The organism is Ensifer sp. B1-9, assembly GCF_050474445.1.
Lineage (GTDB): Bacteria > Pseudomonadota > Alphaproteobacteria > Rhizobiales > Rhizobiaceae > Ensifer.
Map to the genome: position 1 here is coordinate 1 of NZ_JBCHVG010000016.1, position 56,514 is coordinate 56,514.

The 56,514-nt window shown below is 58.0% G+C and carries 53 protein-coding genes and 1 pseudogene; 17 read left to right on the forward strand and 37 right to left on the reverse strand.

Features of this window, described 5'->3' with window-relative positions; all coding sequences use genetic code 11:
• The 9 genes and pseudogenes from ACQ5BM_RS27025 to ACQ5BM_RS27065 form a co-directional block, all read right to left on the reverse strand.
• Positions 1–317: pseudogene (locus ACQ5BM_RS27025) on the reverse strand (glucose-6-phosphate isomerase); the annotation flags it as partial.
• A 44-nt stretch (positions 318–361) separates the two neighbouring features.
• Positions 362–1,624, reverse strand: a complete 1,263-nt coding sequence (oiaX, locus tag ACQ5BM_RS27030; RefSeq protein WP_429817986.1) for a 3-oxo-isoapionate-4-phosphate decarboxylase OiaX — start codon at positions 1,622–1,624, stop codon at positions 362–364.
• A gap of 30 nt (positions 1,625–1,654) precedes the next feature.
• Entirely contained in the window at positions 1,655–2,518 is an 864-nt protein-coding gene (locus ACQ5BM_RS27035) for an N-acyl homoserine lactonase family protein (protein WP_429817988.1), read from the reverse strand.
• Entirely contained in the window at positions 2,490–2,987 is a 498-nt protein-coding gene (locus ACQ5BM_RS27040; protein ID WP_429817990.1) for a hypothetical protein, read from the reverse strand. The genes ACQ5BM_RS27035 and ACQ5BM_RS27040 overlap by 29 nt, the downstream gene beginning before the upstream one ends.
• On the reverse strand, positions 2,987–4,027 hold the full coding sequence (locus tag ACQ5BM_RS27045) for an aldo/keto reductase (RefSeq protein WP_429817992.1): 1,041 nt from the start codon (positions 4,025–4,027) through the stop codon (positions 2,987–2,989). Before ACQ5BM_RS27045 ends, ACQ5BM_RS27040 begins: the two co-directional genes overlap by 1 nt.
• A gap of 30 nt (positions 4,028–4,057) precedes the next feature.
• The gene (locus tag ACQ5BM_RS27050) at positions 4,058–5,107 is read right to left on the reverse strand and encodes an aldo/keto reductase (protein WP_429817994.1); all 1,050 of its coding nucleotides are present in this window, start codon (positions 5,105–5,107) and stop codon (positions 4,058–4,060) included.
• A 57-nt stretch (positions 5,108–5,164) separates the two neighbouring features.
• Positions 5,165–6,145, reverse strand: coding sequence for a substrate-binding domain-containing protein (locus tag ACQ5BM_RS27055; protein WP_429817996.1), 981 nt, complete (start codon positions 6,143–6,145; stop codon positions 5,165–5,167).
• 36 nt (positions 6,146–6,181) lie between these two features.
• Positions 6,182–7,168, reverse strand: a complete 987-nt coding sequence (locus ACQ5BM_RS27060) for an ABC transporter permease (protein ID WP_429817998.1) — start codon at positions 7,166–7,168, stop codon at positions 6,182–6,184.
• A gap of 79 nt (positions 7,169–7,247) precedes the next feature.
• Positions 7,248–8,762 (reverse strand): sugar ABC transporter ATP-binding protein, encoded by a 1,515-nt coding sequence (locus ACQ5BM_RS27065; RefSeq protein ID WP_429818000.1) that lies wholly within the window; start codon positions 8,760–8,762, stop codon positions 7,248–7,250.
• A 119-nt stretch (positions 8,763–8,881) separates the two neighbouring features.
• Here ACQ5BM_RS27065 and ACQ5BM_RS27070 point away from each other — a divergent pair, with 119 nt between their 5' ends.
• A complete protein-coding gene (locus tag ACQ5BM_RS27070) occupies positions 8,882–9,880 on the forward strand; it encodes an L-threonylcarbamoyladenylate synthase (protein WP_429818002.1) in 999 nt (332 codons plus the stop codon).
• A 79-nt stretch (positions 9,881–9,959) separates the two neighbouring features.
• On the opposite strand, the gene ACQ5BM_RS27075 is transcribed toward ACQ5BM_RS27070, so the two are convergent.
• Positions 9,960–10,940 (reverse strand): aldo/keto reductase, encoded by a 981-nt coding sequence (locus ACQ5BM_RS27075; RefSeq protein ID WP_429818004.1) that lies wholly within the window; start codon positions 10,938–10,940, stop codon positions 9,960–9,962.
• Positions 10,941–11,123: 183 nt separating this feature from the next.
• On the opposite strand from ACQ5BM_RS27075, the gene tkt reads away from it, so the two are divergent.
• Genes tkt through ACQ5BM_RS27095 form a run of 4 tightly spaced genes read left to right on the forward strand, consistent with a single transcriptional unit; the run spans position 11,124 to position 16,000 of the window.
• The gene (tkt, locus tag ACQ5BM_RS27080; protein WP_429818006.1) at positions 11,124–13,115 is read left to right on the forward strand and encodes a transketolase; all 1,992 of its coding nucleotides are present in this window, start codon (positions 11,124–11,126) and stop codon (positions 13,113–13,115) included.
• Positions 13,112–14,131 carry a class 1 fructose-bisphosphatase gene (locus ACQ5BM_RS27085; protein WP_429818008.1) on the forward strand — a complete coding sequence of 340 codons (1,020 nt, stop codon included), beginning with the start codon at positions 13,112–13,114 and terminating at the stop codon, positions 14,129–14,131. The genes tkt and ACQ5BM_RS27085 overlap by 4 nt, the downstream gene beginning before the upstream one ends.
• Positions 14,132–14,141: 10 nt before the next feature.
• On the forward strand, positions 14,142–15,191 hold the full coding sequence (fba, locus tag ACQ5BM_RS27090) for a class II fructose-bisphosphate aldolase (protein ID WP_429818010.1): 1,050 nt from the start codon (positions 14,142–14,144) through the stop codon (positions 15,189–15,191).
• Positions 15,192–15,223: 32 nt separating this feature from the next.
• A complete protein-coding gene (locus tag ACQ5BM_RS27095; RefSeq protein WP_429818012.1) occupies positions 15,224–16,000 on the forward strand; it encodes a DeoR/GlpR family DNA-binding transcription regulator in 777 nt (258 codons plus the stop codon).
• A gap of 22 nt (positions 16,001–16,022) precedes the next feature.
• Here the strand turns inward: ACQ5BM_RS27095 and ACQ5BM_RS27100 are convergent, their stop codons facing one another.
• The 19 genes from ACQ5BM_RS27100 to ACQ5BM_RS27190 all read right to left on the reverse strand — a co-directional run bounded on the left by ACQ5BM_RS27100 (position 16,023) and on the right by ACQ5BM_RS27190 (position 35,154).
• A complete protein-coding gene (locus tag ACQ5BM_RS27100) occupies positions 16,023–16,769 on the reverse strand; it encodes a transcriptional regulator NanR (RefSeq protein WP_429818014.1) in 747 nt (248 codons plus the stop codon).
• 96 nt (positions 16,770–16,865) lie between these two features.
• Positions 16,866–18,143 (reverse strand): TRAP transporter large permease subunit, encoded by a 1,278-nt coding sequence (locus tag ACQ5BM_RS27105; RefSeq protein ID WP_429818016.1) that lies wholly within the window; start codon positions 18,141–18,143, stop codon positions 16,866–16,868.
• Positions 18,144–18,148: 5 nt separating this feature from the next.
• On the reverse strand, positions 18,149–18,655 hold the full coding sequence (locus ACQ5BM_RS27110) for a TRAP transporter small permease (RefSeq protein ID WP_429818018.1): 507 nt from the start codon (positions 18,653–18,655) through the stop codon (positions 18,149–18,151).
• A gap of 59 nt (positions 18,656–18,714) precedes the next feature.
• Complete coding sequence (locus ACQ5BM_RS27115) at positions 18,715–19,734, reverse strand: DctP family TRAP transporter solute-binding subunit (protein ID WP_429818020.1); 1,020 nt, start codon at positions 19,732–19,734, stop codon at positions 18,715–18,717.
• Positions 19,735–19,772: 38 nt separating this feature from the next.
• Positions 19,773–20,642, reverse strand: coding sequence for a 3-keto-5-aminohexanoate cleavage protein (locus ACQ5BM_RS27120; RefSeq protein ID WP_429818022.1), 870 nt, complete (start codon positions 20,640–20,642; stop codon positions 19,773–19,775).
• A 36-nt stretch (positions 20,643–20,678) separates the two neighbouring features.
• Positions 20,679–21,506, reverse strand: coding sequence for a phosphogluconate dehydrogenase C-terminal domain-containing protein (locus ACQ5BM_RS27125; protein WP_429818024.1), 828 nt, complete (start codon positions 21,504–21,506; stop codon positions 20,679–20,681).
• 570 nt (positions 21,507–22,076) lie between these two features.
• Positions 22,077–22,799 (reverse strand): haloacid dehalogenase type II, encoded by a 723-nt coding sequence (locus tag ACQ5BM_RS27130; RefSeq protein WP_429818026.1) that lies wholly within the window; start codon positions 22,797–22,799, stop codon positions 22,077–22,079.
• Positions 22,800–22,855: 56 nt separating this feature from the next.
• Complete coding sequence (locus ACQ5BM_RS27135) at positions 22,856–24,172, reverse strand: MFS transporter (RefSeq protein WP_429818028.1); 1,317 nt, start codon at positions 24,170–24,172, stop codon at positions 22,856–22,858.
• 55 nt (positions 24,173–24,227) lie between these two features.
• The gene (otnC, locus tag ACQ5BM_RS27140) at positions 24,228–24,872 is read right to left on the reverse strand and encodes a 3-oxo-tetronate 4-phosphate decarboxylase (protein ID WP_429818030.1); all 645 of its coding nucleotides are present in this window, start codon (positions 24,870–24,872) and stop codon (positions 24,228–24,230) included.
• Positions 24,869–26,143: a 3-oxo-tetronate kinase gene (gene otnK / locus ACQ5BM_RS27145; protein WP_429818032.1), complete on the reverse strand. Its 1,275-nt coding sequence runs from the start codon at positions 26,141–26,143 to the stop codon at positions 24,869–24,871. Before otnK ends, otnC begins: the two co-directional genes overlap by 4 nt.
• A 4-nt stretch (positions 26,144–26,147) precedes the next feature.
• Positions 26,148–27,626: an aldehyde dehydrogenase gene (locus ACQ5BM_RS27150; RefSeq protein WP_429818034.1), complete on the reverse strand. Its 1,479-nt coding sequence runs from the start codon at positions 27,624–27,626 to the stop codon at positions 26,148–26,150.
• Between the two features lie 12 nt (positions 27,627–27,638).
• On the reverse strand, positions 27,639–28,349 hold the full coding sequence (locus tag ACQ5BM_RS27155; protein ID WP_429818036.1) for a haloacid dehalogenase type II: 711 nt from the start codon (positions 28,347–28,349) through the stop codon (positions 27,639–27,641).
• Positions 28,346–28,663, reverse strand: a complete 318-nt coding sequence (locus ACQ5BM_RS27160; protein ID WP_429818038.1) for a putative quinol monooxygenase — start codon at positions 28,661–28,663, stop codon at positions 28,346–28,348. The genes ACQ5BM_RS27155 and ACQ5BM_RS27160 overlap by 4 nt, the downstream gene beginning before the upstream one ends.
• Positions 28,660–29,775 (reverse strand): isocitrate/isopropylmalate dehydrogenase family protein, encoded by a 1,116-nt coding sequence (locus ACQ5BM_RS27165; RefSeq protein ID WP_429818040.1) that lies wholly within the window; start codon positions 29,773–29,775, stop codon positions 28,660–28,662. The genes ACQ5BM_RS27160 and ACQ5BM_RS27165 overlap by 4 nt, the downstream gene beginning before the upstream one ends.
• A gap of 12 nt (positions 29,776–29,787) precedes the next feature.
• A complete protein-coding gene (locus ACQ5BM_RS27170) occupies positions 29,788–30,498 on the reverse strand; it encodes a GntR family transcriptional regulator (RefSeq protein WP_429818042.1) in 711 nt (236 codons plus the stop codon).
• Between the two features lie 27 nt (positions 30,499–30,525).
• Entirely contained in the window at positions 30,526–31,386 is an 861-nt protein-coding gene (locus ACQ5BM_RS27175; protein WP_429818044.1) for an NAD-dependent epimerase/dehydratase family protein, read from the reverse strand.
• A 28-nt stretch (positions 31,387–31,414) separates the two neighbouring features.
• Positions 31,415–32,392 carry an ABC transporter permease gene (locus ACQ5BM_RS27180; protein ID WP_429818046.1) on the reverse strand — a complete coding sequence of 326 codons (978 nt, stop codon included), beginning with the start codon at positions 32,390–32,392 and terminating at the stop codon, positions 31,415–31,417.
• A complete protein-coding gene (locus ACQ5BM_RS27185) occupies positions 32,382–33,965 on the reverse strand; it encodes a sugar ABC transporter ATP-binding protein (RefSeq protein ID WP_429818048.1) in 1,584 nt (527 codons plus the stop codon). The genes ACQ5BM_RS27180 and ACQ5BM_RS27185 overlap by 11 nt, the downstream gene beginning before the upstream one ends.
• 58 nt (positions 33,966–34,023) lie before the next feature.
• Positions 34,024–35,154, reverse strand: a complete 1,131-nt coding sequence (locus tag ACQ5BM_RS27190; RefSeq protein ID WP_429818350.1) for a substrate-binding domain-containing protein — start codon at positions 35,152–35,154, stop codon at positions 34,024–34,026.
• Positions 35,155–35,593: 439 nt separating this feature from the next.
• On the opposite strand from ACQ5BM_RS27190, the gene ACQ5BM_RS27195 reads away from it, so the two are divergent.
• From ACQ5BM_RS27195 to ACQ5BM_RS27235, 9 genes are all read left to right on the forward strand, one after another.
• Complete coding sequence (locus ACQ5BM_RS27195; RefSeq protein ID WP_429818050.1) at positions 35,594–37,096, forward strand: aminoacyl-histidine dipeptidase; 1,503 nt, start codon at positions 35,594–35,596, stop codon at positions 37,094–37,096.
• A 10-nt stretch (positions 37,097–37,106) separates the two neighbouring features.
• Positions 37,107–37,577 carry a cupin domain-containing protein gene (locus ACQ5BM_RS27200; protein ID WP_429818052.1) on the forward strand — a complete coding sequence of 157 codons (471 nt, stop codon included), beginning with the start codon at positions 37,107–37,109 and terminating at the stop codon, positions 37,575–37,577.
• Positions 37,574–37,978, forward strand: a complete 405-nt coding sequence (locus ACQ5BM_RS27205) for a cupin domain-containing protein (protein ID WP_429818054.1) — start codon at positions 37,574–37,576, stop codon at positions 37,976–37,978. The genes ACQ5BM_RS27200 and ACQ5BM_RS27205 overlap by 4 nt, the downstream gene beginning before the upstream one ends.
• 89 nt (positions 37,979–38,067) lie before the next feature.
• Positions 38,068–39,141 (forward strand): sugar ABC transporter substrate-binding protein, encoded by a 1,074-nt coding sequence (locus ACQ5BM_RS27210; RefSeq protein WP_429818056.1) that lies wholly within the window; start codon positions 38,068–38,070, stop codon positions 39,139–39,141.
• Between the two features lie 75 nt (positions 39,142–39,216).
• On the forward strand, positions 39,217–40,728 hold the full coding sequence (locus ACQ5BM_RS27215) for a sugar ABC transporter ATP-binding protein (RefSeq protein WP_429818058.1): 1,512 nt from the start codon (positions 39,217–39,219) through the stop codon (positions 40,726–40,728).
• Positions 40,721–41,695, forward strand: coding sequence for an ABC transporter permease (locus ACQ5BM_RS27220; protein WP_429818060.1), 975 nt, complete (start codon positions 40,721–40,723; stop codon positions 41,693–41,695). Before ACQ5BM_RS27215 ends, ACQ5BM_RS27220 begins: the two co-directional genes overlap by 8 nt.
• A gap of 10 nt (positions 41,696–41,705) precedes the next feature.
• On the forward strand, positions 41,706–42,410 hold the full coding sequence (araD, locus tag ACQ5BM_RS27225) for an L-ribulose-5-phosphate 4-epimerase AraD (RefSeq protein WP_429818062.1): 705 nt from the start codon (positions 41,706–41,708) through the stop codon (positions 42,408–42,410).
• An 8-nt stretch (positions 42,411–42,418) separates the two neighbouring features.
• Positions 42,419–44,035: a ribulokinase gene (locus ACQ5BM_RS27230; RefSeq protein ID WP_429818064.1), complete on the forward strand. Its 1,617-nt coding sequence runs from the start codon at positions 42,419–42,421 to the stop codon at positions 44,033–44,035.
• Positions 44,036–44,081: 46 nt separating this feature from the next.
• Positions 44,082–44,993 carry a LysR substrate-binding domain-containing protein gene (locus ACQ5BM_RS27235; RefSeq protein ID WP_429818066.1) on the forward strand — a complete coding sequence of 304 codons (912 nt, stop codon included), beginning with the start codon at positions 44,082–44,084 and terminating at the stop codon, positions 44,991–44,993.
• Positions 44,994–45,048: 55 nt separating this feature from the next.
• On the opposite strand, the gene ACQ5BM_RS27240 is transcribed toward ACQ5BM_RS27235, so the two are convergent.
• The 5 genes from ACQ5BM_RS27240 to ACQ5BM_RS27260 all read right to left on the reverse strand — a co-directional run bounded on the left by ACQ5BM_RS27240 (position 45,049) and on the right by ACQ5BM_RS27260 (position 49,587).
• Positions 45,049–45,942 (reverse strand): nucleotidyltransferase domain-containing protein, encoded by an 894-nt coding sequence (locus ACQ5BM_RS27240; RefSeq protein WP_429818068.1) that lies wholly within the window; start codon positions 45,940–45,942, stop codon positions 45,049–45,051.
• Positions 45,943–45,951: 9 nt separating this feature from the next.
• Positions 45,952–46,884, reverse strand: a complete 933-nt coding sequence (locus tag ACQ5BM_RS27245) for a patatin-like phospholipase family protein (RefSeq protein ID WP_429818070.1) — start codon at positions 46,882–46,884, stop codon at positions 45,952–45,954.
• A gap of 178 nt (positions 46,885–47,062) precedes the next feature.
• Positions 47,063–47,704 (reverse strand): dihydroxyacetone kinase subunit DhaL, encoded by a 642-nt coding sequence (gene dhaL / locus ACQ5BM_RS27250; RefSeq protein WP_429818072.1) that lies wholly within the window; start codon positions 47,702–47,704, stop codon positions 47,063–47,065.
• A gap of 15 nt (positions 47,705–47,719) precedes the next feature.
• Complete coding sequence (locus ACQ5BM_RS27255) at positions 47,720–48,712, reverse strand: dihydroxyacetone kinase subunit DhaK (RefSeq protein ID WP_113540300.1); 993 nt, start codon at positions 48,710–48,712, stop codon at positions 47,720–47,722.
• A 23-nt stretch (positions 48,713–48,735) separates the two neighbouring features.
• Positions 48,736–49,587: a sugar phosphate isomerase/epimerase family protein gene (locus ACQ5BM_RS27260; RefSeq protein ID WP_429818073.1), complete on the reverse strand. Its 852-nt coding sequence runs from the start codon at positions 49,585–49,587 to the stop codon at positions 48,736–48,738.
• Between the two features lie 245 nt (positions 49,588–49,832).
• Between ACQ5BM_RS27260 and ACQ5BM_RS27265 the strand changes: the two genes are divergently transcribed.
• Complete coding sequence (locus ACQ5BM_RS27265) at positions 49,833–50,753, forward strand: LysR substrate-binding domain-containing protein (protein ID WP_429818075.1); 921 nt, start codon at positions 49,833–49,835, stop codon at positions 50,751–50,753.
• A 68-nt stretch (positions 50,754–50,821) separates the two neighbouring features.
• Here the strand turns inward: ACQ5BM_RS27265 and ACQ5BM_RS27270 are convergent, their stop codons facing one another.
• Positions 50,822–51,670, reverse strand: a complete 849-nt coding sequence (locus ACQ5BM_RS27270) for an alpha/beta fold hydrolase (RefSeq protein ID WP_429818077.1) — start codon at positions 51,668–51,670, stop codon at positions 50,822–50,824.
• A complete protein-coding gene (locus ACQ5BM_RS27275) occupies positions 51,667–52,515 on the reverse strand; it encodes an NAD(P)-dependent oxidoreductase (protein ID WP_429818078.1) in 849 nt (282 codons plus the stop codon). Before ACQ5BM_RS27275 ends, ACQ5BM_RS27270 begins: the two co-directional genes overlap by 4 nt.
• Positions 52,516–53,038: 523 nt before the next feature.
• On the opposite strand from ACQ5BM_RS27275, the gene ACQ5BM_RS27280 reads away from it, so the two are divergent.
• Positions 53,039–54,055 (forward strand): TRAP transporter substrate-binding protein, encoded by a 1,017-nt coding sequence (locus ACQ5BM_RS27280; protein WP_429818080.1) that lies wholly within the window; start codon positions 53,039–53,041, stop codon positions 54,053–54,055.
• A gap of 9 nt (positions 54,056–54,064) precedes the next feature.
• Positions 54,065–55,930, forward strand: coding sequence for a TRAP transporter large permease subunit (locus tag ACQ5BM_RS27285; RefSeq protein ID WP_429818082.1), 1,866 nt, complete (start codon positions 54,065–54,067; stop codon positions 55,928–55,930).
• Between the two features lie 231 nt (positions 55,931–56,161).
• On the opposite strand, the gene ACQ5BM_RS27290 is transcribed toward ACQ5BM_RS27285, so the two are convergent.
• The gene (locus ACQ5BM_RS27290; protein ID WP_429818084.1) at positions 56,162–56,452 is read right to left on the reverse strand and encodes a hypothetical protein; all 291 of its coding nucleotides are present in this window, start codon (positions 56,450–56,452) and stop codon (positions 56,162–56,164) included.
• Between the last annotated feature and the right edge of the window lie 62 nt (positions 56,453–56,514).

Here is a 56,514-nt window from a genome sequence, read left to right on the forward strand (position 1 = left end):
TTGCCGTCGACGAGGATCGGGCGGTTGCCGCGGTTGCGCAGCGCCGTGTGCAGCACGGCGCGCTCTTCGGTGATGTTGATGATGTCGCCGCGGAACATGGCGTCCCGCTTCTCCTCGACCTTGGCGGCCTTGGCGAGCGCCTCGAGGCCGTCGAGCACCCTGTCGTTGACGGCGCATTTCGAATAATCGAACAGCATGTCGCCGAATCGCACGCTGTACTTCGTGAAACGGTTGGGGTCAGCAGAGAAAGCGGCCTTTATGTCCGTTGCCTGGATTGCGGTAGCAACCGAAACAAGGCGCATTACTTCTTTCTTCATTCACGTATCCTGCAATGCTCGCGCCTGCCGTCTTTGGCGGATGCCTACGACGGGCGGCCGAACTTCTCCAGTGCCTGCTTCAATTCCGGATGGCTTCGCGCATAGACATCGAGCTCAATGCCCTCTTGCGCTGCCTCCCAGGCTTGCCTGACTGCCTTGACGCCAGCGCCAGGGCCTCCCGGGTGACTGACTACGCCGCCACCGCAGAGGTATAGAAGATCGAGTGTCCGCCCCGTACGCCGATATGTTTCCGGTGCCTGACCGCCCCACTGACCGGAGCACACCACCGGCATCGGGCTTTGCTTTTCTGCTTGAAGCGGGAGAGCGAGATCGTGGAAAGACTGGATGAACGAGTCGTCGGGTTCCCAATACTTGGACCCAATGCCGTTGATCTGAAACTGGTCGACTCCGAGCAGGCGCCAGTATTGTTGATAGACGGAAAAGTTCATACCCAGTCCAGGGTGGCGTGTGAGGATATCCCATCCATTCCGATGAGCATGCAGCGCCAACCGGGAACGTTTTCTGAGGAAAAGAAACGAGCCTTGGCCGATCGAATTGATATTGATCACCGCTGCGTTCCCGCCGGCCGTGGCCACCACGTCATGGTTCCGCATCATAACATCAGGATCGACATGAGAGATGTTGAAGGCGTACATCACCTTCTTGCCGGTCCGCTGCTCATGGTCTTTGATTAAGGGCATGATCGCAGCCACCCGGTCTTCGAGCGAAGAATAGGGCGGACCGCATAGTTTTTCGTCGTCCTTAATGAAGTCCACGCCGGAAGCGATGAGTTCCTTCACCATTTCGGCAGTCTCTTGCGGGCGTAGCCCAAGCGCGGGCTTGATTATTGTTCCGATTATGGGACGGTTCTCGACCCCCGTAAGCTGGCGCGTTCCGTTTATGCCGAATTGGGGACCTGGGTAGGCTGCCCCAAATCCATAGGGCAACTGCATGCGCAGAACCCGGATTCCGGTGAATCCGCGGATCGAAAAGACTCCGCCCACGGTTATGGTCATCAAGGCGGCTAGGTCGTCGCCGATCGCTTCCATCGGAAACGCGATGTCGGCCTCCGCTCTGCGATATGGTCCGCCACCGGCCGTCTGCGGGATCGAGGCGCGCGCGATTGGCGAAATTTCGCGTACTTCGAGTACGCGAGCCGCAACCCGCGCCTTCAGTTCCGGCGTTTCGCCCGGAAGATCCACAAAGGTACCGGTTGATTGGTCGCTGGCGATCTTGGTGGCATAGGCAAGTGGATCGCCTTCGCATTCGATCAGGTACGTCATGATGACGTGGTCTTGTGCATTCATCTCAGAAACACCGCTTACGCAAGATCAACATCACACCCTGGAAACTTCGTTTTCGGCGAGACACACTTCGATAATCTGCAGGCCACGATCGGACACCCGTGACGGATATAGCTCGGCCAGCTTTTCTTCGTGGACGGGTATAATCCGTCGCTCGTCATTCCCCACGATGGCCAGCATTTCGTCCGCTGCCTCAATCAGCTTCGTTTGGCTGCCATTGGCGAGACCCGGTGGCACGAAGCACGGATTCGATGGGTCATCACCTGTCAGATTTTGGTAGGTATAGATGACGTCCCCCGATAGGACCAACTTATCAGCGCCGCCTCGATCAACGACCACATACTGCGATCCCGCCGTATGCGTATCGTGCGCAGGATACAGGTGGATGCCGGGGAGAGCGTTTTCCCGGTCACCATCAACGAGTTCGAGACGACCTTCGATGTTCGCCTGGGTGAGGTACAGGATGTCCGCGGGGTTTAGACCTGCTTGCAGCGATCGGAACCGAGGACCCTTTGCGAGAATCCACATCCAGGACTCCAACTCCTTCTTTTGAAGATAGATCGTCGCGTTAGGAAAGAATTTGAGGCCCCCTATGTGATCGAAGTGCGCATGCGTGAGGAAAATTTGGGTGACGTCCTCAGGGCGAACACCGCACTCCGACAGCACCACCTCTGGCGGTGTCCAACCGGTGACCCCGATTGAATTTGCGATTTCTCCTCCAAAATCGTTTGCATCATGGCCTACGTCCACCAGTGCGACCGCACCGGCTGTCTTTATCAAGATATAAGCGAACGGAAGGTTCATCGTACCTTTGTTGTGTGCGCCATACAGGACGCCGCTGACCGGATGGACCGGGCTACGCGCGTACTCAAGTACCCAAACGGAATGTGTTCCCATCCCACTTCTCCATGTTGGCAAAAGCTCCTCTAGCGCAGCAGCCAGTTGTGTCGAACATCGTAGTACCCAAAACGGCTGAAGCGGCTTTCAATTCCGTCAAGGCTATGGACAGTACGTGCATCGCTCGCCCATGAACGACATTACCAACCCGGGCGAGCTTGAGCCGCTCAAGTTCTGTGCGGACCCGTCTTAAATGTCGCCGGGTATGCTCGGTTGCCATTAGCGGCTTCAAAGCAGCTTCCCTTTCCCGCACGGTGCCCAGAAGCTGCGTCGCACGCTCGTTGAGTAAAGCGGAGTGCACCTCAAGGCCCCGCGCGGCGCCAAGATGGATGAACGACAACAAGGCTACGATCTCGCCATAGGCGCGAACCAATACCGAAAGATCGTCCCACTGCTCTTGACGTTCGATCGCACTCGGTTCCTCGCTGCAAGCGAATAGCGATCGATTTTGCACCGCTCCGCCGTACATCAGGCGGCTGCCGGAAGCGGCGCGGTGGCAGGCAGGAGGCCGGCAGTCGTCAGTGCGCTCCAAAATCCGGGCGGGATTGCTTCGTTGATCGACGCAACGTTCTGCATGACTTCCTTACTGCCCTTTGCCCCCATGACCAGCGTGGCCACGGCCGGGTGAGCGTAAACGAACTGCATCGCTGCGGCAGGAAGACTGACCTTGAATTCTCTGCAAACTGCCTCGATTTCCCTGACGCGATCGAGGACGGCGCTTGGGACCTTGCCGTAGTCGTAGGTCGCGATCGAACCACCAGTTCCAGTAGCCAGGATTCCCGAGTTGAAAATCCCGCCGGCGATAATCGAAACATTGCGCGCCAGCAGTTCGTCGAAGGCTGAGTTCAGGGGCTCGTGATTGAGTAGCGTGTAACGTCCTGCAACTAATGCGCAGTCAATTGAAAACTCCCTCGAGACGCCGATCACCGACTCTGTCTCGTTGACCCCGAGACCGATGGCCGAAACACATTTGTTCGAACGCAGCTCATCGAGCGCCCTATATCCAGAGGCACGCAACTGGTTCCAATAGAATTCGCTTTGATCGCCGTGCCACGCCCGACCCACGTCGTGAACAAGCAGCACGTCTATATGGTCGAGACCGAGACGATGCTGACTATCCTCAAAGGATCTCATGATCCCGTCGTAGCTATAGTCGTAGGTGTCCAGGAAGGGTAGGGGATCTATCCATTCGATCCCGTAGACGGTCTCAAGCTTTGCAGTGCGGCTTGCGGGTTTTAGGACGCGGCCGACTTTCGTGCTGATGACGACATCTTTTCGCAGATCATTCACTCGGAGTGCGTGTCCGAGAAAGTGCTCGGACTTCCCAAAGCCATACATTGGGGCACAATCGAAGTAACGTATCCCGGACTCGTACCCCGCCAGGATCGTAGCCTCGAATTCGGCGTACGAGACGGCCGCGTTGAAACCGGACAGCGGTACCGTTCCTAATCCCAATGACGTCACGTGCACGTTGGAACTGCCAAGTGGACGAAGTTCAAGCTCCGGCATTTCTTACTCCCCTAATAATTGGCGCTACAGTCATGCGGCCAGATCGATGATCGGCGCGGCGTTCGGAATGAGGCCTCTCGCCTTTAGTTCGGACCAGAATTCAGATGGAACCTTCGCAGAGATTGCTGCGACGTTTGCCTCGACGTGGCGAGTGCTGAGGGCACCCTGAACAACCGCCGTTACAGCTGGATGCGAGTACACAAACTGCGTAGCAGCGGTGGCTAGCGAAATATCGAACTCCGAGCAGACGATCTCAAGAGCCTCTACTCGCCTTAGGATCTCGGGGCTCGCCAATTGATAATCATAGGTTCTCACCGCCGCCGCGCCTTTGCTTCCTTCAGCGAGGATACCGGAGTTGTAAACTCCGCCGGCAATGATCGCGATCCCACGGCGCTGGGCTTCGGGGAAAAAATCCTCAAGCGGCTGATGGTTGAGCAGTGTGTAGCGGCCAGCGACCAAGGAGCAGTCGAGATTGAATTCCGCTGCGACCTGAAGCACGGAGGCGGTTTCGTTCACGCCGAGACCGATCGCCTTGACCGCTCCGCTGCTGCGCAATTCGTCGCATGCGCGATAGCCGCTTTCGCGAAGCTGCGAGAGGTAGCGATCGTAGCTGTCGCGGTGCCAAACGCCACTCACATCATGCAGGTAGAGGATGTCGATGCCATCCACGCCCATGCGCTGCTGACTGTCCTCGAAAGATCGCATGATACCCTCGTATGAATAGTCATATTCGTCGACATACGGAAGCGGCTCGATCCAATCGATGCCATAAAGACTTTCGGCTCGTTTAGAGCGACTCGCAGGTTTAAGGATGCGGCCAGCTTTGGTGCTGATCACAACGTCCTTGAGAAGCCCATTCACGCGAAGCACATGCCCCAGACTGTGCTCGGACTTTCCAAGTCCATAGAGGGGCGCAGTGTCGAAATACCGCACCCCGAGCTCGTAAGCTTTGAGGATTACAGCTTCGAAATCAGCAAACGGGACGCTCACCCCGCACCCACCCAACGGCGACGTCCCGAGGCCCAGTGAAGTCAGCTCGACACCGGTATTTCCGATTTTTCTCTTCTCTAGCACAGTCATTTTGTCACCTTGATCAAAATAGTGGCGAGCCCGGCAGGTCGGGCTCGCCGATAATAATCACTTGTATGTTTTCACGTTGTCCTTATCCAAGACGAGCCACGGAACCGTGTAGTCCTTTTGAGTTCCGTCCTTCCACTCCATCAGTTCCATCCAGACGTCCGACTGAGGCTTGTATTCCGGTCCGATTATTTGGCGTAATGCCAAATCTACTGCGCCTTGACCCTCCGCCCGGGCATACTTGTAAAGCGTGACTGCCATCTCGCCGCTCTCCACGGCGCGCATCGCGTCCGGGATACCGTCGATAGCGATAACCGGCACCTTGCTGAGGTCTACGTTGGCAGCCTTCATCGCCTCGATTGCGCCAAGCGCCATCTCGTCATTCTCGGCAAGAATGCCGTTGATCTGGTTCGGATAGGCGGAAAGCCAGTTTTCCATGAGGGCCTGGCCTTCGGCGCGGCTCCAGTTGCCACTCTTGTCTACCAGCAGTTTGAGGTTCGAATGCGTTGCAAGTCCGGCGTCAACGCCGGCGCGGCGTTCGATCTGAGCTGACTGGCCGATCGGACCTTCCATGAGCACCAGGTTGCCCCCGTTCGGCAGGCGCTTGGCCATCTCTTCGGCGATGATCCTGCCACCCTCGCGGTCGTCGACGATGATCGAAGCGGTGTAGTTCTGCGATGCGGTCTTCAGCGCCGAAACAATCACCGGAATCTTGGCTTCAGCCGCTTTGTCGATTGCGGGCGCAGATGCTTCAAGATCGAACGGCGCCATGATGATGGCGTTGAACTGTTGCGTCACTGCGGTATCGATCTGGTTGGATTGCACCAATGGATCGTACTTGCCGTCGAACACAGTGATCTCGACCTTGCCTTCTTTGACCGCCGGGTGATTCTGGATCTCCGTTGACCAGGCTTTCATGTATTCGCCGGACTCGCCGAACGAGAGCGCAGCGATTCGGATTTTGTCCTGAGCGGCTGCAAGGCTGGCGCTGAGCAAAACCGTAGAAGCTGCAATCGTTGCAATAAATGTACGTCGTTTCATAGTATTCTCCTCCACTTTGTTATCCCTATTTCGTTGTTATTTCCGAATCTGATCGGCAATTACGGCTAGTACGATGATGGCTCCTTTCAATAGTTGCTGGTAATAGGAAGAGACGCCCATCAGATCCATGCCGTTGTTGATGGTGCCGATGATCAGCGCGCCGAAAAGTGTTCCAACGAGCGAGCCGCGTCCGCCAGATAAACTCGTTCCACCGATGACGACCGCGGCAATAGCGTCGAGTTCATAGCCGATACCGGCTTGCGGCAATGCCGCTGTGGTGCGTGCCGTAAGAACCAGACCCCCAAGTCCCGCAAGTAGGCCGGAAATGACATAGGTGGAGGCAATGACAGTGCGTGTCGAAATACCGCTCGTACGCGCAGCCTTCTCGTTGCCGCCCACCGCGTAGATGTAACGCCCGAATGTCGTACGGGAGAGGGTGACCCACCCGATGATGAAGACGGCGAAAAACACCAGGACGGGGACAGGAAGCCCTAGCACGTTGCCGCTTCCAATCCAGCGCAACGAAGCAGAAAGATTGGCGATCGGGCGCCCGTCTGAATAGATGAGCGTAACTCCTCGGGCCATGCTCAGCATCCCGAGAGTCGCGACGAAGGGCGGCACGTTGATGCGTGCAATGAGCCCGCCGTTGATAAGGCCCAGGATTGCACCAGTTCCGAGTGCAGCGAGGATGGCAAAGATTAATGGGTTCTCGTTGCCGGTTGTGACGAGATTGGCCGCCACCATGCCCGCCAAGGCCATGACTGAACCGACGGACAGATCGATGCCCTTGGTAAGGATTACGAATGTGACGCCGATGGCGAGGATGCCGTTGATGCTCGACTGCCGCAGTAGGTTTAGCCAGTTATTCCATGTCAGGAAGTATTGGTTTAGCGATGTGAAGAGTATGCAGATCCCGAGAAACACCAGGATGATGCTGAACGACTTTATGAAGTCCTTGGTGATCTCGGCTTTCCGCCGTTCCGAAGGCGTGCCGGTGGCGAGCTTGGTGATGTTAGCATTCATTTTAGTTCGTCCCGAATTCCCGGTTGAGGCCGGTGACACTGCTGTTTGCGAAACCTGAAGGTCGGGGAGCGCAGGCTCCTCAGCTGGCAAGCTCCATGATTGTTTGTTGTGTAGCTCCGTGTCCGTCGATTACGTCCATTAAGGTGCCGGCTTTGAAAATCGCGATGCGATCACTGACCTGCAGGATTTCCGGAGCTTCGGATGACACAACAAGGACGCCGTGGCCTTTCGCGGCAAAATCACGAAGGAACGCGTAGATTTCCTGCTTAGACCCTTCGTCGATGCCACGTGTCGGCTCGTCACAGATTAACAGGCGAGGGTTCGTCGTCAGGCAGCGGGCGAAGACAACCTTTTGCTGGTTTCCACCACTGAGACTTTCGACAGAGAGATCGGATGAGCTGGCCTTAATCCGTTGGGATCGGATCATCTCATCTACGATCTCGCGTTCTTTCTGCTGCTTGACAAAGCCGCTCACTGCCATCAGCGAAAGGGCCGATAGTGTGATGTTGTGTGCGATCGAAGACGACAGCACGAGGCCACTGTCTTTGCGGTCCTCCGAGACCATCGCCATGCCCATCCGTATGGACTCGCGCGGCTTACCCTTGGGGACCCGCTTGCCGGCCAATACCACCTCACCGGAAGTCGGCTCTTCCATCCCGTAAACCGCCTCCAGGAACTCGGTACGCCCGGAGCCGAGGAGGCCGTAGATGCCGAAGACCTCTCCGGCTGCTACAGAAATCGAGATATCCTTGAATTCATTGTCGCGAGATAGGTTCTTTACCTCGAGCAATATCGGCGCGCCCGCATTCGGGCGCTCCTTCTCGACGACTTTAACCTCGCGTCCGACGATGTGGGTGACGAGTTCCTTTCGCGTGATGTCCGTCATGGGGCCGCTGACTATGTAGTTGCCGTCACGGAACACCGTGTATTCGTCCGCGATCTCGAAGATCTCCGATAGCTTGTGAGACACATAGATGATCCCAGAGCCGCGGCGCTTCAGCCTATCTATGGCACCAAATAAGATGTGGGCCTCGTGTTCGCCGATCGCCGACGTCGGCTCATCCATAATGACGATGTCGGCGTCAAAGCTCAGCGCCTTCGCAATCTCAACCAGTTGAGTTTCGGCGAGGCTGAGGCTGGACATCCGAGCGCCGGCGCGAATCGGAAAGCCGATGTCGTCCAGCAACGTCTGCGCTTGAGCTTCCAGTGCGGAAAAATCTATGAATGCTCCGAAGCGCTTGGGCTCTCGCCCGAGATAGATGTTCTCGGCCACAGTCATCTCAAGGACAGGCGAGAGTTCCTGCGTGATGATTGCGATCCCGTGATCGAGGGCTTCGCTCGCCGATCGGAAATCGACTTCTTCGCCCTTGATCCTGATTGAACCCTCGTCTCTGCGCAGAAGACCCATGACGATGTTCAGGAACGTCGACTTGCCAGCGCCATTGCCGCCACACAGAGCGTGGACGGTACCCGGTCGCAATTTCAAGTGACCCTGGCGCAAGGCGGGCACACCGTGGAACGCCTTGGCGACCCCGTCGGCCTCGAGCAGCAAAGGGCTGGCAGGCGCGTCAATGTTGACACTCGCGGTTTTCATAAGACCTCCCATCGACCAACTCCTCAATTGGTCTTTAATGAAAGGTATAAGGTCATACCTATTTTGACAAGCGGTTTTTTCAGCGGTATTTGATGCGTGGAAAATTGAGGGCTCTTTTGATGATTATGGACGTCGCTGCGAACGAAATCCAAGCGATCCGGTTAGCCGCGCAGGCGCTTGAAAGGGGAGAGGTAATCGCGATCCCGACAGAGACTGTCTACGGCCTCGCGGCGGATGCGACGAACGAAAGGGCCGTTGTACGGATCTTCGAAGTCAAGCGACGGCCGAGCTTTAACCCTCTGATTTGCCACTGCTCTGATTTGGATATGGTGTCTGAGTATGCCATCTTGGATCCCGTCAGCCTGCGCCTTGCCAAGGCCTTCTGGCCGGGTCCGATGACGTTGGTGCTCAAGTCGAACCCCGAGCACAGACTGCCCTCCAGGACGACGGCGGGATTAGAGACGGTCGCTATCCGGATACCCGCCGGGTTCAGCAACGAACTTATCCGCTCTTTTGGTCGCCCTCTTGCTGCGCCCAGCGCGAACATCTCCGGTAAAGTCAGCGCGACGGCAGCAGCCCATGTGAGAGATGATTTTGGTGACGAAGTTCCCCTTATTCTGGATGGGGGGCCGACAGAGATCGGCGTGGAATCGACGATCCTCATGGTCAAAGATGGCGGTGTTGAGCTGCTTCGGCCGGGCGGCCTTCCAATCGAAACTTTGCAGCCCGTCGCAAATGTCCCGATCTCGGCTCGGACATTCGAGGGGCGCTTGTTAGCGCCGGGAATGTTGAAATCGCACTATGCTCCGCGGGCGACGGTACGTCTCGAAGCGACGGAAGTGAGGCGCGGCGAAGCTTTGATAAAATTCGGCAGCGATACTGTACCAGGTGAGGCCGATTGCCCTCATGTCTTCAATCTGAGCCCCAGGGGTGACCTGGCAGAGGTTGCTGCGGCTCTCTACGCGGCATTGAAGCTAGCAGACGAGGTGGGCGTTTCCGAAATCGCCATTGTCCCGATCCCCATAAGCGGGCTTGGGCTGGCCATTAACGATCGCCTTAGCAGGGCGGCAGCTCCGCGAGGTCTTAGCCCCGACGAGGCCGTGCTTGGGAGGCTTTAGTTCGACAGGCTAGGACTGTCCGAAACGCCCCAAGCGAGGGGGCGTTCCAGATGTAGCGGTTGGTACTCGGCTGCGGCACTCACATAAGACCCACGACTTCGTGTGGGACATAAGGCGCTTCGAGACGATTAATCTCTGCATCTGTAAGTTTGACGGCGAGCGCGCCCACGGCGTCTTCCAGATGACTTGATTTGGTCGCTCCGATAATGGGGCAGGTGACTCCCGGCTTTTGCAGGACCCAAGCCAGCGCCACTTGCGCGCGGGGCAGATTGCGTTCGCGCGCAATCTTGGCCACCTCGTCTACGACCGTTTGGTCTGCAACTGCCGCCTTCTTGTAAAAACGTCCGGTCACGTTATCTGTCTCGGCTCGCTTGGATTGGGTGCCGCTGTCTTTCGTCAGGATGCCGCGCGCCAACGGGCTGAATGTCATGACGCCGATACCTTCGGCGCGGCAAAGTGGCAGCATCTCACGCTCTTCCTCGCGATAGATGAGGTTGAGATGTAGCTGCATTGAGGCGAATGCGGCCCAGCCCTTGCGCTTCGACATCTGGATAGCTGTCGCGAATTGCCAAGCGTACATATTGCTCGCCCCGATGTAGCGAACTTTCCCAGCCCGCACGACGTCGTTCAGCGCTTCGAGCGTTTCCTCCACCGGTGTGTCGTTATCCCAGAAGTGGGTCTGGTAGAGGTCGATATAGTCCGTTCCCAGGCGCCGTAGACTGTTGTCCACTTCGGAAAGGATGGCCTTGCGAGACAAGCCTGCTCCGTTCGGGCTCGTGTTCATCCTTCCAAAGACTTTGGTAGCCAGCACAACTTCATCGCGGCGGCCATGTTCCTTGATGAGCTTTCCGACAATTTCCTCGCTGGTTCCGTCTGAGTAAACGTTGGCTGTGTCAAGGAAATTGATGCCTGCGTCCAGAGCCTTTCGAAACAGCGGACGCGCTTCTGCTTCAGTTAGCGTCCATTGATGATTACCGCGATCCGGTTCGCCGAAACTCATGCAGCCGAGTGCCAGCCGTGAGACTTTCAGTCCAGTCGCTCCCAAGCGCACATATTCCATTCGCTCTCTCCAATGGTATGATGTATGATCTTAATAACAGATAGCGCGCCTGTAAGTCACGTAAAATCTAGCGGTGTGTGATCAAAGCTATCAAAATCACATAAGCTATGTGATTTTGTGATTACATATTGTGATTTTGCGTCTGATAGATCATATTCGCCTCCACTCATGAAGGAGGGTCACATGACAGAAGTCTCCGATCGCGATCTCGCGACCGCCATTCGAGTCCTATCAATTGACGCGGTAGAAACGGCCAATTCCGGCCACCCAGGTATGCCGATGGGGATGGCTGACGCCGCGGCTGTTCTGTTCTCCAAGCACCTGAAATTCGACGCGAGCAAACCTACATGGCCCGATCGCGATCGGTTCGTGCTGTCGAACGGACATGGATCGATGCTCCTCTACAGCCTGCTTTATCTGACGGGCTACGAAGACATGCCCATCGAGGAGATACGCAACTTTCGCCAATGGGGATCGAAGACCCCGGGTCACCCTGAATACGGCCATACAGCAGGCGTCGAGACCACTACGGGCCCGCTTGGGCAGGGTATTGCTTCAGCTGTGGGCATGGCGATTGCGGAGCGCCGCCTCGCCGAAGAATTCGGCTCCGCACTTGTCGACCACCATACGTACGTATTTTGCGGTGACGGGTGCCTAATGGAAGGAGTAGGTCAGGAAGCAGGCTCGCTTGCGGGCCACCTCCAACTAGGCAAGCTGATTGTCCTGTATGACGACAACGCTATAACGATTGACGGTTCCACAGATATCGCCTTCTCTGAAGACGTCCTGGGTCGGTTCGAAGCCTACGGGTGGCACACGCAGCGTATTGACGGCCACTCCGCCGCGGCGATCGATCACGCCATTTTAGGGGCCAAGGCTGAGACAGGCCGACCGTCACTCATCGCCTTGAAGACTGTGATTGGCTACGGCTCTCCCGGGAAGGCCGGAAAAAGTTCTTCACACGGTGCGCCGCTTGGAGCCAACGAGGCAGCTGCGACAAAGGCCGTTTACGGATGGACGTCTGCTCCTTTTGAAATTCCCGAACCGATCCTCAGGCGTTGGCGAGAGATTGGAGCCCGGGGCGCCGGCGCACGCGAAATGTGGCAAGCTCGTTTGCGTGGCACCGAAAGTGAAACAAGAATCGAATTCGAGCGTCGAGCAGCTGGCACCCTTCCTTCCGAGTACTCCTCTGCAATACAAGACGCGAAGGCGCGACTTCTTGACACGCCCCAGGCGGTGGCAACCCGCAAGGCGAGCCAGATAGCGCTGGAGGCACTGACAAAGCTGCTCCCCGAAATGATCGGCGGCTCCGCGGACCTGACCCACTCCAACCTCACACGTGTCCCGGCGGTAGACACCGATTTTACGCCTACCGAGAGTGGACGGTACGTGAGCTACGGCGTCCGCGAATTCGCGATGGCTGCGGCGATAAACGGTATCGCGGTGCATGGTGGGTTCATCCCCTATGGCGGCACGTTCCTTGTTTTTTCGGACTACTGTCGAAACGCAATTCGTGTTGCGGCTCTCATGGGTGCGCGATCTATTTTCGTCCTGACGCACGATTCCATCGGCCTTGGCGAAGATGGGCCGACACATCAGCCGGTCGAGCATCTCGCGAGCCTCCGGGCGATGCCCAACCTGCATGTGTTTCGCCCCGCAGACACTATCGAAACGCTCGAATGTTGGGACTTGGCACTCCGCAGCGACAGAACACCCTCCGTCTTGGCACTTTCGCGCCAGAACGTGCCGCAACTGCGCACTGACCGCGACGCAACAAATCTCAGCGCTCAGGGAGCCTATGTGCTCAGGGAAGCCAGTGGCGAGCGCGCGATCACGCTGATAGCAACAGGAACTGAAGTTTCTCTCGCGGTTAAGGCAGCCCAGGCGTTGGAAGCCCAGAACGTGCCGACTGCGGTGGTATCGATGCCGAGCTGGGATCTTTTCGACAAGCAACCGAAGACCTACCGCGACGGGGTCCTGGGTAAGGCGCCGCGTATCGCTGTAGAAGCTCTGTCGAAATTCGGATGGACGAAGTACGTCGACAGCGAGGACGACGTCATCGGTATGTCGGGCTTCGGGGCGTCTGCACCTGCCGAAACCCTCTACGCGATGTTCGGGATCACAGAGGACGCCATTGTCGCTCGGGCAATTGCCAAGGTGGGAGGCGCGGAGTGAATTCGGCGGCCCCCACCTTGAGCGAAGAGTCCGTCCGCCAATCGCGTACGGTAGATCAGTACCTTTCTGATTGGGCCTGCGGTGACGCTTCACGCGAAGCCGTTTCATCGCTGATCCACGGGATTCTCGATGCGGCATGCGTCTTGGCGGGCCGCATCGCGACTGGTTCCTTGGAGGGAGATCCGACGCGGCTGGTAGGCTCGAATACGGACGGAGATGCGCAGAAGGCCATCGATGTCGCTTCGCATGAACTCTTCGTCGAGTTGCTCGAACGGGCGGGGGCCGCGCGAATTCTCTCAGAAGAAGCCGACGAGGTGATAGTCTTCAGGAATTCCGGCCTGGGCGTTGCAATCGATCCGATCGACGGTTCGGGAAACGTTGGGCTCGGCGCGCCCGTCGGCACGATCTTCTCGATCATCCCGTTTGGCGAGGATCAAGATCCGTTCCTCATGCCGGGCAGGACGCAAATTGCGGCAGGTTACGTGTTGTTCGGCAATACGGTCGATCTCGGCCTTACTGTCGGCAACGGTGTTCTGCTCGCTACGATGCACCCTCAGACGGGGGAATTCCTCATCGTGCGTCGTGAAGTGCAGGTAGCGCAAAATACGTCCGAACTCGCCTTCAACGCTTCCGTACAGCGCCACCTTCAGCCGGAAATGGGCCGCTACGTTTCGGATTGCCTGGCTGGCCAGGACGGACCGCGCGCCCGAGACTTCAACATGCGCTGGCTCGGTTCGGCAGTCGGCGATGTACACCGCATTCTATTGAAGGGCGGCGTCTTCTTCTATGCGGCCGACAAACGACCCGGTTATCAGAACGGCAGGCTTCGCCTTCAGTACGAGGCAAATCCCATCGCCTTCCTCATGGAGCAGGCGGGAGGGAAGGCGACGGACGGCGGCGTACCGATCCTCGATAAGGTTCCGGCAGAAAACCACTGCCGTACGCCTCTCGTCTTCGGCTCGGCGAGCGAAGTCGACACGATTGCCAACTACCTCAATTTCAACTCAAATCACTGAGCGAGACATCATGGCCAAGATTACGCTTCGCCAGCTGCTGGATGATGCAGCGGAGTACGGATATGGCGTTCCGGCGTTCAACATAAACAACATGGAACAGGCTCTTGCCATCATGGAGGCGGCCGAGGCCACAGACTCACCGGTTATCCTCCAGGCAAGCCGCGGTGCGCGAGCCTATGTCAACGACATCATGTTGCGGCACATGATGGACGCGGTGACCGAGATGTACCCGAGCATCCCTGTTTGCGTTCATCTCGATCACGGAAACGAACCTAGCACGTGTGCAACCGCGATCCAGAACGGCTTCACCTCGGTCATGATGGACGGATCTATCCTGGCCGACGGCAAGACGCCGGCGGATTGGGACTACAATGTCAACGTCACCAAAGCCGTTAGTGAGATGGCTCACTGGTCCGGCGTCTCTGTTGAAGGTGAACTTGGCGTCCTTGGTTCACTTGAAACTGGAATGGGCGAAGCAGAAGACGGACATGGAGCGGAAGGCAAGCTGGAACGCCATCAGCTTCTGACCGATCCTGACGAGGCTGCGAAGTTCGTGAGGGAGACAAAGGTGGATGCCCTTGCCGTTGCGATGGGGACGAGCCACGGTGCGTACAAGTTCTCCCGCCGTCCGGATGGCGAGGTTCTGGCAATGGATGTCATCGAGGCGATCCATCGGAAACTGCCGAACACGCATCTCGTCATGCACGGCTCATCCAGCGTTCCGGAGGAGCTGCAGGACATCATCAATCGTTTCGGGGGGCAGATGAAGCCGACGTGGGGAGTGCCGCTCGAGGAAATTCAACGAGGCATCCGTCATGGAGTACGAAAGATCAACATTGATACTGACTGCCGCATGGCCATGACGGCTCAGGTCAGGAAGGTCCTATTCGAGGACCCAGCTGAATTTGATCCGCGGAAGTATTTGAAGCCAGCAATGACGGCTCTCTCCAAGCTATGTCGTGAGCGATTTGAGGCATTCGGGTCAGCTGGACGCGCTGGCAAGATTGCGGAAATTCCCCTTGCGGAAATGGCAAAACGCTATAGGGCAGGTTCCGTCTAGGTCAGTGACGGCGGTTTGGAGCGCGGAGTAAATTGAAGCGGGACGAGCGAAGGCAGCAGATCGTCGACATGCTGGTCGAAAACAAGACGGTCGACCTTGACGATCTGGCCAGTCATTTCGCGGTGTCGAAAATGACCATCCACCGCGATCTGGACGACCTGGAACAGGCTGGCGTCCTTAGGAAGGTCCGCGGCGGGGCCACGATCGACGCCGGAACGCAATTCGAAAGTGACTTCCGCATCCGCGAGCGGCAGGGGAGCGACGCCAAGACCGCGATGGCGCAATGCGCACTGCGCCTCGTCGAGCCGGGAATGACGGTTATGGTCAATGACGGCTCGATGGCCGCTGTACTCGGCGAGATGCTGCTACAGAAGCGGCCATTGACCTTAATTACCAACAATGCCGCCGTCATGGAGCGGCTGAAGAGTGAAAGTGGGATCACACTTATCGCACTCGGCGGCACCTACTCCGCGAAGTTCAATGCTTACCTTGGGGTGGTCACAGAAGAGGCGTTGTCGCGTCTGACCGCCGATATCGCCTTCATCTCGACACCTGCGGTGAGTGGAATGCTCGCGTATCATATGGATGACAACGTCGTTCGTGCGAAGCGCGCGATGATGGCGTCGTCGGTCGTAAAATGTCTGCTGGTCAATCACCAGCGCATCGGCCATAGGGCGTTGCATGTGCTGGCGCCCCTTTCCGACTTCGATGAGGTGATCACCGACAGCGCACCAGAAGTCTCACTCATCCGCGAGATCGAACAAGCCGGCGTCGAGCTCACCATCGCATCGATGCAGGACGAGAAATGACCAAGGCCCAGTCGTTGGTCGATCAAATCGGCGCATCCGGCCTCGCGACGTAGAGATCGCGCGAGCGCTCGAGATGCCGGACGAGCGCAGCCTCGGCTAGATCGGCATTACCCGACCTAATGGCTTCCAGGATGTCCTCGTGTTCGGACAGGGTGACGCCTTCCTTGCCCGATCGACGCAGCAGTTCGATGTGGAACGCCTGCAACCAATTGAGCATTGCCTCACTCACTGCGCAAAAGACAGAGTTGCGCGTGATCCTTGCGATCTGCGTGTGAAATGCCATATCCGCGGCAATGAACGCGTCGGGTTGCCCCAAAGACTTCTTTTGGTTCTGAATCGCTACCTTGAGCTGTTCGATGTCGAAGGAATTTGCTTTCAGCGCCGCCTCTCGCACCACACCCCGCTCGAAAAGGAGACGGGCCGCTTTAAGGTCCTCCAAACTACTCGGCGAACCTGCCAGAAGCATCTTGGCTGCCATATCGACCTGTTGGATGAGAGATTTTGCGGTCAATGGAACGACCTTGGAACGCTCTCCCTGCGAAATTTCGATAAGCCCTCGCGAAGCCAAAGCTTGCATCGCCTCTCGGATGGCCGGACGGCCAACATGAAGCGACTCCATGAGCATTCGCTCTGATGGAACTTCGTCCCCTGGCTTGAGTTCTCCGACTTCGATCAGGTGCTTCAGCTTGTCAAATACCTCGTCGGAGAGCTTTCTCCGTGCAATGGGAGAAAGCCCCTCAATTAGCTTTCCTGGCTGCCGGCTGACCATGGCGTTGGCCTCTGTGTTTCCTGTGCGTGCATAGAGCCCCGATGCCTTGCGAGAACGCGCCACGGGGCTCCGCATGATGGCTAATGCCGCGCGAACCTATCGCATCCAGCTTAGCGGCAACGTCACAATTTGCGGGACGAGCAACAGTAGGACAAGTACGGCGGTGTGGGCGACAAGGAACGGGTTAGCCCCTCGTATAACATCTTCCATTTTTATTCGTGTAACGCCAGTGACCGCGTTTAGAACCGTGCCAACAGGGGGCGTAATAAGTCCGATCGAGTTGGCAATGATGAAAATGATACCGAAGTAGATCGGATCGATGCCCGCCTCTCTCACCACGGGCATCAGAACAGGTGTCAGGATCAGGATCGTCGGTGTCATGTCCATCGCCGTCCCGACGAGGAGGACGATCGCCACGATAACGAACATAAGAAATTGCGGAGAGCCGACCAAGGGAGCGAGCAACTCGCTGAGCATTACAGGAAGGTCGGCGATTACGATCAGCCACGACGTCACGACCGCCGCTCCTACGAGGAACATCACCATGGCAGTACTCTTTGCGGCCGCCACGAATACCTCGTACAGGGCAGCAAGGCTCAGTTCCTTATAGACGACGACGGAAACGAATATGGCGTACACGGCGGCCACCACCGCAGCCTCGGTCGGCGTGAATACGCCTAGCTTCAAGCCGAACACGATGATGACGGGCATCAAAAGCGCCCATCCCGCCCGGCGGACGTTCGTCAGAACAACTCCGGCCGCCGCGCGTGACGGAAGATCCACCTTTTCCTTGCTTGCCAGGTAGAACCAGGTGGCTGTCAGACCCATGGCCATCACAATCCCAGGAATGATACCACCAAGGAACAGGCCGGTAATCGATACGTTTGCTGTGACGCCGAAAAGCACCAACCCAATGCTTGGTGGGATCACCGGCGCGATGATGCTCGAAGATGCTACGAGGCCAGCAGAACGCGCCGGTTGGTGCCCGGCGGCCACCATTGCCGGAACCAGCAACGCTGCGAGAGCGGCTGCATCGGCGATCGCCGATCCTGAGATGGCGGAAAGCAGCGTTGCCGAGATGATGACGACGTAGCCGAGGCCCCCGCGCAAGTGACCGACGATAGAAAGAGCAAGATCGATGACGCGTCGCGAAAGACCGCCTCGGTTCATGACTTCGCCGGCGAGCATGAAGAACGGTACCGCCATCAGGGGGAAACTGTCGACGCCGCCGATTAGGTTCTGGGCGATGATTTGAGAATCGAACAACCCCAGTTGCAGCATCATTGCGCCCGCTGAGACGAGAAGGGCAAAGGCAATAGGCATTCCCAGCGCCATGGCGGCTAGGAGCGAGGCAAGAAATACGACGATGATCATTGGCGTCACTCCACGATGTAGCCAGGCTGCGTCGAGTCCGGGTCCGGACTGCCATGTCGAATGATCTCGATGATCTGAATGATCAAGATTGCAATCGAGGCGATGCCGAAGATCACGCCCGGCAGATAGTAGAAGAGCATCGGCAGGCCCGTGGCTGGCGCATGTGCACCAAGATTGAGCCAGCTTTGTGCGTAGCTTCCTTTTAGTATCAGCCAGGAAACGCCAATCATTATAAGTGCGCTAGCGATATTGCAGAAAGACTGCACTCGGCGGGGAAGGGAATGAAGGATGCCCTCCATTGCGATGTGGCCCCTCTCGTAGACCGCGAGGATCGAGCCAATGAAAACCAGCCAGACATAGAACCATCGCGAAAGTTCCTCCGAAAAGGAAAGACCGCTGTTGGCGGCGTATCGCAGGACCACGTTGGTGAATGTGAGAACGACCATGCCCATGAGCAAAAGGGCAATGGCCATGCGGATGGTCCGCATAATCAGCAGCGTCGGTTTTTGCATGTTTGAACCTCGTGGGGGTTACGGGCGCAGCTCAAGGCATCGCGCCCGCTGGGAAGGGGTTAGTTGGCCTTCCTCAATTCCTCGAGCGCCTTGAGAGCGCCGTCGACGGTTTCGCGGCCGATACGGTCGGCATGCTTGTCGTAGACTGGTTTCAGAGCTTCCTGGATGCGGCTCAGCTCTTCCGCGGAAACCTCGTTGGCTTCCATCCCCTCGGCGACGAGGTTCTCCTTCAGTTTCGGGTCGTCTTCGCGGTTCTTGCCCCGTTCAAATGCGCGAGCTTCTTCGCAGCCCTTTCTCAGAAGGGTGCGCTCGTCATCATTCAACTGGTCCCAGAGGTCCTTGCTTGCAAGCACGACTGCGGCGCCGTAGATGTGGCCCGTCTCACTCACATACTTCTGGACCTCGTAGAACCTGCTAGTCGAGATACTGTTGTGCGGTGTTTCCTGTCCATCAATCGCGCCCGTCTCAAGCGCTGAATAGACTTCTGTGAAGGCCATTGGAACTGCGTTCGCGCCGAGCGTATTGAAGGTGTCGATAAACACTGGGTTCTCTATGGTTCGGATCTTCAATCCTGCGAAGTCCTCCAACTTCGTGATCGGATGCTTGTTGTTCGTCACGTGACGGAAGCCGTTTTCCCAGTAGCAAAGTCCCACCAAGGAGTTCTCCTCAAGCTTTCCGAGAACCTCCGTGCCGATCTCGCCGTCAAGGATCGCATCCGCTTCGGCGTGCGTGCGGAAAAGGTAGGGCATATCGAAAAGGCCGAATGCCGGCACGGTCGTGGCGGCGGCTGCAGTCGAGACCACCGCGAGCTGGATGACGTTGCCCTTCGCGCCGGAGATGGATTGAACCTCGGCACCCAGCAGGCCGTCTGGATAACCCTTCAGTTTGATCTTGCCGCCGGATTTCTCCTGGAGCCAGTTTTCCAGGAACTCGACGCCGGCCCCATAGGAATGTGACTTGGGTACAACGTAGCTCAGCTTCAAGCTATGTTCGTTGTACTCCTGTGCTGCTGCGGGCGCCGCGATGGTAGACGCCGCGAACACTAGCTTGATCAACGTGGATGTATGCGATGCCTTCATTTTCTCCTCCCGAGTAGATGGATGGCATTTACGGTTTCTTAGGCTAGGATCTCCCGCGCCTCCGTGGTTGAAGCCACCGTGCCGCCGGCAGCCTCGATTGCCTTCGCCGTGGCCTCCACCAGGGCGAGGTTTCCGATCTCCGAACCAAGATCGAAATCTTCTAGTCCTGCTCGAACATGGCCTCCGCGGTCCACGACCTCGGGAACGAGCGGCAGGACGTTGGTTCCCAAGCCCGCTACCATCCAAGGCGCCGAAATCCCAAGTTCACGGTAGAGCTCCAAGTAGGCCTGGAGCGCGTAGGTACGGGGCGGGAACCCGAAGGTCAGTTGTTCCGAGAACATGAACCGATACATCGGCTTTTTCAGCTTGGCGTTTTGCGAAACGAGGTGGTGAGCAAGACGAAGATAGCCGGGGTCGTAGATGGCCATCGTCGGATTCAGCCCGAACTCAGCCGCCACGTTCAGTCCATGCCGGATTGCAATTGGTGTGTTGATATCGACAACCGCATCTTCCAGATTGAGGTCGCTGTACCGCACGAGGTTTGTGGAACCTGGATCAACGATGAGCCAGTCGAGCTTTCTCGTTTCGCCCAGAGTGGCAAAATGGCTGTAACGTCTCTCCCCAGCAGAGGGCTCGATGGCTTGCGCGTTACTCATGTAGCGGATCGCCGGGTAGACAAGGACATCGACCTCCGCGCGGATTGCAGAGATGATTTCCTCGATCACGGATAGATCGGTCGTCTGGTTGCCGGTCGTGATATCGTATGCATGGAAATGGATCACCGATGCCCCGGCGCTGGCGCATGCAACTGCTTCAGTGACGATCTCATCGATTGCGATTGGTATTTTGGGTTGTCGTTCGCGGGTCCACGGCCCGTTCACAGCGGCCTCGATAATCGTGGCGCTCATTTTCTGATGCTCCGATTGTGATGCAAATCGACGGCGTCAGGTGATACGGCGGATGCTTTCCGCGATCTCCTGAGGTTCGAAGACCTTCTTCCAGTCGTCCTTCATCAGAACCGGGATTCCGAATTCGATCGCTTTGTTGCACGCATCGGAGAAAACGCCTGGCGTCTCTTCAAAAATGACTGCGCCGAGCACGTTCATGTGGCCTAGCAAGAAATCGCGCGCCGCTTCTTTGGGCACGCCGCGCGAAACGCATTCGTCCATGGCTTGCCGCATGACGTAGAGAAGCGATGCACAGACAGTCTCAGAAAGGCCCGGCTCCAGCAGCGCGATTTGTTCCACAGTGACCCGGTGTGAACGCATGACCGGGGCCCAGATTACCTTCGCTATTTCTTCCCCAAGCGCCCAGTGCTCCTCAGGCCCCTGCATGAGAGCGGAAACGATGTGCTGCTTGGCTGCGACGCCACCAAAAAAGTCGCGCTTCGCAACGAGGTCCGTCTCGTCGTTGAAAATCGGAGGGTGGCAGGGGTGGGTAACGAAATACGTGAGATCAGGGCGGATCGGAAGGTGCCCGGCGGCGGGAGCGGCTGCATCCAGTGCGATGACGATCGTTCCCGACTGGAGCTTCTGCGCAATACTCGCAGCTACTTTGCCGATCACGGTATCCGGTACCGCCAGGATCACCACATCGACGCCGTTCAGCGCCTCATCAACTCCGACCGTTTCAAGACCTAGTTCGTTCCTCAGGCGTTCCGTGCCTTCCGCGCTCACTTCGACGTGGCGGACGTCGAACCTAGAACCCTTCAAGTTTTTGGAAAGGCGGCAGCCCATTTTCCCACCTGCACCAAACAGCGCGATCGCAGTCATCTATTCCTCCATGCATCCTATGATGTATGAGGTAATACCTATACTGGTATAACGAGTCAATAATCATGTCAGTGAATTCAGTGACTTTGACTCAACCGCGTGGGCGCGTTGACTCAAATGAGGGACTGATTGCGAACGCCATCGAGGCTGCAGCAGACGCGTTCGCGTCCCTTGGTCGCCGTTGCAACCGAAAGCGCAGCCGCACTGTTGTTCGGCAAGCGGTCGATTTGCTGGAGAAATCCGCTAGGCGACGGACATAGGCGATATACTCAGCTATCGTGGCTCGTTCAGGATTACCTGGGGAAGTGACACGAAACGGCGACCGCCAGCGTCTGCATCGAGCCTTCAATACCCTTCGGAGGCATGTCGCTACGGAGTTGGCGGCCGACCGGTGTTGATCCAGTTAGCCATCAGCTTTCAAAGCGCAGTCGCGATCGCGATAGTGGGAAATCGGAGTCCACGGGGTCGTTGCGGACACGGTCGGTAGTGGAGCCAAGCGCTACTCTGCACAGGGCGTCTTGGTGTCGCAATGCGCCCTGGCATCAAAAGAAAATTGGTCGTCTGGCGTGATCAACACTCAAGAATGTCCGCTAGCTCCTTCAGGTCTGCCGCCACGATTGTCCATTGTCCGTGCGCCGAGAGATCGGATGTTTGCTCCGGTCCGTGCTCCGTTGGCCGGAGGACGAAAAACGTGCTCATGCCGCACTCGGCCGCAGCTTCCAGGTCATCATTGTGCGCAGCAACCATCGCGGTCTGGCCGATGTCGAGACCGGCACGCTCCGCTGATAGGCGGTAGACCTCGGGGCGTGGTTTGTAGTTCCTCGCAACCTCAGCGCCGAGAATTACGTCCCAGCGTAGGTCGGCGTACTTTGCGAGCCACAACATCCCCGCGGTATGCCCGTTCGAGATCGTGCCGACAGCAAACTTGCGTTTAAGACGGCAGATCGCCTCAACGGAATCCGGCCACGGATCGAGACGCTCCCAGGCGGCGTTGAGTTCTTTGAGCTGAGACAGGCTGAAACGCTCCGCGTCGATGCCGTGATCCGCCATAGTTGCCTTGAGGTTCTCCAAGTTTAAGACGTCAAGCGTTACCCATGGGCGAGCACCTTGGCGGATTGGCTCCATGGCGGGCTGGTAAAGGGACCGCCAGTCCGTAGCAAATTTGAAGGGGTCGACCTCGCAGTTCGCGTTTAAGAAGAACGCCTCGACGTGCCGAGCGACGCTCCCACGCCAATCTACGACCGTGCCGTATACGTCGAAGCCGAGAAGTCTCACGCTTTGAAAATCTGGCATTTCTGAAATTGCTCCTCCGGTTGGAAGCCGGACTCCGAGGAGCCCGGCATCTGCGTTCAGGCGGTTTTGGGCTTCACGAAGTACAAGGCGCAAAGAGCGGTTACAGTCCAGACGACGGCTACCAGATAGATGCCGGCGTCGGTCGCACCCGTTGCGGCGGTGAGATAGCCGATGATGGACGGTGCGACGAAGCCAGCGGTTAGCGCAATACTGTTCACGAAGGCTATGCCGGTGGCCGCAGCTTTTCCTTTAAGTATCGCTGTGGGAAGGGTCCAAAAGACGGGCAGTGCAGCCATGACGCCACTGATGGCCATGCTGAGGCCTGTGACGACCATAACGATGTTTGTCTTGAAAAGCGTCGCGACAACGAACCCGGCGATGCCAAGCGCGCAGCTTCCGAAAAGGTGCCAACGGCGCTCACCCATACGGTCGGAATTCCGGTTGACGAGCAGCATCACCACAACGGCGGCTCCATAGGGGACTGCCGAGAGGATGCCGATCTCAATGGTGTCTGTGATCCCGGCGTTGCGGATAAGCGAAGGCAGATAGAAGAAGACACCAGACTGCGAGAGGACGATACCGAAAAGGATGCCGCTCAAGGCCAGTACATTCTTGTCAAAGAAGACGCGAGTGAACCGCATTTCATGCTTCAACAGATCTTCGCTATCGAGGTTCGCGCGTAACGTCTTTTTCTCCGACGGCGAAAGCCACGAGGCGTCCTCGATACTGTTGGTTAGCCATTTCATGACCACAAATGCGAGAAGAACCGCGGGAAGGCCTTCAATAATGAACATCCACTGCCAACCGGAAATACCAAGGGCACCATGCGTTCCGGCGATGATTACGGCGGAAAGCGGAGCACCGAGTACACCTGCAAGGGGTGCTGCCAAATACAGCAGCGATGTGATCCGCGCGCGCCGGTGTGACGGATACCACGTCAAAAGGAAGAATATAACGCCGGGAAAGAGACCTGCCTCACCCACGCCGAGCAGGATTCGTAGGATATAGAACGACGTTTCCGAATACACGAAAGCCATCGCCATCGAGATGCAACCCCACGTGAACAGTATTCTCGCCAACCACCGCCTAGCGCCGAAACGGTGAAGCATCAGGTTGCTAGGCACCTCCGCGAGCGCATAGCCAATGAAGAACAGTCCGGCCCCCAAGCCATAGACAGCTTCGCTAAACCGCAGCTCCTCATTCATTGCGATCTTCGCGAAGCTGATATTGATACGATCCAGATAGGATACCATGTAGCAAACCAGCAGGAGCGGCAGGAGCCGCCACGTCACTTTTCTGTAGAGTCCATCCTCCGCTTCGTTTCGGGCGCCCTCCATGGCGGACAGGCGCACAGCTTCAGTGTGTCCAGACATATGACCTCCTCTTCATATACTTGGCCGATTGACTTGATTGAGAGATTGAAGCCGCTCATTTTGACCGGTTCAGCAGCGCCTCCTTTTGGGCTGCGGTCAGCGGTCGAATGTCGCGGTGTTGGAGAAGAAGAAAGAGCTTGGCTGTCTCCTCCAACTCTTCTGTGGCGTACTGCGCGTCCTCAAGCGTCTTGCCCGCCACGACAGGCCCGTGGTTCGCCATAAGAACGGCGTGATGTTTCTCCGCTGCCGCACCGACCGCGGCCGCGAGGGCTTCATCGCCTGGCGGAAAATAGGGGACCAACGGAAGGCTTCCCACGCGCATCACATAGTAGGCGGTGAGCGGAGGAAGGACGTCATGCTCGTTAACGTCTCTTAGAATGCTTGCCGCGACGGAGTAGGTGGAGTGCAGATGGACGACCGCGCTTCGTGACCTGTCGCAATACATGCATTTGTGGAGAAACGCTTCTTTGGTCGGCTTGTCGCCGCCTACGTGGACGCCTTCCGCGGAGAAGAGAGAGAGCCGTTCCGGCTCAAGCATTCCGAGAGAAGCGTTGGTAGGGGTCATCAACATTCGGTCGTCAGAGAGCCGCACACTGATGTTGCCGGTCGAGCCAGAAGTTAGGCCTCGGTCGAATATAGACTTCCCGACCCTGGCGATGTTGTCGCGGGTTCTGGTTTCCTCAGATACGATGGCCGTCATCGAATTTTATCCCAAGCGTCCACGAAGAACTCGCGCCCGCCAAAATTTCCGGACTTCAGGGCTAGCCACAGCTGCCCGGAACGGAGCGGGGCACTGACCCATGGCACACCAGGCGCGATCTCGTTGCCGATATCAAGTTGGTTTATGCCAAGATGTTTGACGACAGCGCCCGACGTCTCGCCACCGGCAACAATCAATTCGGACACACCGAGATCGACGAGAGAGCCGGCAATCCGTGCAAGCGCGCTTTCGACCATCTCGCCGGCTTTGCCGATACCGAAACTCGACTGGTTTGCTTTCACTTCCTCGGGATTTGCTGTCGCATAAAAGAGGATGGGCTTCCGGCCCAGCCTATCTGCCGCCCAACCCAGTGCTGCGGAAACGACATCTTCTCCTGCTGCGAGCGATGCGACGTCGACCTTGAAGCCCTCGTGACCTCTCAGCATTGCCGCGACTTGGCCATTAGTTGCCACTGAGCAACTGCCCGACACCACGGCCCTTGATCCGTGAGTACTCGCGAACTCAGGTTTGCTTTGCGATGTCGGTCGATCTTTAAAGAGGACTGTCGCCAACCCAAGCGCTAAACCCGACGCACCCGTTAGGAGCGGGGTGTCGGCGAAGGCTTGCGCCACGACTTCGAGGTCTTCGTCGGCAATGGCGTCCACAATCGCCACTCCAAACCCGTCTGCCCTCGTTTTGTCTGCCCAGGCCCGCACTTCGCCTACGCCTGCGCTGACTGTATCTCGATAGCAGGCGGTAACCTTGTGCCTTGTCTGCGGTGAGAGGACTCTTACAAGGTTCGAATCCGTCATCGGCGTGAGCGGATGCTGCTTCATGCCGGACTCGTTCAGCGGGACATCGCCGACGAAAAGGTTGCCCTTGTAAATCGTCCGGCCGTTCGCCGGAAAAGCTGGACACGCGATAGTGAAGCCGCTGTCCAGTTCCTCAAGCATGGCATCGATAACCGGTCCGATGTTGCCGTTTGCCGTTGAGTCGAACGTCGAGCAGTACTTGAAGTAGATCCGCTCGGAACCTCGATCGCGTAGCCACCGGAGGGCCGCGAGAGATTGGCGCACCGCCTCACTAGGAGGGGCAGTGCGCGTCTTCAGCGCGATAACGACAACATCGGCGTCGATCGATAACCCACCCTCGGGGACGTCGATCAGAACCGTGGTCTTCATTCCGGACTTCGCGAAGATCCCGGCGACGTCAGTTGCGCCTGTGAAGTCGTCCGCCACGCAACCGATGAGGAGTCTCCTGTGATTCGTCATCGTGTCACCGCATGATGAAAGGGTTCGCGACGCTGTCCGCTGTCGAGATCATTACGCTCTTCGTTTGCAGGTAGTTCTGGATCGAAGCCATGCCGTTCTCGCGGCCGATGCCCGAGTGTTTGTAGCCACCGAGCGGCGACATGTAGCTGATGGTGCGATAGGTGTTGACCCAGACAGTCCCGGCTTGGATCGCCGACGAAACACGAAGAATCCGCCTCATATCCTGCGTCCAGAACCCCGCGGCGAGTCCATAAACGGTGTCGTTTGCAATTTGGATCGCTTCCTCTTCGGTGTCGAAAGGAATAACTGATAGAACAGGACCGAACACTTCCTCCTGGGCGATGCGCATGTCGTTCCGCACACCAGCGAAGATTGTCGGTTCGACAAACCAGCCATCTGCGAACTCGGGCGCGGAAGGTCTGCCGCCGCCAAGAAGGCATTCGGCGCCTTCGGCCCTTGCGATGTCGATATAGCCGAGGATCTTCTCGAGCTGCGGCGGAGTGGTGACCGGGCCAACCTGCGTGGCAGTGGACAGGGGGTCTCCCATCCGCGCGGTTCGAGCCAGCGCGATTACCTTCTCGAGAAACTGGTCGTGGATCTTGCGCTCCACAAGCAGGCGCGAGCCCGCGATGCAGGTCTGGCCGGTTGCAGCGAAGATGCCGGAAATGACACCGTTCACCGCATTGTTGATCTCGGCGTCTGCAAAGACGATATGTGGGCTTTTCCCGCCAAGCTCCAACGTGACCTTCTTGAAACTGCGGACAGCCAGCTCTCCGATCTTGCGCCCTGTCGCCTCGCTGCCCGTGAAGGCGATCTTCGCGACGTGCCTGTGGGTTGTCAGTGTCTCTCCAACATCCGCGCCGAAACCCGTCACCACATTGAAGACCCCGGCAGGGAAGCCGGCCCTCTCCACCAGTTTGGCGAACTCGAGCGTGGATGCCGATGTGAATTCAGAGGGCTTCGCGACAAAGGTATTTCCCGCCGCAAGTGCCGGAGCAAGCTTGTAGGCAAGAAGAAGGAGCGGAGAATTCCACGGTGTGATCCCGACGCAGACACCGAGCGGCTCGTTGCGGGTGAAGTTGAATGTTTCCGGCTTGTCTATCGGGATGACCGTGCCTTCGATCTTGTCGGCGAGGCCCCCGAAGTAATAGTACCACTGCGGAATGTATTTCAGCTGGAACAGCATTTCATTGATGAGTTTGCCGTTGTCTGTGGTCTCTATCGTCGCGAGGCGCTCGGCGTTTTCGGCGATCAGGTCGCCAAGCTTCCTGAGGAGATGCCCTCGGTCGCTCGCGGTCAGTCTCGGCCACGGGCCGGACGTGAACGCCCTGTGTGCAGCCTCAACGGCGCGTTCAGCATCGTCCCTGTTGCCTTTGGGTATCAACGCCCAGGGCTTTCCGATGAACGGATTGTGGGACGCGAAGGTCTCTCCTGTGGTGGAGTCTTCCCATTTCCCGTCAATGAGCATCTTGTAGGTTTGCATGTGCGTATTCCTTTAGCAGCCTAGCTGAGCCGCCAGATGGTTCAGGTCTTCTGCGACGTAGTCCCAGTTTTGTTCCGCTTTCAGATCGGTGGTCTGTCCGGGGCCATATTCGGTGGGGCGAGGAATGAAGGCGGTTTTGAGCCCCAGGCTGCGCGCCGCTGCGAGATCGTAATTGTGTGCCGCGCACATCATGACCGCCTCGGGCTTCAGATAGAGCATTTTGCACACGCCGAGATATGTCTCTGGATCCGGCTTGTAATGACGGAAGAGTTCACACGAGAACACATTGTCCCAAGGCAGATCGGCATGCTTGGCCATGTTCACGAGAATGGCGACATTGGCGTTTGAAAGCGGGCCGATGATGAACTTCCGCTTGAGGCGATGCAGGCCTGCCGATGCATCCGGCCAACCGGAGAGCCGATGCCAAACCCTGTTGACATGAAGCAATCTTGTTTCGTCGAGAAGAGGAATTCCCATTTCGTCGAAGACGGCATACAATGCCTCAAGGTGAAGCTCGTCGAGGTTGGTCCAGGGTAATTCACCGCTCCGGACGCGAGCCTTCTGCGGATTGTAGCGATCGCGCCAGCGATCGACCAACTCTGCCCAGTCCACCTCGATGCCTTGAAGCGTGCCCCAAGCGCTGAGATCACTGATGATCGAGCCGCGCCAGTCTACGACGGTTCCGAAAGTATCGAACACGATCGCCTTGATCTTCTCGGTCATAGTTTGCCTCCGTCCAGTAGGGCGGGAACGCGTTGCAGGGTTTCGACCCGCTTTTCGACGACCCATGGCTGGGACATCTCGTTGAAGCGTAGGAAGTGTGAACTCGCCAGATGGACGTCGAAGGCCGCCCGGTCCCGATAGACTTCGTACAGGTAGACACGGTTCGGGCGCTCGGGGTCCTGGCACACCTCGAAAACGGAGCAATCTGGCTCGTCGCGCAGCGACATTGCGGCATTTTCGACGATGGCCGGCAGGAACCGTTCCATGCACCCGTCGTGAACTTGAAAATCGACCACCACAACGAACCCGGTCATGCGACCTCCCTGCGGACAGCTGACAGGGAGTTGATGACCGACCTCGTCATCTCGGTGCAGTTGGCCGTGCCGCCGTATTCCATCGGAACAGCCAACTTTGTGGACAGCGTGTGTTCGACCGCACCCTCGATCATCCTCGCCGCGTCCGCGAGTTTCTCGTCAGCATGATGGGCGGCGAGCCAGTCAAGCATCATCGCGCCGGAAAGGAGCATGGCACAGGGGTTCGCAATGCCTTTGCCCGCGATATCAGGGGCCGTCCCGTGAGCGGGCTGGAACAGACCATACTTCTCACCGATGTCGGCCGAGGGAGCCATGCCCATGCCGCCGATCAGGCCTGCGGCCAAGTCGGAAAGAATGTCGCCAAACATATTCTCAGTAACCAGGACATCGAGCGTCCACGGCTTTTTCACCATTGTCAGCGCGAGAGCATCGACATAGGCGTGGTCTCGCTGAAGACTGGGATGGCGCGCAGCGACCTCGTCGAAAATCTTCCGGAAAAAAGCCATCGAACTGAAGACGTTTGCTTTGTCGACACAGGTGACCGTACCGGATTTGCCTCGGCGCTTGCGCTGCGCCGCCAATTGGAAGGCAAACTCGGCAACGCGTTCGGTGCCCGCACGAGTGATCTGCATCGTGTCGTACGCTTCGGCGTCGTTGACTATCTCACCTCTGCCACGAGCGTAGAACAGACCCTCTGTCTGCTCGCGGACGAGCACGAAATCGATATCTTCGGCACGGGGGTCAGTCAGGACCCTCGGAAGTCCTGGAAACCAACGGATCGGTCGGACTCCAGCGAACAATCCGAGTTCCATTCGGAGATCGAGTTGCGGAATTATCTCGGTTCCATCGGGGAATCGAATATCCGGCCAACCCATCGCGCCGAAGAGGATCGCATCGGACGACTTGCATGCGTCGAGGGTCACGGAAGGGAGCGCTTCTCCAGTTTCGGAGTAATATTGTGCGCCTGCGTTGTGGACCTCGAAGGTCATAGGTGCTGCACCGACCGAGGATATCGCTGCTGCGAGGACCTCCAGGCATGCGGGCATCACTTCTTTGCCAATCCCGTCTCCGGGGAGGACTGCGATTTTGAACGACTGGTTCGAGATGGTCATTGTTGTACCTGTTCAAAGGTGGTTGAGGCCCAGATGGTCGAGAAGCGCGAGTAATTCTCGACCGGCCCTTTCGCGATGTGCCTTGTGGATGTTCCGCGCCTTTTCGCGATCACCTTCCCGAATGGCTTCCACCAGTTGGGCGTGCTCGCGGGTCGAGTTCACCGGCTTGGGGCGCATTTTGAGCGTGAGCATGCGGACGCGGTGCGCCCGATCGATGAAGTTGAGGACGACTGATTTGAGCATCTGGTTACCGCCAAGTTCCAGAAGCTGCTCGTGGAACCGGGCGTCAGCCTGCGCCCATCGCTCGAGGTCGTCTTCCTCAAGCGCCTTGTCCATGTCCGCGGTGGCCTTCTCGAGGCCCTCGAGTTGCTGATCGGAGAGATTCCGGCCGGCGGCAAGCTCGGCCGCCGTGCTTTCGAGCGACGTCAGGATATCGTAGATTTCCTTCATGTCGGCAGACGACACTGGAAGCACGCGCATTCCGTGCCGCGGGATGACTGACACCAGGCCGTCCTGTTGAAGTCGCATTAACGCTTCCCTGACCGGAGTACGGCTCATGCCGAGCGTTGATGCCACTTCCTGCTCGGTCGCCTGGAAACCCGGCGGCCACTTGTTATCGAGGATCAGCTGGCGGATTCTCAGATGGGCGGTTGCCGTCATGGTCTTGGCAAACGTATCTTCCTTCGCTTCGGCGGCGATCTCGAACTTCTTTGTAGAGGCCATGCGCTTTCTCCAGACAGTATGGTTGCGTTAGGAGCCTGCGTATCGACGCCAGCTGTGCTCGGGCTTGTATCCCAGAACGGCTTTCGCTTTTTCGATGGAAAGGAGCGTCTCGTGGTCTGCAACGGTCCTGCCGAACGGCACTCCGGGATAGAATTTGTCTACGAGGACCTTGTTGGGCGTGGTCATCACACCGTCCTCGTTCGCGATAATGAAGACTTCGGCACCCGTCCCAGACCATTCGAGTGATTTCCGGATCGCCTGAGCGCCGTCACGCGCATCGATGTAGGTCCAGAGATTGAAGCGTCTGCTGCCGGGATTGCTTTCGAAGTCCGGAAACGAGGTGTATTCGCTTTCGTCCATGACGTTTGAAAAGCGCAGGCAGACAATCTTGAGATCCTTGTCCCAGCGGCAAAACTGCTTGGCCATTTCCTCTCCGAGATGCTTCGAGAGGGAATACGAAGTTTCCGGCCGGGACTCGAAACTTTCGTCCGCTGGAAAGTAGTCAGGCTTGATGTCATAGGGGATGCCGAGAAGGGTCTCGCTGGAGGCCCAAACGACGTTTTTGATGCCGAGCAGCCGGCATGCTTCGAAGACATTATAGGTCGAGATCGTATTGACCCTGAAAACGTCAGCCGGGGCCACTCTCCCAGGCATGGGGACCGCAGCTAGATGTACGACGGCTTCGGTCTTCCGGTTGTGATCCCAATCGAAGCCGGCGATCGCTTCGAGCGTGGCCCGCATGTCCTCGAAATTGACACGCACGAATGGGCATAGGTTGTGTTCCGGCTCCACATGATCGGCGTTGATGACGTCGTGTCCGCTTTCAATCAGATGCTTGACCGTTGCTCGTCCAAGCTTTCCGCTGCCGCCGGTGACAATTACTCGCATTGCTATTCCTCCAGATAATGACTTCGACTTAGCGACCGCGCCCGACCGCTACTGCAAGGATAATCAGCGCTCCGCGCGCGATTAGTTGTTGGCTGTATTCAAGACCAGCGAGGATCAGCCCGTTATTGATGACGCCGATCAAAAGCGCCCCGACAATTGATCCAATGACCGTACCGCGACCGCCGAAAAGACTTGTGCCTCCAAGGACCACTGCGGCAATGACCGAAAGCTCGTCGCCTTCACCGAGTTGGAAGCGGCCGGACTGCAGACGCCCCGCGTAGAGCATTCCAGCGATGGCCGCTGCCATTCCCGTGAGGATGAGAACCTGAAACTTGATGTTGCGGACGTCGATACCGCTGTAGCGCGCAGCGACCGGATTCCCGCCGGCGGACATCACTTTGCGACCGAACGGAGTTTTCCGGAGCGCGATGTGCGCGATACTGCCAAGGATTGCGACCCACAAGACGAGAACAGGCACCGGGCCAATGTTTCCGGATCCGAAGATGAATATGAACGCTTCGTCGATGACCGGAACAGGGGATGTTCCGCTAACCCACATGCCCACGCCTCTGGCTATGCCCATCATGCCGAGTGTCACGAGAAATGATGGGATACCAAGATAGGCCGTGAGCGCGCCGTTCACGGCGCCCACTGCCGCCCCGAGCGCGAGACCGGCGAGAATTCCGGGAACAAGGCCATATTGAATAAGAACAAGGCCTGCCACCACCGAACTCAGGCCTGCGACAGCGCCGACCGAGAGGTCGATTTCACCCGCTGACAATACAAAAGACATGGCCATCGCGATGATCGCCACGATTGCCGTCTGCCGGATTATGTTCAGCAGGTTGTTCGTTGAAAGGAATCCGCGGTCTTGCAAGGCAATTGCGAAAACGACGAATATTGCGACGAAGCCGATGTAAACGACATAGTCCCGCCAGTTTCCGAGAATGGAGCTTTTGGTGCGAGCCGAGGCGTCGGCGGTCAGGGTTTTGCCATCAGTGGACATGGTGATTTGCCTTCTGTATCGCGACCTGCAGGCCTAGTTCCGTACGGATCAGAGAAGATTGGGTTTCATCGCCAACATTGGTGGCCCAACTGTCGATCTCGTCGCGCGTGATTTCCCGGGCGAGGCGGCCGTTGCAAAGCACGAGGATGCGGTCGCTTGTGGCGAGGAGTTCTGCTGGCTCCGACGAAATGACGATGACCGACTTTCCAGCGTCGGCGATGCCGCGAATCAGATCGACGATTTCCGCCTTCGAGCCGATGTCTACACCTGCTGTCGGTTCGTCGAGGATCACGACAGAAGGATCGATAGCCAGCCATTTTGCTATGACGATCTTTTGTTGATTTCCACCCGAAAGGTTGCGCACCCGGTTTTCGGCATTTGGCGTCTTGATCCGGAGCCTGGAAATCAAGCTCGATGTCAACTCCCCCTCCTTGCGGCGATCGATCAAGACCCCTCGGGTTACGAGATCGATCTGGGGGAGGGTGAGGTTGTCACCGACGCTGTGTTCGATGACGAGCCCTTCTTCATGGCGGCTTTCCGGAACCAGTACGATGCCGGCCTTAATGGCATCAGCGGGTTCCGAGAGTTGGAGACCGCGGCCGTGGAGCTCGATCTCGCCGGCGGTTTTTCTGTCGATACCGAAGAGAACTCTAGCAAGCTCGCTGCGTCCCGCTCCCATGAGGCCCGCGATGCCCAGTACCTCTCCTTTGAACAGGTCGAACGAGACGGCGTCGGGCTTTCCGGCGGGACCGGATACGCCCCGCACGCGCAAGGCTGGGCTGACGGTCCTGTCTACCGTACGGGACCGGTATTCGAAGCCGCTCACGCGTTTGCCGACCATGTGCTGCACGATGCTGTCCAGTGTGAAGTCGGCCACCTTACCGGACGTGACGTTCTGGCCGTCGCGCAGGATGGTTATGTCATCAGCGATCGTTATGATTTCGGTCATGCGATGCGAGACATAGATTATGGCTGTGCCCGCGGCGGTCAACTTCCGCAGCATGCCGAAAAGCGTATCGACTTCCTGGGAGCTTAGCGAAGAAGTCGGCTCGTCCAAGATAAGCACTCGTGCATTCTTGGAGATTGCTTTTGCAATTTCGGTGAGTTGGGTCTGTCCTGGGCTGAGCTCGGACACCAGCGTGCGGGGATCAATGTGGAGATTGAGTTGAGCGATGATCTCAGCCGCTCGATCGACTTCCTCCTTCTCGTCCACGAGCATCGAAAACCGCTTCGGCTCGCAGTTCAGAAATATGTTCTGCGCGATCGAAAGCGAAGGAATGAGGCTTAGGTCCTGGAAGATCATCTCGATCCCTAGACGGCGTGCATTCTCCGGCGTGCACACTGTCATCGGCTCGCCGTGGACGTTGATCGTGCCCTCGGTCGGAGTGACCACGCCCTGAAGGATCTTCAGCAAACTCGACTTACCCGCGCCGTTCTCCCCGACCAGGGCATGAATGGTTCCGGGACTGACCTTTAGATTGACACCGCGCAGGGCATGGACCCCACCGTAGGATTTCTTGATGTCGCACATCCTGACGGCCGCGACTGTTTCCGTGTCTGAGATGTCGGTCATGATGTCTTCCGATCTCGCTTGTTGGGGAACGGCGAACTGGCGCCGCTCCCCGTTACGGTCAGTTCATCGCGCTCGTCAGGATGCCGGGAGCTTGATCGCCGTTGGAAAGAGGCCATGCCTCAAGGAGGTTGTCACGGGTCACCGCTAGCGCGGGAAGAACGACGTATGGCGGGGCTTCCTTGCCGAGCAGAGCGTAACCAGCGAGGATGCCTTCGGCATAGCCTGCGCCGTAGGGGCGCTGCGATCCAGTACCTTTGACGTAGCCCTTCTTTGCCATGTCGAGCGAGATGTTTACGCCCAGATCGCATGTCGTGATTACGAGGTCAGTCGATGCGCCGACGGAGCGGGCTGCGGAAAGCACGCCTTCGGTCGGGACGTCCCAGACGGCCCAGATCCCGTTGAGGGTCGGATGGGCGGTCAACATGGCGGACGCCACGCGTTCTGCTTCGCCTGCGAAATTCGGGCCGCCTACGCCGCTTTCCTCAACGACCTTGATGTCCGGGAAGTCCTTGATCGCCTCCTTGAAGCCGACCACTCGCTCCTTGGTGGCAAAGAGGTCAGAAGCATGCGGGATCAGGCCGACTTCGCCTTTGCCTTCGAGCGCCTGGGCCATCAGGAGGGCAGCGACCTTTCCCATGCCCCGGTTGTCGGAAGAGACCAAGCTGACATAGTCCTTGCCGGCCTGCATGCCCGCGCCGGTCTGGTCGAGGAAGACGATTTTGATACCGGCTTCGGCCGCCTTCTTGTAAGCGGCGGCTGTGGCGGATTGTTCGGCCGGAACACTGATCATGATATCCGGCTTGAGCGCCATAACGCTTTCGATGTCGGCAACTTGTTGTTCTGCGCGGTAGCCGGCATCGGTTACAGCAACGATTTCGATGCCGAGCTCATCGAGGGCCTTTTTCTGTCCGGCCATCTGTGCCTTCGCCCAGTCGGAGGCGGTGTAGTGCATGACGATCGCTGCTTTGGCGTGCTTGGCCTTTATCTGCTCGATTTCTTCAGGGGTAAGCTTGAGGTCACTGGCAAGCGTCGCCGGCTCGCCGTTGGGGCCGGGAGCCGGATGCTTCTCGATGTCGCTGATCTGCTGGGTGATATCGATCGCATAGGCTGAATGAGCAAAGGACACGCCCGCTAACAGAGCGGCCGCCGTAGCTAAAGTCCGGACGGACTTGCGAAAATGATAAGACATCTGACTCCTCCCAAAGTGCGATAATCGAATGAATTCGGTTTGTGCATCCGATAACGTATACATTAACGAATTTGTTGATGTGGTCAACATACCAGAGCGAGCAGTTCGACGGATTCCGTTCAATTTCGGGAGTGGGTGCCGCGACGAGACTTACGCAGCGCTGTAACGACGCGGACATTCCTTCACGCTGAAAGCGGCCATCGCCGTAGGCGATGTTTTGCCGGTCGACGCGTTCAGGTGAATTTTCCTCACCTATTTCGCCAAATATTACGTTTGAAATAGCGCCCGGATCGGACGATGTTTCATACGCGGAGGCAATCGGGATGGAGATCGCCTGACAATCTGATGTAACGCGCAGTAAATAGGCGTCTTCAATGTGGAATAGTCCTATTCCGCAAACGGGACGATTTTGCGCGAATTCGAATCTGGAGGAACTATAGTGAATATTTCCGCAAAAGCGTCAGTAGGATCGCGTAATAACGCTGTCCTGGCGGGGCTCGAGCCTGCGATCTTCTTCGGCTTTTTCGAAGAGCTTAGTGCGATCCCACGGGGTTCGTTCAACGAGAAGCAGGTCAGCGACCATATCGCCAATTTCGCCCGGGTCCGAGGCCTCGAGGTTTATCAGGATGAAATCTGGAACCTGCTCATCAGAAAGCCCGGCACTCCTGGCTATGAAAATGCTCCAACTCTTATCCTTCACGGTCATACCGACATCGTCTGCGAAAGCGACGAAGGCGTCGAGCACGACTTCGCCAACGAAGGTATCAAGCTGCGTGTCGTGGGCGATTTTATTCACGGTACGGGAACGACCCTGGGGGCAGACAACACTGTCGGCGTAGCGCTCGCCATGTCGCTTCTGGCCTCCGACGACATCCCGCATCCGCCACTCGAAGTGGTGCTGACCGTGCAGGAAGAAGTCGGGAAGGGTGGTGCGCAGCATTTCGACGGCTCGAAGTTGACGGGTAAGCGCCTGCTCGACATGAACTGGCATGACCCGAAATCTCTGTTTGCCGGATGCGCCGGAGACATCTCTGCGCGCTTCAAGATACCGCTCGAATGGCGGGATCGCCCCGCCGGGCAGAAAGCAGCGGTGCTCCGCGTATCCGGTCTCAGCAGCGGGCATTCCGAATTCGACATTCATCTCGAACGCGCAAACGCCATTGTGCTTCTCGGCCGCCTGCTACGTTTCGCGATGAAGAACAGCAATATCGGCGTGATCCAGGTCAATGGCGGCGTGAACCGCTACGTCATTCCGGGTGAAGCCGAAGCGGTCATCTCACTCGACGCGTCCGGCCTCCCCAAGCTGAAGAGCGCAATCGAAGCCGAAGGGAAGGCGATCGCAGCGGAGTATTCCGTCAGTGATCCCGAGCTAAAGGTCACGCTGACCGAAACCGATATCGACACGGGCGCCGTTTTCGCGCCGGAAACAGCGAAGGCGATGGTCTCGGCAATGAACCTGCTTCCAAACGGGGTTCAAAGCCGGAGCCTAGTCGTCGACAATCTCGTCGAAAGTTCGAACACGGTCGCGTTGCTTTCCAACGACCAGGACCGCATCGAAATCGTCTCTACGATCCCAAGCGCCATCAGTTCGCGCAGGTACAACATCGTAGACAAAATCCGGGAGTTGTCCGAAGTCGTCGGAACAGGTGCGACGGTTGAGACGTTCGCAGACTGCCCGGAGTGGCCGTACAATCCGGATTCCCGAATGCTTGCCGCAGGACGCGCGGCCTACGAGAAGGAATTCGGTGAACGCCCGCATGTTGAGGTCTCGCATTCGAGCCTCGAGCTTGGCTTGTTCCGCAAAAAGGTCCCGGACATCGACATGCTCTCAATCGGTCCGGAAGCGTTTGACGTCCACACGACGCGCGAGCGCCTTAACCACACGACCGTCGACTCCACCTGGCGTCTGCTCAAGGCGCTGCTAGCGGAACTGAAGATCTGAGGCGCTAACGATGACCATTCCCGCGTACTTTGGAAACTTCCCGTTCCCTCCGGGCGAGAAAAGACCTCATCATCTTACAGCCGATCGGTTCAAGATGTTCATCTATACGGGCGCAAAGCCGTATACGAGCGACCTGAATTACCTGCTCGCCAGCACAGACAAGATGACTACGGGCATTTATCAACTTGCTCCTGGCAGTAACTTCGATCCTGCAGACATTCATGCCGGCGACGAGGTCTACTATGTCCTCGAAGGAGAGGTACATCTACTCAATCCCGAAACAGGGCACACGGAGCGCTTGGGGCCGGGTGATTCAATCCTGATCCCGATGGGCGTGCCTCATCGCGGCTACAACTTCACGGACAAAGCCGCCGTGATCCTGTTCTGCATCGCTCCGAAGATTTGGGACGAGAACGGACCGCCGACGGGTTATTTCGGTGCGACCCGTCTCTTCAAGTCCGAACGGAGGGTTTCCAAATGAGCCTCGAAAAACTTGGAAAATACCCGGTCGATGGTGCGGAAGCGCGCGAGACTGGTGCACTGGTCAAGGTCGCCCGGGAGGATCGGCTCAACCTCATTTTCGGCCAGGACCACCCCGTCCTGCTCGAGATGTGCGTGTCGAACGACTACATGCACGTGGGTGAGATCGTGATCCCAGTCGGAGGCGTGGGGCCCCGCGCCAGTGAGCCGAACAGCCACGAGGGGGACGCGATCTTTTATGTCCTCGAGGGGCCTGCAACATTCTACGTGGCCGATGGCGATGAGACGTTCCACATCCGGGATAGGGAGGCGTTCTTCCTGCCGGCTGACATCAACTACCAATGCCTGAACTATGGCTCCAGACCAATCCGCATGGTCTTCACCATAGCGCCTGGCCTCTGATCCGCTGACCACATTGACCAAACGAATACCTCCGCGGGCAATGCCCGCGGACGGGAGGACCGCGTCTTGTCACAACCAGGGAGGATCACGTGACAAATCTGAAACGTACTCTACTAGGAGCCGCCGTAGCGATCGCATCGGTCGTTTCGTTCCAGTCAGCTCTTGCACAGCAGCCCGACTACAATGCTGTGTTTCCCGGAATCTTGATGGACAAGGACATCAAGCCGACGGGTCAGGAAATGAAGCCCGTAAAGAAGGATAACCGTCCGCTCAAAGTGGGCTTCCTTCCGACGGCCATGGATACATACTACCAGCGTGTTCTTGCCGGCGTGAAGGAAGAGATCGACAAGCGCGGCGGCGGTGAAACCATCGAGCTTCTCGTACAGGCCCCGAGCAGCCAGTCCGCCACCGACGACCAGATCAGGACAATGGAAGCCTGGATCAACGATGGCGTCGACGCGATCGCGGTCGCCCTGTACAACGAGGGTGCTCTCCTGCCGTCGATCCGACGCGCGACCGAAGTCGGCATCCCGGTCTTTCTCTTCAACTCCCCGGTCGCCGACAATCCTTATTACGTCAGCGATATCGGCTACGACCAGGCTGACGGCGGCCGCGCCCAGGCGCAGTGGATGGTCGACACTTATGGCGACAAAGAGCTGAACGTCGGCATCCTCGAGGGTCTGCCGGGCCCGCACACGAGCCAACGCATGAAGGGGTTCAACGAGATCATCTCCAAGCACCCGAACTTCAAGATCGTGGCACAGCAGCCTGCTGGCTGGGTCCGCGCTCAGGGCCTGTCAGTCACAGAAAACATGTTCACGGCTCATCCGGATATCGACGTGCTCGTCGCCCTCTATGACGAAATGGCCCTCGGTGGTCTCCAGGCACTCAAGGCCAAGGGGCTGAACGGCAAGGTCGCTATTGTCGGCTACGAGAACATGAAGGAAGCGAACGACGCGATTTTGACGGGCGATTTCGCTGCGACCGTCGACACGGGTGCGAAGGAGGAGGGCCGCAACATCATTCGTGCGGTCGAGGAGTTCGTGATGAAAGGCAATCCGCTGCCAAAGAAAATCTTCATCGCGCCGACGACCTACGACTTGAAGAACATCAAGACCTTCAATCAGGACGATTACGTCTACGTCCCCCAGCAGAAGATGTGACCAACCAGCGGCCCTCGCTGGAGGGCCGCTTCTTCCCAAGGGGTGAACGAGATGACGCAGAGTCCGCTTCTGGAAATGAAGGGCATCAGCAAGCGCTTCGGCAACATGCTAGCGCTTAACGGTATCAACCTGGTCCTGAATCCGGGAGAGGTCCTGGGTCTGGTGGGAGAAAACGGGGCTGGCAAAAGCACGCTCATGAAAATTCTCGCCGGCGCCTATGGCCGCGATGAAGGCACGATCTCCGTTCGCGGCGATGTCGTCGACCTAGATGATCCCCGCGCAGGGGCGGATGCCGGGATTTCGATCATATACCAGGAGCTTAGCCTCTTCCCAGATTTCGACGCCGGCGAGAATGTCTTCGCGGGCAGGGAACTCACTCGCGGGCGTTTCGGATTGGCCCCGTTGGATCACGGCCGGATGCGCGAAGAGGCTCGCCGCATACTCACGGAAGATCTCGGCGTCGATATCCCGGTCGACCGTCCCGTCCGCGAACTGAGCCTATCGCACAGGCAGATGATCGAGATCGCGAAGGCTCTCGGCACCAATGCCGACATCATCATCATGGACGAACCGACCGAGGCACTGGAGGAAGCCGAACGCAGGCAGCTGTTTGCGGCGATCAAAAGACTCCAGAGCGCCGGTAAGGCGATCATCTATGTTTCACACAGAATTCAGGAGCTTCTCGGCATTTGTACCCGGGTGATGGTGCTCAGGGACGGCAATACCGTCGCCGACTATCCGACGGCCGGTCTTGATGTCGACAAGGTCGTCAGCGCGATGATCGGTGGCTCGCTTGCAAAGCAGTTTCCTCCCCGTGCCCCTGCGAAGTCCGAACCTTCGCTGGAAGTGCGCGGCTTGACGAAGAAGGGATCGTTCGAGGACATCTCGTTCACGCTCGCCAAAGGGGAAATCTTCGGATTCGCGGGCCTCGAAGGGTCGGGCAAAAGCGCACTGCTTCGGTCCCTGTTCGGTCAACACCCTTACGACGCTGGCGAGATAAGGATCGGCGGAAGCCCAGCGGAAATCAAAGACCCTGTGGACGCCATCCGCGCCCGGATGGCGTTCCTCCCGGCGGAACGAAAGACGGAGGGCATCTTCCCGCTACGATCCGTCGCCTGGAATCTCTCGATCGCCAACCTAAAGGCCATCGGTAAAGCGACGCTCAATCCGAGCAAGGAGCGTGAAGTCGCATCGGACTACATCGCGAAGCTCGGCGTGAAATGCAACGGCCCGCACGCTGAAATCACCTCGTTGAGCGGCGGCAATCAGCAGAAGGTCCTGCTGGCTCGCTGGCTGCTGACAGGGCCTAAGCTTCTTATGCTCGAGGAACCCACGCGTGGCGTCGATGTGCGCGCCAAATCTGAAGTCTACGCACTCATTCAAGCGGCCGCGAAGGACGGCTGCTCGGTTCTCGTCGTGTCGGCGGACAACGCGGAGCTTCTCGGGCTCTGCCACCGTGTCGCGGTCATGTTCGAAGGAAAGATCACAACCGTGGTGGATGCCGCCACGTCGAAGGAAGAGACGCTCGCCCTGCACACAGTCAGGTCGCCGAAAGTCCTTCAGCACCAGGGAGAAAACAATGTCTGACGTCGCAGTCACCCGTGCGTGGCCGGCTCTCAAGTTCGGCCGTAACAGTGGCAACGCTGGCGTATTCGTCGCGTTCGCCGTCTTGCTTATAGCCCTCGGCTTCGCCGCGCCACGCTTTTTCACCGTCGGCAATTTGACCGATGTGCTCCGACAGGCTGTGCCGATCGCCGTCATCTCGTTTGGGGCTACCTTCGTCATCGGTATGCGCGGTATCGACCTCTCGGTCGGTTCCACGCTTGCGCTCACTGGATTGGCCACTGCAAACCTCATCGTGCTCGGCTATCCCGTCGCGATCGCTTGTGCCGCAGGGATTGCCGTCGGTGCGGTCATCGGCTTCGTGAACGGCATACTGATTACCAAGATCGGGATCACGGACTTCATCGCGACGATGGCCGTCATGGTCATTTGCCGTGGCATAGTGATGGTCTACACCCAGGGCATCCCGATCGTAGGTGCTTCCGATCCCGCCTTTCGCGTAATCGGTCAGAGCTATCTCGTGGGCATCCCGGTTCCCGTGATCCTCACCGTCATCGTCTTCGCAGTTGCCTACTATCTGATGTACTACACCCGGTTCGGTCGCTTCGTCCTATCGATCGGAAGCAATCCTGACGCCGCGCGACTGGTCGGTATACCGACCGACAAGGTGAGGATCGGAGTGTATGTACTTGGGGGTGTCCTAGCATCATTCGCGGGCGTCCTGCTGACTTCTCGCCTTGAGGCCGCCATGCCGGAAGCGGGGCAGGGGTACGAACTCGACGTGATTGCAGCCGTCGTCATCGGGGGAACGGGACTCTCCGGAGGCCGCGCCACGCTGCTCGGAACCGCCGTAGGAGCGGTCCTTATGGCGGTCGTGCGGAACGCGCTCAACCTCCTCAACGTGAACACCTTCTGGCACCAGGTCGTCATCGGAACCATCATCCTGATCGCCGTCGCCGCAGACCGGTTCAACCGACGTCAGAAGTCCTAAGGAGGCGACCGTGAAGTATTCCGAACTGCGCAAATCGGTTCTCGACGCAAACTTTGAGCTCTATGAGAGCGGTCTCGTGATCTCGACCTTCGGCAATGTAAGCGCCATTGACCGCGAGCAGGGGCTGGTGGCGATCAAGCCAAGCGGCGTGTCGTACAAGGCCATGAACGTCGGCGACATCGTTGTCACCGACCTCTCCGGAAAGATCGTGGACGGAGAATTACGCCCGTCTTCGGACCTCGACACCCATCTCGAATTATACCTGGCCTTCCCGTCAATCGGAGCCGTCGTGCACACCCATTCGTTCTTCGCGACAGCGTGGGCCCAATCGGGGCAAGGCATTCCGGCGATGGGTACGACCCATGCTGACTATTTCAATGGCCCTATTCCGGTGACGAGGCAACTCACGGAAGATGAGATCGGCGACGATTACGTCCGCAACACGGGCAGGGTGATCGTTGAAGCGTTGGGGAACAAGCCTCCACTGTCGATACCTGCTGCCCTGGTCAACGACCACGGTCCGTTTTGCTGGGGTACCGACGCAGCCGACGCGGTTCACAATGCCGAGATGCTAGAGGCGGTCGCGAGGATCGCATTTCACTCGCGGCAGATCAGCAAGGATGACCCGGAAATCTCGAGCGCGCTTTTGCAGCGCCACTTCCAGCGCAAGCACGGCCAGTCGGCGACGTACGGCCAAGCTGGACGGTCAAAGTAGGAACTGTCATGTCGGTAGTAGCAGGTGTTGATTTTGGAACGCTGAGCGTTCGCGTGACCTTGGCGGACACCCAGAGCGGACCTCTCGGGACGGCCGTCGCTGAATATCCGCTCAAAAAACTCCGCTCCGATCCTGACCATGCGACGCAAGCTCACGCGGACCATATGGACGCACTGGTGCTTGCCGTGCGTGGTGCGCTGAGGGAATGCGGGATGAAAGGCTCGGAAGTGCGCGCCTTGGCGATCGACACGACCGGATCCTCGGTGTTGCCCGTGGACAGAAATCTTCAGCCACTAGGCGACTATTATCTTTGGTGCGATCACCGGGCAAAGGCGGAGGCCGAAGAAATCACGGCGGTGGCGAAGGAGAGCCACCTCGAGGCGATCGAGTGGTGCGGAGGAACCTATTCGCATGAGTGGGGCTTCGCGAAGCTGCTCCATTTTCTGAGACACAACTCGGATTTGCGGGAACGCTTCGCGACGGCCGTGGAACACTGCGATATGGCGGCGGCCGTGCTCACAGGCGCAACGGACAGCTCTTCAATCGTCCGTAGCGTCTGCGCCATGGGACACAAATGGATGTGGAATTCCAAGTGGGGCGGTCTGCCGTCGCAGGCCTTTCTGTCCCGGGTAGATCCGCTGTTCGACGGAGTGCGCGAGAAGATTGGCGGCACCTATCTCACGTCGGCAAGGGTCGCAGGCCACCTTAGCCCGTACTGGGCGGAGCGGCTCGGGTTGCCGGCGGGCATCCCAGTTCCGGCGGGAGCGTTCGACGCCCATTGGGACGCGATCGGCGCCGGATGCCGCCTCGGCGACGTCGTCAATGTCATAGGCACTTCGACTTGCATCATCGCGGTTAGCGAACGCGTCAAACTGATCCCGGGCGTATGTGGCGTCGTTCCGGGCAGTGCGCATCCTGATCTTGTCGGCGTGGAGGCCGGGCTCTCTGCGACCGGAGACATCTTCGACGCGATCGCAAGACGCGCGGGGACCTCGGTGGCGCGGCTGTCCGAAGGGCTAGAGTCGCTTGAAGGTGGACGCACGGGATTGATGAGGTTCTCGTGGGATAACGGCGACCGAACCGTGCTGGTTCGGTCGGACCTCGGCGGCATGACGATTGGCTGGCATCTCGGCCATACGGCCCAGGACGAATTGTATGCCGCGATCGAAGGCACCGCATTTCACACGAGGATCATTCTCGAGCGGATGGAACAACATGGTGTCCCAGTACACCGCGTCATCAACGGAGGCGGCATCCCGCAGAAGAACCCTCTCCTGAACCAGATCTACGCGAACGTTCTCGGAAAACCGATACTCGTGCCAGACGGCATCCCGACGGGGCTTGGCTCGAGCATCTTCGCAAGCATAGCAAGCAAGGATCATGCATCTGTCGAGAGTGCACAGTCCGCGATGTGCCTTGGATATAGAAGATTCGAACCCGATCCCGCGACCCGTGGCCGTTATGAGACACTGTATCAACTCTACAAACAGGTCTACATGGGGTTCGGAACGTCGGGGCTCAGCGATTTCTCCGAAGTGCTTGGCGACATCAAGCGCATCGCCGCCGGAGAGGCGACCAGGGCCGGTACCGGACATCGCTCAGCCCGCAAGGTCGCCGCGATATGACGAGGCCCGGTAGAAGGAGACGAGGCAATCTGGGATCGGAGAAGCCATGATTTCGGTTCCTTCGATGCGTGCGATACAATCGTTTGTGGCCGCTGGAAGGATGGGATCTTTCTTGGAAGCAGCTGCTCAACTGCAACTGACGCCTTCGGCTATCAGCCACCAAATTCGATTGATGGAGGAGGACCTCGGGGAGAAGCTGTTTCACCGCATTGGCCGGACGGTTTCCCTGACCGAAGTCGGAGAGCAGTACCACCGTCATCTATCGGAAGCTTTGTCGATGATCGAGAACGCCACCGATGAAGTATCCCGTCGCAACAGCGCGGACGTGCTGAGTGTCGGCTGTTCCCCGAGCTTGGCGTCGTTGTGGTTGATGCCTCGGCTGTCGATGTTCGAAGAGCGGCATCCCTCGATCGAAATAAGACTGATCTCTTCCACCGACCAATCGATGCTCCATGACGGCTCAGTGGACGTGGAGATTTCTCATGGAAGCGTGCCCCGTCTGGGTTCGATCGCGGTTGATGAATTTCCGCTGGAAACAATTGTCGTCGCGTGCTCCCCGGAACTCGCAGCGAAGGAAAAGAAAATCCGCCAACCCTCTGATCTGATTGGGCACACGCTTATAAAGTCGGAGCAAACGCTATACAGTTGGCATCAATGGGCGAAGGACCACAATCTCGCGATCGACGTGAACCGGGGACCCCGTTTCCGCGACGCCTTCATGTCTATCGCCGCAGCCGTCGAAAGCCGCGGGGTCTGCCTGGAAAGCTTCAGGCTGCTGCGCAGAGACGTCGAAAAAGGAAATCTGGTTCTGCCCTTCGGGATGACAGGCCCCAACCTTCGTTGCCACAGCTTATGCTACATCCGGTCAAAGCTCAGGTCGCATAAGGTCAGCGCCTTCAAACAATGGCTGGAGCACACTTGGACCGGCGACAGCGTGCTGAGTGAAATGCGAAGTTAGGGAAAGTTGGCTCCGAGACCGAAACTTCGGAAACTGATGAGCAGGCTTGAAGGTGTCAGCGCCACTCCCGCCAAAGCCTGAGTAGTGCATCCAAGAATGTCTGGCAATTGGTTGCGCTCCACGTAACCGGCGTACTTCCAAGGAGGCTATGTATCCCATTCGCGCATTTGAACTGGGACCGATCCGCTTGCGCTATGAAGTCGTAGGTCGCGGCGACCGTCTTTTGGAAAGATTTGCCAAACATCTCGGTCGGCACATTATAGAGCATGCCTTCGATGAAGTATGATGGTGCAATTCCTTCCGGCAGTACTCTCCGATCTATCATGCAATTCCGCATGTTCTTGTAGATCCGTACCGTTGGCTTGAACCACGAGTCTGTCTGTTGGTGTTTTGACGTGCAGTTGGCTGAATGCTGCTTTGGATAATTCACAATCTGCGTTCCGTCTGGCAGATAGAAGCAGATACCGCTCGCATAGGACTGATCGGTCAGGGATTTGAAGCTATAGTAGTATCGATACTCGATGGCCGGCAGCACATCGCAATCTCTTCGGTTTTTTCCCGCAGGGATGAAAATTGCCTTCTTCCCTGGCGTAACTTCTTTTCCATAGTTGGTGATGAGCCACGCCGTCACGTCCGCTTTGTATTGGCGGTATGAATACGCTGCGGAACCCTTGTAGGCGCCTTGGAAGGCCTCGTACTGTTCGGTTCTCAGTGTGTCGGCGTCATGAGCGAAGGTGGTATCAATCATCGATACGACGTCAACATCGCTTTCGCGAGCGACATTGGTGTCATTTCCATAAGATCCCTGCAAAAAGACGTTGGGCCGCTTGTCCGCGAAGGGTGCCCTCCAATCCTCCAAAACTTCCTTTACCGCTCTGTAGGTGTCCCGAGATGGGCCGGCTGCGGGTTGATGCGACCATGTCTCAAGCTGACGTTCCGGAATGGCCATTTCACACCCTTAGAAGAACTTTTTCAGATCGGCCTCGTACTCGCGAAACGACTCGCGGCCGCGTTGATAAATTTGATCCAACTTGTCGTGGTTTGCCTCGAAAAGATCGGCCGCCATGCTTGGTTCACTGTAAGTCTTGCTTATGCGGATCGTTGGGACGTCGTTGAACAATACGCTTCGAAGTTGATGCATAGACTTTGTGTTGATTTCCAAAACCTTCTGTAACAAGCGCACGGTGAAGAGGTATCCCACCCAATGGGCGATGCTCGTGTAGCGCTTCGGTGCTGGGTATGAGCCGACACCGATACTGACGACCCGAACGTTTGCTCTTGGCACTCCATATGCCTCGATGGCGTCGGCGATGGCGTAGAGCGTGGGATTGTTGGCGCAGAAGCCGCCGTCTGCGGCAAGGATTTTCTGACCGTCGCTGGTGAGGATGAGCTTCCGGCTGAAGAACGGGTAGGCCGAGCATGACGCTTGAACGGCGTCTCCGATAGTGCAGCCCCACCCTGGTTCGAACGTTCCATGGTCGCCGTGGGCTTGATCGACTGAGGTTTTGAAGATCAACGGCGTCTCAAACGCCCAGCGTGTCGCGACAATACCGATGTCGGTCCTGAAATCCGGAAACTTCTTGCCCTGGAAAACTTCGGCCGATAGCTCCTCCAATGCCTTCGATTTCGTCCATGGGAACCTCCGCCGCATGATTTTCACAACGTGGTCTTTATAGAGCGCGTGGATCTCGTCCACGCTGAAGCCGAGACAAATAAGTGCCGCGATGATCGACCCTGTGCTGGTCCCGTACACAAGGTCAAACCGCTCATGGAGGCGGCAGCCCAGCATCCCTTCGATGCCTTTTAGAACGCCAAGCGAATAGAATCCCTTCGCGCCCCCACCGTCGAGGCTGAGGATGCGAAAAGGTCGGCTGGACGAGTTCCCCTCCATGATTCTCCAAGCAATGTTCACCTATATGGGTATTATTGCATGTAGCCCCCTGCAAGCCTAGCTGGCGCTTTCGGCGATGCCCGGTCAACGGCCAGTTTAGTGAATCGGCGCACTCATCACGCCGAGAAGCGCCGGTCGAGCCCGGCATGGAAGGCTCAACAGGGAAGGGATGGGAAGCCTACTGAAGCCTCCGGCGCGCACCTTCTGACAGTTCTTTAAGAATGATCGCGCACGAAGTTGCGCCGGCGTCGAGCACTCCGAGCGAACGCTCGCCGAGCCGGCTGGCCCTGCCGATGCGCGCGACCATGTTAAACGTGGAATCGCGACCCGCCTCGGAAGCGGTAACCAGCGCTGCCAACGCTTCGCCGAACGACTTTCCATCTGCTGTCGCCCGGTCGAAAGCCTCGACAGCTGGTACAAGCGTGTCGATCAGTGTCTTGTCGCCGACCTTGGCGGAGCCAATGGATTGGATACCCGCTAGGCCGGCATGAAGCATGCGGCTGTAGGCTTCGTTGTCGATGTGTTCAACATCATCAATCTGCTCGGCAAACTCGGTGAACATCACGCCATAAAGCGGACCCATGGAGCCACCGATCTCGGTCATCAGGACAGTGCCCAACGTGTCGAGTGCGGTCGCGAGCGAGAGTTCTTTGCCCCTAAGACGATCGGCCACCATGCCGAAGCCCTTGGCCATGTTGATACCGTGGTCGCCGTCGCCGATCTTGCCGTCGATCTCGCTCAGATAGGCGCGGTTCTCGATGATGCGTTCTGCGAGCGACAGCACGATCGCGCCTGAATTGGCGTTGCTAAACGTTTGCATGATGCGCTTCCTTCCTCACAGGATGGTGGTGCAGCGGACCTCGACGTCGAGGAGCGCCTTGAGTTCGTCGTCGAGTGCCAGCACGGTCAGCGTAGCGCCGACCATCTCCAACGATGTGAAGTAATTGCCGATATAGGTGCGGTAGATGCTAAGGCCGCGGGCGGTGATTTCCTTCTCGATCGTATCGTTCAGGATATAGAGCTCGTTGAGCGGCGTGGCCCCGAGGCCAGAAACCAGCACCGCAACCTCCGTTCCTGACGCCAGGTTGTGATCGTCGAGCACGATCTGGCACATGTCCTTGGCGACTTCGTCGGCGGTCTTCAGCGCTTCGACCCGCACGCCCGGTTCGCCGTGGTGGCCGATGCCGACTTCCATCGTGCCGGGCTCGATCTGGAAGTTCGGATGGCCGACGGCGGGAAGCGTGCAGGGACCAAGGCCGACGCCGATCGAGCGGCAGTTGTCGATCGCCTTCTGCGCGGTCGCGCGCACCTCTTCGAGACTTGCGCCTTCGGCCGCCTTGGCGCCGCCGATCTTCCACATGAAGATCTCGCCGGCCACGCCGCGGCGCTTCTCGCGCTCTTCCGGCGGTGCCGAGCAGACGTCGTCATTGGCAACGACGGTCAGCACCTCGATGCCATCCTTGGCAGCGAGCTTCGTCGCCATCTTCACGTTCATGTTGTCGCCGGCATAGTTGCCGTAGAGGCAGACGACGCCCTTGCCGCCATTGGCTTCACGGATCGCATCGTGGAAGCTCTTGGCGGTCGGTGAAGAGAAAAGCTCGCCGACGGCAACGGCATCCAGCATGTTGCGGCCGGTGTAGCCGATGAAGGCCGGCTCGTGGCCGGAGCCGCCGCCGGTGACGACACCGACCTTGCCGGCAACCGGCGCGCCCTTGGCGACGACCACGCGCGGGTTGTCAGCCAGGCGAACGATGTCGGAGTGAGCCTTGACGAAGCCCTTGACGGTGTCCTCGACCACCTCGTCGGGATTGTTGATAAAACGTTGCATCGCGTCCTCCTCCAGACACTGCTTTATTGAGTTGTTCCGAGTGCTTTCCGTACGTTCTTCAATGAACGGGTGAGCACCTCTTCGATGGTTGCCAGCGGTACCGGGTCGTATCGGCGGACAGGCTGAGCATCGGCTCCGCGATGCAGGCGCAATGGCAACTCGATACTTATAGGGAAGCTTGCCAACGCGGCGATTGCACTTAGCAGGCGTGAGCAGCCAACCTCACCGTCGCCGATCGGTGTGAAGAACCACCCTTGCGCGGTCCGACGCACATCTTTGATGTGGGCGTGGGCAGATGCGGGAAGCGCCAGGATCGCGTCTTCTGCCAGTCGCTCCATATCGGGTCGATGGGAGGCAGTATTCGCGGCGTCGTAATTCAGCTTGAGGAACGGCGAAGCGAGACGCTCGACGAGTGCGACACCGTCCTTCGCGGTGTTGATGACGTTGTCGCTACCGTCGCCGGGGTTCTCGAGTGCGATGGTGATCTGAAGCGCTTCTGCGCGCCTTAAAAGGACGTCGATGTTGCGAAAGAACGACGCTTCCCGCGACCGCGCAGCTGCATTGGTCGCGATGACTTTCGCGCCGAGCGCGGCCGCAAATTCCATGCGACCTGTGAAAACCTCAACCGAATTCTCGAACCCGAGATCCATGTGTGACGAGAACGCGTGGCAGGATAGGCCGGCGGCAGTGATTGCTTTGAGCCAATCAGTCGCTTGTGACGAGGAAAAAGCCGTCTCGTCGAACGGCTCGGTGTATCCAACGATGAATGCGGGCTCAAAATGCGTGAAGCCGATCTTGGCAATGCTGTCCAACATCGCGCCCCGGCTGTGACCGTCATACGGAGCGCCCGACGCTGATATTATCCGGTCTGTCATGTATTCCTCCCTGTAGGGCAAAGACCTGAGGCCCTTCCTGGTCAGGGAAAATGTTGAATTATGCTTCTCCAAACAAGCGAATTCGATGTCCTGAATGATGAAGCAGATTCACCTTAATTGAAGATTGTGTTAAGGAGGCTCATGCAATGTGGGTCAAAACACTGAGGAACTGACGCAGTTTGGCCGGGCATACGTTGCCATCAACGGTGCCAGCCGGGCTAGATATATCTACGGGGGGAATTGATATGACCATGCGTGAGTTTCCTTCGCTGCGTTCCCTGCAGGTACTCGAGTCGGTTGCGCGCCTCGGGTCGTTTGGCAAAGCGGCGGAGGAGCTCAGCATCAGCCCGTCAGCTGTCAGCCATCAGATGGCCGCATTGGAGGCTGAGCTGGGAATTGCGCTGTTCCATCGATCAGGTCGCACAATCATGCTGACCGATGCTGGCCGGGTTTATGCAGAGGAAATCAGCGCATCGTTTCAGCGGATCGAGAGCGCCACACGCAATTTCACCAACAAAGGCAAGAGTGACATCCTGAACATCCATTCGGTGGTCAGTCTCGCGTCCCAATGGCTGATGCCGCGCCTCGCACGTTTCAGCGCCAAATATCCGGAGATTGACTTACGCCTGCACGCGTCGGGCGATCCGGCCGAGTTGCGGACCGGCACGGTGGACATCGATATCCGTTACGGAACGCAGCCCGCAGAGGTCGGCATCGCAGTTGAGCCGTTTCCTTCTGAACCGATCATCGCGCTCTGCGCCCCGGCACTTGTCGAAGGCGAAAACGGTATTCGTACGCCGGAGGACCTTGCCAGATTTCCGCTGATCCACTCAGAAGTAAATCTCTATCGCTGGCAGGATTGGGCGGATGACCATAGTGTGAAGCTGAACCTGGATCGCGGGCTTCGGTTCGACCGTTCGTTTATGTCAATCAATGCCGCTGCCGATGGTCTAGGGGTTTGCCTGGAGAGCCTCATGCTCGTTCACCAGGACCTGAAGAGCGGCAGGTTGGTCGCGCCGTTCGGGCTCGAAGGTGCGATGATCAATTGTCATAGCCTTGTCTATCTGCGTTCGCGGGCACGAACGCCCAAGATCGCCCTGTTTCGTCAGTGGATCGAAGATGCCCTGAAAGACGACGAGGATTCGCTGCGGCAGCGGAGCGAGTGATCGGGTAGCGGCATCGGTGGTGCGCGGCCGGAGGATGGCGCGCGCCACCGATACTAGGGAGCCCGAGGCTACTCGAAGAACTTCCTGAGTTCTTCAGCGATAAACTCAGGGGCCTCCTCGGCTACCCAGTGTCCGGAATTTGGAATGAGGCCACCCCGGACATTGTTCGCCACGCGTTCAAGCGACTCGAGGGTCTCCATCCCGCGGCCGAAGCCGCTGTCGCCGCCGAGAGCTAGCACTGGCATATCCAACTTCCCGCCCTCTGCGAGGAAAGCTTCATTGTCCTTCACGTCAGTCGGGAAGCCTCGGTAGTAGGCCAGAAGCGTGCGGAAGCCGCCTGGCTTGAGATACGTCCGAAAGTACTCGTTCTTGTCCTCCTGCGAGAGGACGTTGGTCCGGCTCCCGTAGTTGTCGAATAGCCACTCAAGGTAGATGTGTTCACGGCCCCCGAACATTGCCTCAGGCAGGTCAGGTGTTCGAAAGAAGGGATGATGCCAGCGGCGGCCACCTTGCGACATCTCGGCGCCATCTCCGGGGATAGTCACATCGAGAATAGCCAGTTTCTTTACGGCTTTGCGGTGCTGCGCGGTGAGGGCAAACGCGACGGGGCCACCCCAATCGTGTCCCACCAGGTGAAAGCTGTCGACTTTGAGATGCTCTGACAGCAACTCCCAGACGTCCGCTGCGACAGTCTTCTTGTCGTAACCGTGCATCGGACGCGAGGTGTCGCCGAGGCCACGCAGATCGGGAGCGATAATCGAGTATTTGTCTGCGAGGAATGGAATGACGTGCCGCCATTCGTGCGAACTCTGCGGGACGCCGTGCAGCAATACGAGCGGTTCGCCGGAGCCCGCAGTCAGATAGTGCATCGTGACTTCTGACAAGCGCGCGTAGTTGCTCTTGATCTCGGTGGTCATTTCTTTTCCTCCCTCTTTCCTGCGGTCATGTTTCGATATGCCCGAATTACCTGGCTGTCATCGGCCAGCCCTGCGCCTTGACCGGACGCAGCCAGAAAGAACTGGTGGGCGACCGATGCCAAAGGCAGCGCTGCTTTTGCCGAAGACCCGGCGGAAAGCACAATACCGAGGTCCTTTACGAAAATGTCGACAGCGCTGGTGACCTCCGGATCATTCTGAAGCATGCGCTGCCCCCGGTCGTTGAGCATCCAGCTGGCAGCGGCTGACCCGGACACGATCTCAAGCACGGTTGCCGTATCGAGCCCGGCCCTCTCGGCCAAGGCGAGTGCCTCAGCTGCGGCCGCCAGATGCACCCCGCACAACAACTGGTTCACGGCCTTGGCGACCGACGCCTGTCCTGGTCGTTCGCCGAGGAAATAGATTTTCGACCCAAGCACCTCGAAGAGATTGTGACATTCGTCGTAACTCGACCTGTCGCCAGCCACCATGATGGAAAGCGACGCCTTGCGTGCCCCGGCGACGCCGCCCGATACAGGAGCATCCAGGAAACGGCGGCCCTGAGCGTTCACATCCCTTGCCAATGCTTCGACATCACCAGGGGGGCACGTCGACATTAGCACGACGATGCAGTCTTCGGCCGAGTTGGCCAGCGCGCCTCCTTCAAACAGCGCTTGATGTGCTTGGGCGATGTTCACGACCATCAACATCAGCACACCAACGCCAGCGGCTGCGTCGACAGCGCTCGAAAAGGATCTCCCGCCGTTCTCCCCAAAACTCGTCCGTGCGTTTTCTGAAATATCGAAGCCCTTCACGGCGAACCCATCTCTCGAAAGATGGGACGCCATGGGTAACCCCATGGATCCCAGTCCGATAAATCCGATCGACGGTCTGCTCTGCTGGCTCGCTGGGCTGAGACTCGGTTCTAAAGCTTGGTGCACCTCAGGTTTCCTCCGGAATGCGCGTGCAACTCGGCCGAACCCTGAACGAAAACAGGGCTGACCTCCAACTGAGCGGTTACCATGCCGCTCACCGCCATTTCAAAAGAGATCGTTCCGCGGACATGTGATCTGAATTCATGTGCTGATGCCTTCGAGGAGCATATTCTGCGGTTTTCCTCGATGTTGGGCGATTGTTGCCTGAGTTCAGCTCATCAATTGTGCGCACCATTTCATTTGTGGAATGACTGGCTAAGCGCCTAGTTTGCATCAAGCCGTGAAGGAGGAGAGGTTCCGCGTTAGACGGAACGCTTTGCTCATCTTGTGATCAAGCACGGCCGCACCGCAGTGGGTTTCCGAGGAGAAGGCGCTTGACGCTGGAAGGCCCTGGGGTGCTTCAGGATCGATCAATGCGGGTTTTGAGGAGGAACCAATGATTAGCATCAGCCGGCGTACATTTATTGCAAGTTCTGTTGCGCTTTCGGCAGCTATGGCTGCCCCACGCATTTTGCGCGCCAACACACCAGAGTTCTCGCTCAAATTTGCCAACATCATGCCCGTTGACCATCCGCTCAACACCAGGATGAACGAGGCTTCCAAGAAGATCAGCGAACGGACCGACGGTCGCGTCAACATCCAGGTCTTCCCGGCCAGTCAGCTTGGAACGGACGCCGATATGCTCAGCCAGCTTCGCTCCGGTGCCTTGGACTTCCTGGCGCAAACGGGGCTGATCGCGGCGACCCTCGTTCCCGCAGCCGCCATCACCGGCGTAGGTTTTGCCTTCCATGACTACAGTCAGGTTTGGAAAGCGGTGGACGGCGATCTCGGCCGCAACATCCGCGGCGCCTTCGAGCAGGTCAACCTTGTTGCCTTCGAAAAGATGTGGGACAACGGTTTCCGCCAGACGACGTCGCTCGCTCAACCGATCAAGTCGCCCGAAGACCTCAAGGGCTTTAAGATCCGTGTCCCGCCTGCACCCCTCTGGACCTCCCTTTTCAAGTCTCTCGGCGCTGCGCCGACGTCGATCCCCTGGGGCGAGACGTATTCCGCTCTGCAGACACACGTAGCTGACGGCCTGGAAAACCCGCTCGCCGGCATCTATTTCGCGAAGATGTATGAGGTTCAGAAGTACCTGTCGCGCACCAATCACATGTGGGACGGCTTCTGGATTCTGGCAAACCGCGACAACTTCGAGATGCTCCCCGAGGATTTGCGCGACATCGTGGTGAACGAGATCAACGCGTCGGCCCTCACGCAGCGCGCGGATGTCGAGAAGCTGAATTCGGAACTCCAGACAGAGCTGACGAACAAGGGGCTCGAGTTCATCGACGTGGATATCGCGCAGTTCCGCGCTACGCTTCAGAACTCTTCGTTCTACGCCGACTGGAAGGAACGTTTCGGCGAAGAAGCCTGGTCGGTGCTGGAAGCCACCTCCGGCAAGCTGATCTGAGGCGCCACGATGACCACATCTGCGAACATGAGCCACCCGGTGGCCGGGTCATGGCCGGTGCTGACCAGAATCGAGACGGGTATTGTTCGCGTCGTCGAGTGGGCGGCGGCAGCCTTGGTTGTTGTCGAGGTTGGCGTGCTTTCGGCGGGCGTCGCAGCCCGCTACGTATGGGGCGAGCCGCTTGTCTGGTCCGACGAGCTTGCATCCATGCTTTTCCTATGGCTCTCGATGATGGGCGCGGTCCTTGCCTTTCATCGAGGCCAGCACATGAGAATGGGTGCCATCGCCGACGCGATGGCACCTGCCACCCGCGCCAGGCTTGAGGTGGCCGCACTGGTATTTTGCCTCGCAGTCTGCGTATTGCTGCTGCCCAAGGCTACGACCTACGCCCTCCACGAAATCCCGGTCGTGACACCTGCGATGGAGATTTCCGTTGCATGGCGATCCTTCGGTTTGCCGATCGGCCTCGGATTGATGGTCCTCTTGGGTGTCATGGATGCGGTCCGGCGCATAAAGCTCACGGACTTTGTCGTGGGGGTGCTGATCGCCGTGTGCATCATCGGGCTGGCACTAGCTGCGAAGCCTCTGATCCTCGCGATGGGTAACTGGAACCTGATCCTCTTCTTTGTCGTCTTCATCGGACTGGGCGTTCTCAGTGGAGTGCCGATTGCGTTCGTTTTCGCTCTGGCGGCGATCAGCTATGTCGCACTTGGCACGAGCCGACCGCTCACAGTCATCGCCGGTCGCCTAGATGAAGGGATGTCGCATCTGCTCCTCCTTGCGGTCCCGCTCTTCGTACTGCTCGGGATGCTTATGGAGGTGACAGGTATGGCGCGGGCCATGGTGAACTTCCTTGCGTCGCTCCTCGGGCATGTCCGGGGCGGGCTCTGCTACGTCCTCGTGGCGGCAATGTACCTCGTCTCCGGCATTTCCGGTTCGAAGACAGCCGACATGGCCGCCGTAGCACCGGCCTTGTTTCCGGAGATGAAGGCAAGAGGCTCTAAGCCCGGCGACCTCGTCGCCCTGCTTGCCGCCACCGGCGCACAGACCGAAACCATTCCGCCGAGCCTGGTTTTGATTACGATCGGTTCCGTGACGAGCGTTTCGATCTCGGCGCTGTTCATTGGCGGGTTGCTGCCTGCACTGGTGTGCGGCCTGATGCTGTGCGTGGTCGTATGGTGGCGCTACCGAAACGAGGACATGTCCGGCTTCCGCAAAGCCCCGCGTAAGGAAATCTTCCGCGCCTTCCTGATCTCGTTTCCGGCGCTCGCCCTGCCGTTTATCATCCGCACTGCGGTGGTGGAGGGCGTGGCTACCGCGACAGAAGTGTCGACTATTGGCATCGCATACTCGGTCCTGGTAGGGCTGCTGATCTACAGGCAGTTCGATTTGAAGCGTGTTGGCCCAATGTTGATCGACACCGCGGTGCTATCGGGCGCAATCCTGTTCATCATCGCTGCTGCCACAGCGGTGGCATGGTGCCTGACGCAGTCCGGCTTCTCGCGTGGCCTGGTTGAGGCCATGGGTAGCCTTCCCGGAGGCGCTCCGATGTTCATGTTCGTGTCCATCATCGCGTTCATCATCCTGGGAAGCGTGCTTGAGGGCATTCCAGCGATCGTGCTCTTCGCTCCGTTGGTATTCCCGATCGCCAAGGGACTGGGTATCCACGATGTCCACTATTCGATGGTCGTTATCCTGGCGATGGGCGTCGGCCTTTTCCTTCCACCGTTCGGCGTTGGATACTACGCGGCGTGCGCGATTGGCCGAGTCAATCCGGCGGAGGGTATTAAGCCTCTGTGGGGATACATGGTGGCCTTGGTGCTCGGATTGGGGCTGGTGGCCATGGTGCCTTGGATATCGATCGGGTTCCTCTAAAATTTGAAAACTGCTCTGGCCGTCCGAAGGGGGTGGCCAGAGCATTTCCTTGTAGTTTCGAAGGCCTGGGTATTCGTGGGTAGCGCGAAGGCCGAAACTCTCTGACGCTGCCTACTTACGGCGGCGCTTTTGTCGACTGGCCGCTAGCTCTTCGAGGACCTCGAGACAGCGAGCCAAACCGCGCGTGTGGGACTCATCTTGGGCAGTCGTCAGTGGGATTTGGAACTAGCACTACACGTGATCGAGCGCGCGTATTCTTCCGGAATTCTCGAACTCGACCGACCGGGGGAGCAGGTACAGAACGCAGCAGCCGTTTTGATACCGAACACAGAGGTCGGCGTAGTGGCGATGGATCTTGCCGTTCCGACGATAGTCGAACGGCCCTACTTGCACGCGGACAGCCACGACATCGTGGCGGGCCATGAAAATCTCCATCGCGCCTGCTTCGAGATCGCTCTCAAGCCGATGGGCGGCGTCCGTCCCATGCTCGCGTAGCGTGGGACGGTTGGATACGATGCTCATCCGTTCTTCGACGGGCTTCCTGTTCGGGGTGTTTCGGAGGGCAATGTTGCGGTCGGATTCCA

Excerpts from the sequence above, each read along its gene's own strand:
- oiaX (WP_429817986.1), bottom strand. The coding sequence starts at position 1,624 with ATGAATGCACAAGACCACGTCATCATGACGTACCTGATCGAATGCGAA.
- ACQ5BM_RS27035 (WP_429817988.1), bottom strand. The coding sequence starts at position 2,518 with ATGGGAACACATTCCGTTTGGGTACTTGAGTACGCGCGTAGCCCGGTC.
- ACQ5BM_RS27040 (WP_429817990.1), bottom strand. The coding sequence starts at position 2,987 with ATGTACGGCGGAGCGGTGCAAAATCGATCGCTATTCGCTTGCAGCGAG.
- ACQ5BM_RS27045 (WP_429817992.1), bottom strand. The coding sequence starts at position 4,027 with ATGCCGGAGCTTGAACTTCGTCCACTTGGCAGTTCCAACGTGCACGTG.
- ACQ5BM_RS27050 (WP_429817994.1), bottom strand. The coding sequence starts at position 5,107 with ATGACTGTGCTAGAGAAGAGAAAAATCGGAAATACCGGTGTCGAGCTG.
- ACQ5BM_RS27055 (WP_429817996.1), bottom strand. The coding sequence starts at position 6,145 with ATGAAACGACGTACATTTATTGCAACGATTGCAGCTTCTACGGTTTTG.
- ACQ5BM_RS27060 (WP_429817998.1), bottom strand. The coding sequence starts at position 7,168 with ATGAATGCTAACATCACCAAGCTCGCCACCGGCACGCCTTCGGAACGG.
- ACQ5BM_RS27065 (WP_429818000.1), bottom strand. The coding sequence starts at position 8,762 with ATGAAAACCGCGAGTGTCAACATTGACGCGCCTGCCAGCCCTTTGCTG.
- ACQ5BM_RS27070 (WP_429818002.1), top strand. The coding sequence starts at position 8,882 with ATGATTATGGACGTCGCTGCGAACGAAATCCAAGCGATCCGGTTAGCC.
- ACQ5BM_RS27075 (WP_429818004.1), bottom strand. The coding sequence starts at position 10,940 with ATGGAATATGTGCGCTTGGGAGCGACTGGACTGAAAGTCTCACGGCTG.
- tkt (WP_429818006.1), top strand. The coding sequence starts at position 11,124 with ATGACAGAAGTCTCCGATCGCGATCTCGCGACCGCCATTCGAGTCCTA.
- fba (WP_429818010.1), top strand. The coding sequence starts at position 14,142 with ATGGCCAAGATTACGCTTCGCCAGCTGCTGGATGATGCAGCGGAGTAC.
- ACQ5BM_RS27100 (WP_429818014.1), bottom strand. The coding sequence starts at position 16,769 with ATGGTCAGCCGGCAGCCAGGAAAGCTAATTGAGGGGCTTTCTCCCATT.
- ACQ5BM_RS27105 (WP_429818016.1), bottom strand. The coding sequence starts at position 18,143 with ATGATCATCGTCGTATTTCTTGCCTCGCTCCTAGCCGCCATGGCGCTG.
- ACQ5BM_RS27110 (WP_429818018.1), bottom strand. The coding sequence starts at position 18,655 with ATGCAAAAACCGACGCTGCTGATTATGCGGACCATCCGCATGGCCATT.
- ACQ5BM_RS27115 (WP_429818020.1), bottom strand. The coding sequence starts at position 19,734 with ATGAAGGCATCGCATACATCCACGTTGATCAAGCTAGTGTTCGCGGCG.
- ACQ5BM_RS27120 (WP_429818022.1), bottom strand. The coding sequence starts at position 20,642 with ATGAGCGCCACGATTATCGAGGCCGCTGTGAACGGGCCGTGGACCCGC.
- ACQ5BM_RS27125 (WP_429818024.1), bottom strand. The coding sequence starts at position 21,506 with ATGACTGCGATCGCGCTGTTTGGTGCAGGTGGGAAAATGGGCTGCCGC.
- ACQ5BM_RS27130 (WP_429818026.1), bottom strand. The coding sequence starts at position 22,799 with ATGCCAGATTTTCAAAGCGTGAGACTTCTCGGCTTCGACGTATACGGC.
- ACQ5BM_RS27135 (WP_429818028.1), bottom strand. The coding sequence starts at position 24,172 with ATGTCTGGACACACTGAAGCTGTGCGCCTGTCCGCCATGGAGGGCGCC.
- otnC (WP_429818030.1), bottom strand. The coding sequence starts at position 24,872 with ATGACGGCCATCGTATCTGAGGAAACCAGAACCCGCGACAACATCGCC.
- otnK (WP_429818032.1), bottom strand. The coding sequence starts at position 26,143 with ATGACGAATCACAGGAGACTCCTCATCGGTTGCGTGGCGGACGACTTC.
- ACQ5BM_RS27150 (WP_429818034.1), bottom strand. The coding sequence starts at position 27,626 with ATGCAAACCTACAAGATGCTCATTGACGGGAAATGGGAAGACTCCACC.
- ACQ5BM_RS27155 (WP_429818036.1), bottom strand. The coding sequence starts at position 28,349 with ATGACCGAGAAGATCAAGGCGATCGTGTTCGATACTTTCGGAACCGTC.
- ACQ5BM_RS27160 (WP_429818038.1), bottom strand. The coding sequence starts at position 28,663 with ATGACCGGGTTCGTTGTGGTGGTCGATTTTCAAGTTCACGACGGGTGC.
- ACQ5BM_RS27165 (WP_429818040.1), bottom strand. The coding sequence starts at position 29,775 with ATGACCATCTCGAACCAGTCGTTCAAAATCGCAGTCCTCCCCGGAGAC.
- ACQ5BM_RS27170 (WP_429818042.1), bottom strand. The coding sequence starts at position 30,498 with ATGGCCTCTACAAAGAAGTTCGAGATCGCCGCCGAAGCGAAGGAAGAT.
- ACQ5BM_RS27175 (WP_429818044.1), bottom strand. The coding sequence starts at position 31,386 with ATGCGAGTAATTGTCACCGGCGGCAGCGGAAAGCTTGGACGAGCAACG.
- ACQ5BM_RS27180 (WP_429818046.1), bottom strand. The coding sequence starts at position 32,392 with ATGTCCACTGATGGCAAAACCCTGACCGCCGACGCCTCGGCTCGCACC.
- ACQ5BM_RS27185 (WP_429818048.1), bottom strand. The coding sequence starts at position 33,965 with ATGACCGACATCTCAGACACGGAAACAGTCGCGGCCGTCAGGATGTGC.
- ACQ5BM_RS27190 (WP_429818350.1), bottom strand. The coding sequence starts at position 35,154 with ATGTCTTATCATTTTCGCAAGTCCGTCCGGACTTTAGCTACGGCGGCC.
- ACQ5BM_RS27200 (WP_429818052.1), top strand. The coding sequence starts at position 37,107 with ATGACCATTCCCGCGTACTTTGGAAACTTCCCGTTCCCTCCGGGCGAG.
- ACQ5BM_RS27205 (WP_429818054.1), top strand. The coding sequence starts at position 37,574 with ATGAGCCTCGAAAAACTTGGAAAATACCCGGTCGATGGTGCGGAAGCG.
- ACQ5BM_RS27215 (WP_429818058.1), top strand. The coding sequence starts at position 39,217 with ATGAAGGGCATCAGCAAGCGCTTCGGCAACATGCTAGCGCTTAACGGT.
- ACQ5BM_RS27220 (WP_429818060.1), top strand. The coding sequence starts at position 40,721 with ATGTCTGACGTCGCAGTCACCCGTGCGTGGCCGGCTCTCAAGTTCGGC.
- ACQ5BM_RS27230 (WP_429818064.1), top strand. The coding sequence starts at position 42,419 with ATGTCGGTAGTAGCAGGTGTTGATTTTGGAACGCTGAGCGTTCGCGTG.
- ACQ5BM_RS27235 (WP_429818066.1), top strand. The coding sequence starts at position 44,082 with ATGATTTCGGTTCCTTCGATGCGTGCGATACAATCGTTTGTGGCCGCT.
- ACQ5BM_RS27240 (WP_429818068.1), bottom strand. The coding sequence starts at position 45,942 with ATGGCCATTCCGGAACGTCAGCTTGAGACATGGTCGCATCAACCCGCA.
- ACQ5BM_RS27245 (WP_429818070.1), bottom strand. The coding sequence starts at position 46,884 with ATGGAGGGGAACTCGTCCAGCCGACCTTTTCGCATCCTCAGCCTCGAC.
- dhaL (WP_429818072.1), bottom strand. The coding sequence starts at position 47,704 with ATGCAAACGTTTAGCAACGCCAATTCAGGCGCGATCGTGCTGTCGCTC.
- ACQ5BM_RS27255 (WP_113540300.1), bottom strand. The coding sequence starts at position 48,712 with ATGCAACGTTTTATCAACAATCCCGACGAGGTGGTCGAGGACACCGTC.
- ACQ5BM_RS27260 (WP_429818073.1), bottom strand. The coding sequence starts at position 49,587 with ATGACAGACCGGATAATATCAGCGTCGGGCGCTCCGTATGACGGTCAC.
- ACQ5BM_RS27265 (WP_429818075.1), top strand. The coding sequence starts at position 49,833 with ATGACCATGCGTGAGTTTCCTTCGCTGCGTTCCCTGCAGGTACTCGAG.
- ACQ5BM_RS27270 (WP_429818077.1), bottom strand. The coding sequence starts at position 51,670 with ATGACCACCGAGATCAAGAGCAACTACGCGCGCTTGTCAGAAGTCACG.
- ACQ5BM_RS27275 (WP_429818078.1), bottom strand. The coding sequence starts at position 52,515 with ATGGCGTCCCATCTTTCGAGAGATGGGTTCGCCGTGAAGGGCTTCGAT.
- ACQ5BM_RS27280 (WP_429818080.1), top strand. The coding sequence starts at position 53,039 with ATGATTAGCATCAGCCGGCGTACATTTATTGCAAGTTCTGTTGCGCTT.
- ACQ5BM_RS27285 (WP_429818082.1), top strand. The coding sequence starts at position 54,065 with ATGACCACATCTGCGAACATGAGCCACCCGGTGGCCGGGTCATGGCCG.
- ACQ5BM_RS27290 (WP_429818084.1), bottom strand. The coding sequence starts at position 56,452 with ATGAGCATCGTATCCAACCGTCCCACGCTACGCGAGCATGGGACGGAC.